General features: G+C 68.7%; 56 protein-coding genes (1 of these 56 cut by a window edge). 48 read left to right on the top strand and 8 right to left on the bottom strand.

Going from position 1 to position 56,389, the window contains the following annotated elements; all coding sequences use genetic code 11:
• From VNO22_08705 to VNO22_08825, 25 genes are all read left to right on the top strand, one after another.
• Window positions 1–202, top strand: a 202-nt coding sequence (locus tag VNO22_08705; GenBank protein ID HXG61440.1) for a ribosomal protein L7/L12, incomplete at its 5' end; no start/stop codon positions are given.
• A gap of 57 nt (window positions 203–259) precedes the next feature.
• Window positions 260–3,934, top strand: a complete 3,675-nt coding sequence (gene rpoB, locus VNO22_08710) for a DNA-directed RNA polymerase subunit beta (protein ID HXG61441.1) — start codon at window positions 260–262, stop codon at window positions 3,932–3,934.
• A 64-nt stretch (window positions 3,935–3,998) separates the two neighbouring features.
• The gene (gene rpoC, locus VNO22_08715) at window positions 3,999–8,096 is read left to right on the top strand and encodes a DNA-directed RNA polymerase subunit beta' (protein ID HXG61442.1); all 4,098 of its coding nucleotides are present in this window, start codon (window positions 3,999–4,001) and stop codon (window positions 8,094–8,096) included.
• Window positions 8,097–8,142: 46 nt separating this feature from the next.
• On the top strand, window positions 8,143–8,514 hold the full coding sequence (gene rpsL / locus VNO22_08720; protein HXG61443.1) for a 30S ribosomal protein S12: 372 nt from the start codon (window positions 8,143–8,145) through the stop codon (window positions 8,512–8,514).
• A gap of 15 nt (window positions 8,515–8,529) precedes the next feature.
• Window positions 8,530–9,003, top strand: a complete 474-nt coding sequence (gene rpsG, locus VNO22_08725) for a 30S ribosomal protein S7 (GenBank protein ID HXG61444.1) — start codon at window positions 8,530–8,532, stop codon at window positions 9,001–9,003.
• Between the two features lie 15 nt (window positions 9,004–9,018).
• Entirely contained in the window at window positions 9,019–11,073 is a 2,055-nt protein-coding gene (gene fusA, locus VNO22_08730) for an elongation factor G (GenBank protein HXG61445.1), read from the top strand.
• A 175-nt stretch (window positions 11,074–11,248) separates the two neighbouring features.
• A complete protein-coding gene (gene rpsJ, locus VNO22_08735) occupies window positions 11,249–11,569 on the top strand; it encodes a 30S ribosomal protein S10 (protein ID HXG61446.1) in 321 nt (106 codons plus the stop codon).
• A gap of 2 nt (window positions 11,570–11,571) precedes the next feature.
• The gene (gene rplD, locus VNO22_08740; GenBank protein ID HXG61447.1) at window positions 11,572–12,225 is read left to right on the top strand and encodes a 50S ribosomal protein L4; all 654 of its coding nucleotides are present in this window, start codon (window positions 11,572–11,574) and stop codon (window positions 12,223–12,225) included.
• Window positions 12,222–12,512, top strand: a complete 291-nt coding sequence (rplW, locus tag VNO22_08745; protein ID HXG61448.1) for a 50S ribosomal protein L23 — start codon at window positions 12,222–12,224, stop codon at window positions 12,510–12,512. The genes rplD and rplW overlap by 4 nt, the downstream gene beginning before the upstream one ends.
• A 1-nt stretch (window position 12,513) precedes the next feature.
• Window positions 12,514–13,368, top strand: a complete 855-nt coding sequence (rplB, locus tag VNO22_08750) for a 50S ribosomal protein L2 (GenBank protein HXG61449.1) — start codon at window positions 12,514–12,516, stop codon at window positions 13,366–13,368.
• Between the two features lie 6 nt (window positions 13,369–13,374).
• Complete coding sequence (gene rpsS / locus VNO22_08755; GenBank protein ID HXG61450.1) at window positions 13,375–13,683, top strand: 30S ribosomal protein S19; 309 nt, start codon at window positions 13,375–13,377, stop codon at window positions 13,681–13,683.
• A complete protein-coding gene (rplV, locus tag VNO22_08760; protein HXG61451.1) occupies window positions 13,684–14,244 on the top strand; it encodes a 50S ribosomal protein L22 in 561 nt (186 codons plus the stop codon). It abuts the gene before it with no gap.
• Window positions 14,245–14,916 carry a 30S ribosomal protein S3 gene (gene rpsC, locus VNO22_08765; GenBank protein HXG61452.1) on the top strand — a complete coding sequence of 224 codons (672 nt, stop codon included), beginning with the start codon at window positions 14,245–14,247 and terminating at the stop codon, window positions 14,914–14,916.
• A gap of 21 nt (window positions 14,917–14,937) precedes the next feature.
• The gene (gene rplP / locus VNO22_08770) at window positions 14,938–15,348 is read left to right on the top strand and encodes a 50S ribosomal protein L16 (protein ID HXG61453.1); all 411 of its coding nucleotides are present in this window, start codon (window positions 14,938–14,940) and stop codon (window positions 15,346–15,348) included.
• On the top strand, window positions 15,341–15,550 hold the full coding sequence (rpmC, locus tag VNO22_08775; GenBank protein HXG61454.1) for a 50S ribosomal protein L29: 210 nt from the start codon (window positions 15,341–15,343) through the stop codon (window positions 15,548–15,550). The genes rplP and rpmC overlap by 8 nt, the downstream gene beginning before the upstream one ends.
• Complete coding sequence (locus VNO22_08780; protein ID HXG61455.1) at window positions 15,525–15,977, top strand: TraR/DksA C4-type zinc finger protein; 453 nt, start codon at window positions 15,525–15,527, stop codon at window positions 15,975–15,977. The genes rpmC and VNO22_08780 overlap by 26 nt, the downstream gene beginning before the upstream one ends.
• Window positions 15,978–15,988: 11 nt before the next feature.
• Window positions 15,989–16,555, top strand: a complete 567-nt coding sequence (gene lspA / locus VNO22_08785; GenBank protein ID HXG61456.1) for a signal peptidase II — start codon at window positions 15,989–15,991, stop codon at window positions 16,553–16,555.
• Window positions 16,552–17,508 (top strand): dihydroorotate dehydrogenase, encoded by a 957-nt coding sequence (locus VNO22_08790; protein HXG61457.1) that lies wholly within the window; start codon window positions 16,552–16,554, stop codon window positions 17,506–17,508. Before lspA ends, VNO22_08790 begins: the two co-directional genes overlap by 4 nt.
• An 11-nt stretch (window positions 17,509–17,519) precedes the next feature.
• Entirely contained in the window at window positions 17,520–17,795 is a 276-nt protein-coding gene (locus VNO22_08795; protein HXG61458.1) for a hypothetical protein, read from the top strand.
• Window positions 17,796–17,861: 66 nt separating this feature from the next.
• On the top strand, window positions 17,862–20,756 hold the full coding sequence (secA, locus tag VNO22_08800) for a preprotein translocase subunit SecA (protein ID HXG61459.1): 2,895 nt from the start codon (window positions 17,862–17,864) through the stop codon (window positions 20,754–20,756).
• Window positions 20,757–20,772: 16 nt separating this feature from the next.
• A complete protein-coding gene (locus VNO22_08805) occupies window positions 20,773–22,062 on the top strand; it encodes a glycosyltransferase N-terminal domain-containing protein (protein HXG61460.1) in 1,290 nt (429 codons plus the stop codon).
• Window positions 22,046–23,248, top strand: a complete 1,203-nt coding sequence (gene metK, locus VNO22_08810; protein HXG61461.1) for a methionine adenosyltransferase — start codon at window positions 22,046–22,048, stop codon at window positions 23,246–23,248. The genes VNO22_08805 and metK overlap by 17 nt, the downstream gene beginning before the upstream one ends.
• Window positions 23,249–23,260: 12 nt before the next feature.
• Entirely contained in the window at window positions 23,261–24,556 is a 1,296-nt protein-coding gene (gene ahcY, locus VNO22_08815; protein HXG61462.1) for an adenosylhomocysteinase, read from the top strand.
• 24 nt (window positions 24,557–24,580) lie between these two features.
• Entirely contained in the window at window positions 24,581–25,666 is a 1,086-nt protein-coding gene (locus VNO22_08820) for a glycosyltransferase (GenBank protein ID HXG61463.1), read from the top strand.
• A gap of 40 nt (window positions 25,667–25,706) precedes the next feature.
• The gene (locus VNO22_08825; protein ID HXG61464.1) at window positions 25,707–27,128 is read left to right on the top strand and encodes a sugar transferase; all 1,422 of its coding nucleotides are present in this window, start codon (window positions 25,707–25,709) and stop codon (window positions 27,126–27,128) included.
• On the opposite strand, the gene VNO22_08830 is transcribed toward VNO22_08825, so the two are convergent.
• On the bottom strand, window positions 27,073–28,689 hold the full coding sequence (locus tag VNO22_08830) for an RDD family protein (protein HXG61465.1): 1,617 nt from the start codon (window positions 28,687–28,689) through the stop codon (window positions 27,073–27,075). The genes VNO22_08825 and VNO22_08830 overlap by 56 nt on opposite strands.
• Window positions 28,690–28,695: 6 nt before the next feature.
• Window positions 28,696–28,899, bottom strand: coding sequence for a dodecin family protein (locus tag VNO22_08835; GenBank protein HXG61466.1), 204 nt, complete (start codon window positions 28,897–28,899; stop codon window positions 28,696–28,698).
• Between the two features lie 105 nt (window positions 28,900–29,004).
• Here VNO22_08835 and hisS point away from each other — a divergent pair, with 105 nt between their 5' ends.
• Both hisS and VNO22_08845 read left to right on the top strand, forming a co-directional pair.
• Complete coding sequence (gene hisS, locus VNO22_08840) at window positions 29,005–30,267, top strand: histidine--tRNA ligase (GenBank protein HXG61467.1); 1,263 nt, start codon at window positions 29,005–29,007, stop codon at window positions 30,265–30,267.
• Window positions 30,264–30,845, top strand: a complete 582-nt coding sequence (locus VNO22_08845) for a hypothetical protein (protein HXG61468.1) — start codon at window positions 30,264–30,266, stop codon at window positions 30,843–30,845. The genes hisS and VNO22_08845 overlap by 4 nt, the downstream gene beginning before the upstream one ends.
• 3 nt (window positions 30,846–30,848) lie before the next feature.
• On the opposite strand, the gene VNO22_08850 is transcribed toward VNO22_08845, so the two are convergent.
• Together VNO22_08850 and VNO22_08855 are read right to left on the bottom strand one after the other, a co-directional pair.
• The gene (locus VNO22_08850; protein HXG61469.1) at window positions 30,849–31,616 is read right to left on the bottom strand and encodes a metallophosphoesterase family protein; all 768 of its coding nucleotides are present in this window, start codon (window positions 31,614–31,616) and stop codon (window positions 30,849–30,851) included.
• A gap of 55 nt (window positions 31,617–31,671) precedes the next feature.
• Entirely contained in the window at window positions 31,672–32,199 is a 528-nt protein-coding gene (locus VNO22_08855) for a hypothetical protein (GenBank protein ID HXG61470.1), read from the bottom strand.
• A 226-nt stretch (window positions 32,200–32,425) separates the two neighbouring features.
• Between VNO22_08855 and VNO22_08860 the strand changes: the two genes are divergently transcribed.
• From VNO22_08860 to VNO22_08885, 6 genes are read left to right on the top strand one after another with little or no spacing between them, the layout of a single operon-like run.
• Window positions 32,426–33,028, top strand: coding sequence for a prepilin-type N-terminal cleavage/methylation domain-containing protein (locus tag VNO22_08860; protein HXG61471.1), 603 nt, complete (start codon window positions 32,426–32,428; stop codon window positions 33,026–33,028).
• A gap of 40 nt (window positions 33,029–33,068) precedes the next feature.
• A complete protein-coding gene (locus VNO22_08865; protein ID HXG61472.1) occupies window positions 33,069–33,602 on the top strand; it encodes a type II secretion system protein GspG in 534 nt (177 codons plus the stop codon).
• A complete protein-coding gene (locus VNO22_08870; protein ID HXG61473.1) occupies window positions 33,602–34,192 on the top strand; it encodes a prepilin-type N-terminal cleavage/methylation domain-containing protein in 591 nt (196 codons plus the stop codon). Before VNO22_08865 ends, VNO22_08870 begins: the two co-directional genes overlap by 1 nt.
• A 3-nt stretch (window positions 34,193–34,195) precedes the next feature.
• Complete coding sequence (locus VNO22_08875) at window positions 34,196–34,915, top strand: hypothetical protein (GenBank protein HXG61474.1); 720 nt, start codon at window positions 34,196–34,198, stop codon at window positions 34,913–34,915.
• Window positions 34,916–34,925: 10 nt separating this feature from the next.
• Window positions 34,926–35,816, top strand: a complete 891-nt coding sequence (locus tag VNO22_08880) for a prepilin-type N-terminal cleavage/methylation domain-containing protein (protein HXG61475.1) — start codon at window positions 34,926–34,928, stop codon at window positions 35,814–35,816.
• A 31-nt stretch (window positions 35,817–35,847) separates the two neighbouring features.
• Window positions 35,848–36,561, top strand: coding sequence for a UDP-2,3-diacylglucosamine diphosphatase (locus VNO22_08885; protein ID HXG61476.1), 714 nt, complete (start codon window positions 35,848–35,850; stop codon window positions 36,559–36,561).
• 191 nt (window positions 36,562–36,752) lie between these two features.
• Here the strand turns inward: VNO22_08885 and VNO22_08890 are convergent, their stop codons facing one another.
• Complete coding sequence (locus tag VNO22_08890; GenBank protein HXG61477.1) at window positions 36,753–37,376, bottom strand: hypothetical protein; 624 nt, start codon at window positions 37,374–37,376, stop codon at window positions 36,753–36,755.
• Window positions 37,377–37,699: 323 nt separating this feature from the next.
• Here VNO22_08890 and mraZ point away from each other — a divergent pair, with 323 nt between their 5' ends.
• The 13 genes from mraZ to VNO22_08955 all read left to right on the top strand — a co-directional run bounded on the left by mraZ (window position 37,700) and on the right by VNO22_08955 (window position 52,778).
• On the top strand, window positions 37,700–38,164 hold the full coding sequence (gene mraZ / locus VNO22_08895; GenBank protein ID HXG61478.1) for a division/cell wall cluster transcriptional repressor MraZ: 465 nt from the start codon (window positions 37,700–37,702) through the stop codon (window positions 38,162–38,164).
• A gap of 40 nt (window positions 38,165–38,204) precedes the next feature.
• Window positions 38,205–38,462: a hypothetical protein gene (locus VNO22_08900; protein ID HXG61479.1), complete on the top strand. Its 258-nt coding sequence runs from the start codon at window positions 38,205–38,207 to the stop codon at window positions 38,460–38,462.
• Between the two features lie 120 nt (window positions 38,463–38,582).
• The gene (rsmH, locus tag VNO22_08905) at window positions 38,583–39,449 is read left to right on the top strand and encodes a 16S rRNA (cytosine(1402)-N(4))-methyltransferase RsmH (GenBank protein ID HXG61480.1); all 867 of its coding nucleotides are present in this window, start codon (window positions 38,583–38,585) and stop codon (window positions 39,447–39,449) included.
• Window positions 39,450–39,559: 110 nt separating this feature from the next.
• On the top strand, window positions 39,560–39,829 hold the full coding sequence (locus tag VNO22_08910) for a hypothetical protein (GenBank protein ID HXG61481.1): 270 nt from the start codon (window positions 39,560–39,562) through the stop codon (window positions 39,827–39,829).
• Entirely contained in the window at window positions 39,826–41,565 is a 1,740-nt protein-coding gene (locus VNO22_08915; GenBank protein ID HXG61482.1) for a penicillin-binding protein 2, read from the top strand. Before VNO22_08910 ends, VNO22_08915 begins: the two co-directional genes overlap by 4 nt.
• A 62-nt stretch (window positions 41,566–41,627) precedes the next feature.
• Complete coding sequence (locus tag VNO22_08920) at window positions 41,628–43,199, top strand: UDP-N-acetylmuramoyl-L-alanyl-D-glutamate--2,6-diaminopimelate ligase (GenBank protein HXG61483.1); 1,572 nt, start codon at window positions 41,628–41,630, stop codon at window positions 43,197–43,199.
• A gap of 35 nt (window positions 43,200–43,234) precedes the next feature.
• On the top strand, window positions 43,235–43,456 hold the full coding sequence (locus VNO22_08925) for a hypothetical protein (protein HXG61484.1): 222 nt from the start codon (window positions 43,235–43,237) through the stop codon (window positions 43,454–43,456).
• Complete coding sequence (gene murF / locus VNO22_08930; protein HXG61485.1) at window positions 43,413–44,774, top strand: UDP-N-acetylmuramoyl-tripeptide--D-alanyl-D-alanine ligase; 1,362 nt, start codon at window positions 43,413–43,415, stop codon at window positions 44,772–44,774. Before VNO22_08925 ends, murF begins: the two co-directional genes overlap by 44 nt.
• Before the next feature lie 22 nt (window positions 44,775–44,796).
• The gene (mraY, locus tag VNO22_08935; GenBank protein ID HXG61486.1) at window positions 44,797–45,870 is read left to right on the top strand and encodes a phospho-N-acetylmuramoyl-pentapeptide-transferase; all 1,074 of its coding nucleotides are present in this window, start codon (window positions 44,797–44,799) and stop codon (window positions 45,868–45,870) included.
• A 190-nt stretch (window positions 45,871–46,060) separates the two neighbouring features.
• Window positions 46,061–46,996: a malate dehydrogenase gene (gene mdh, locus VNO22_08940; GenBank protein ID HXG61487.1), complete on the top strand. Its 936-nt coding sequence runs from the start codon at window positions 46,061–46,063 to the stop codon at window positions 46,994–46,996.
• 54 nt (window positions 46,997–47,050) lie between these two features.
• Window positions 47,051–48,475 (top strand): efflux transporter outer membrane subunit, encoded by a 1,425-nt coding sequence (locus VNO22_08945; GenBank protein ID HXG61488.1) that lies wholly within the window; start codon window positions 47,051–47,053, stop codon window positions 48,473–48,475.
• Complete coding sequence (locus tag VNO22_08950) at window positions 48,460–49,629, top strand: efflux RND transporter periplasmic adaptor subunit (protein HXG61489.1); 1,170 nt, start codon at window positions 48,460–48,462, stop codon at window positions 49,627–49,629. Before VNO22_08945 ends, VNO22_08950 begins: the two co-directional genes overlap by 16 nt.
• Window positions 49,626–52,778, top strand: coding sequence for an efflux RND transporter permease subunit (locus VNO22_08955; protein HXG61490.1), 3,153 nt, complete (start codon window positions 49,626–49,628; stop codon window positions 52,776–52,778). Before VNO22_08950 ends, VNO22_08955 begins: the two co-directional genes overlap by 4 nt.
• Here the strand turns inward: VNO22_08955 and VNO22_08960 are convergent.
• The gene (locus tag VNO22_08960; protein ID HXG61491.1) at window positions 52,762–52,965 is read right to left on the bottom strand and encodes a hypothetical protein; all 204 of its coding nucleotides are present in this window, start codon (window positions 52,963–52,965) and stop codon (window positions 52,762–52,764) included. The genes VNO22_08955 and VNO22_08960 overlap by 17 nt on opposite strands.
• A gap of 42 nt (window positions 52,966–53,007) precedes the next feature.
• The gene (locus tag VNO22_08965; protein ID HXG61492.1) at window positions 53,008–53,715 is read right to left on the bottom strand and encodes a hypothetical protein; all 708 of its coding nucleotides are present in this window, start codon (window positions 53,713–53,715) and stop codon (window positions 53,008–53,010) included.
• A gap of 83 nt (window positions 53,716–53,798) precedes the next feature.
• On the opposite strand from VNO22_08965, the gene VNO22_08970 reads away from it, so the two are divergent.
• Both VNO22_08970 and metG read left to right on the top strand, forming a co-directional pair.
• Complete coding sequence (locus tag VNO22_08970; GenBank protein ID HXG61493.1) at window positions 53,799–54,941, top strand: aminotransferase class I/II-fold pyridoxal phosphate-dependent enzyme; 1,143 nt, start codon at window positions 53,799–53,801, stop codon at window positions 54,939–54,941.
• A gap of 12 nt (window positions 54,942–54,953) precedes the next feature.
• The gene (gene metG / locus VNO22_08975; GenBank protein HXG61494.1) at window positions 54,954–55,322 is read left to right on the top strand and encodes a methionine--tRNA ligase subunit beta; all 369 of its coding nucleotides are present in this window, start codon (window positions 54,954–54,956) and stop codon (window positions 55,320–55,322) included.
• Between the two features lie 13 nt (window positions 55,323–55,335).
• On the opposite strand, the gene VNO22_08980 is transcribed toward metG, so the two are convergent.
• Window positions 55,336–56,389: the 3' portion of a response regulator gene (locus VNO22_08980; GenBank protein HXG61495.1), read on the bottom strand. 188 nt of this gene lie beyond the right edge of the window; 1,054 of the gene's 1,242 nt are visible here — the last part of the coding sequence; its start codon lies beyond the right edge, outside the window; its stop codon occupies window positions 55,336–55,338.

Consider the following 56,389-nt stretch of genomic DNA (forward strand, 5'->3'; position numbering starts at 1 on the left):
CGACGTGATTCTGAAGAGCGGCGGGGCCAACAAGATCAACGTGATCAAGGTGGTGCGGGCGGCGACGAACCTGGGGCTGAAGGAAGCCAAGGACCTGGTGGACAAGGGCGGGCAGCCGGTCAAGACCGGGATTCCCAAGGAAGAAGCCGAGAAGCTCGCCAAGGAGCTCAAGGACGCCGGCGCCGAGGTGGAGATCAAGTAGCTCGTTCGGCGCGGCGGCGAGGCCCGTGCCCCTTCGTGCTTACTTTGAGGTAGTTCGATGACGGAAACGATCCGGTTTGGACGTTTCAAGAACATCCTGGACGTGCCGGCCCTCACGGAGCTGCACGTGAAGGCGTACGACCGCTTCCTTCAGCGGGACGTGGCGCCGGACAAGCGCGTGGATTGGGGTCTGGAATCGATCCTCCGGGAGACCTTCCCCATCAAGAATTACGACGGGACGGTCGCCCTCGAGTACGTGCACTACGAGATCGGCCAGCCCCGCTACACCCCCGAGGAGTGCCGGATGCTTCGGCTCACCTACGGGGCGCCGCTGAAGGTGCGGCTGCGCCTGGTGCGGCCCGAGGGGCCGATCGAGGAGGACGTGTACCTCGGCGAGATTCCGCTCATGATCGGCGGAGGCGCCTTCATCGTCAACGGCGCCGAGCGCGTCCTGGTCAACCAGCTTCACCGGTCTCCGGGCATCGACTTCATGGAGGAGCGGGTCGGGGACCGCAAGATCCACTCCTGCTGGATCGTGCCGGAACGCGGAAGCTGGATCGAGATCTCGGTCACCAAGCGGGACAGCGTCGCGATCCGCATCGACCAGGGCGGAAAGATCCCGGCGACCACGTTCCTGCGGGCCTGCTCGCCGGAGTTCTCCACGAACGCCGACATCATCCGCGTGTTCCACGAGACCCAGGAGGTCAAGCTCTCGGCCGCGGAGGAGGAGGCGCTCGTTGGAAAGGTCGTTGTCCAGGACGTCGTGGATCCCCAGAAGAACGAGAAGATCCTGGCCAGCGGGCAGAGGATCGCCAAGGGGATGGTCAAGCTCATGGAGGAGGCGGGGCTCAAGACGGTCGAGATCGTCGCCCGCCTGGACGACACCCTCATCCTCAACACGCTCGAGGAGGACGACACCCACTCCCACGAGGAGGCCCTTCTCAAGATCTACGGCCGCCTGCGTCCCGGGACGCCGCAGACGCCGGACAAGGCCAAGCAGCTCTTTTACGAACGGTTCTTCGACCCGCAGCGGTACCGTCTGGGGCGCGTGGGCCGGTTCCGGCTGAACCGGAAATTCGGGATGACCGTCCCGGAGACGGAGATGACGGTCCAGAAGGACGACGTCGTCCACTCGATCAAGTACATCATGAAGATGCGGCGGGGGGAGGGCGCTCCCGACGACATCGACCACCTGGGCAACCGCCGGGTGCGGACGATCGACGAGCTGGCCGGCGAGGAGGTGCGCAAGGGCTTCCTGCGCCTGAAGCGGTCGATCCTGGAACGCCTGAACATGGCGGTCCAGGACAACCTGACGCCCAAGAGCCTGATCAATTCGAAGACGGTTTCGAGCGCGATCGAGTACTTCTTCGGCCGCAGCGAGCTTTCGCAGGTGATCGACCAGACGAACCCGCTCTCCCAGCTGACGCACGAGCGGCGCCTGTCGGCCCTGGGGCCGGGCGGCCTGAACCGCAAGCGGGCCGGCTTCGAGGTGCGCGACGTGCACATCTCGCACTACGGGCGGGTGTGCCCGATCGAGACGCCGGAAGGCACCAACATCGGCCTGATCTCGTCCCTGGCGATTTACGCGAGCGTGGACGACTACGGGTTCCTCACGGCGCCGTACCGGGTGGTCAAGAACGGGCGGATCACCGACGAGGTCGTTCACCTGCGGGCCGACGAGGAGGTGGACAAGATCATGGCGCCGGCGGACGTCCAGACCGACAAGGACGGCCGCATTCACGGCTCCCGCGTCATGGGCCGGGTCAACGGCGAGTTCCAGTTCGTGGAGCCCGAGAAGATCCAGTACGTGGACGTGTCCCCGGCGCAGATCGTCGGGGTGTCCGCGTCGCTGATCCCGTTCCTGGAGCATGACGACGCGAACCGCGCGCTCATGGGATCCAACATGCAGCGCCAGGCGGTGCCGCTCGTTCTGACGGAGCCGCCCGTCGTGGCCACGGGGATGGAACGGTACGTGGCCGAGAACTCGGACATGGTCGTGAAGGCCCAGGAGGACGGCGTTGTCCGCAAAGCCACGGCCACCGAGATCGTCGTGCGGACGTCGGCGGGACGGGAGGTCGTCCACCGCCTGCGCAAGTATTACGGCCTGAACGAGCGCACCTGCCTCAACCAGAAGCCGATTGTCCGGGAGGGGGACCGGGTCCGCAAGGGCCAGGTGATCGCCGACGGGCCTTCGACGTGCCAGGGAGAGCTGGCGCTGGGGCGAAACGTGCTGGTCGCGTTCATGCCCTGGGACGGCTACAACTTCGAAGACGCGATCATCGTCTCCGAGCGGCTGGTCAAGGAGGACGCGTACACCTCGATCCACATCGAGGAGTTCGAGGTCGAGATCCGCGAGACCAAGCTCGGCAAGGAGGAGTTCACCCGGGACATCCCGAACGTTTCGGAGAAGATGCTCCGGAACCTCAACGAGGACGGCGTCGTCAAGGTGGGCACGCGGGTGAAGGCCGGGGACATCCTGGTCGGAAAGGTGGCCCCGAAGTCCAAGAGCGAGCTCACCCCGGAGGAGAAGCTGCTGCACGCCATCTTCGGCCGGGCCGGCGAGGACGTCAAGAACGAGTCCCTCGAGGTGCCTTCGGGCGTCGAGGGGATCGTGATCGATACGCGAAAGTTCTTCCGCAAGACGAATCTGTCGCCGGCCGAGAAGAAGAAGGTGAAGGAGGAGACCCGGCAGATCGAGAAGGAGATGTACAAGCGGATGAACGAGCTCATCGAGCACGCTCTGGACGACCTCAAGGACGTCCTGGGGCGCGCGCCCGTGAAGGGGTTCGAATACGGACCCAAGGGCTCGGTCAAGGATCTCCGCCAGCTCAAGGAGAAGCTCTCGATCGCGGGGATGGACATCAAGGGGCGCCGTCAGTACGAGGACGCGGAAGCCATTCTCCGGAACCTCTTCCAGCAGGTGGAGGCGCTCGAGAACGAGCGGGAGAAGCGCATCAACCAGCTGACCCGCGGGGAGGAGCTGCCCACCGGGGTGCTCGAGATGGTCAAGGTGTACGTGGCCACGAAGCGCAACCTCTCCGTGGGCGACAAGGTGGCCGGACGGCACGGCAACAAGGGGGTCATCGCGCGGATCCTGCCGGAGGAGGACATGCCGTTCCTGGAGGACGGCACGCCGGTGGACATCGTCCTGAATCCCCTGGGCGTGCCGAGCCGCATGAACGTGGGGCAGATCCTGGAGACGCACCTCGGGTGGGCGTGCCGGCGGCTGGGCCTCCGGGCGATTACGCCGCCGTTCGACGGCGCCAAGGAGAGCGAGATCGAGGACCTGCTCGAGAAGGCGGGGCTGCCGCGCCACGGCAAGGTCACGCTCCACGACGGCCGCACGGGCGAGCCCTTCGACGAGAAGGTCACGGTGGGCGTCATGTACATCATGAAGCTCCACCACCTGGTCGACGACAAGATCCACGCCCGCGCCACGGGGCCGTACTCGCTCATCACCCAGCAGCCGCTGGGCGGAAAGGCGCGCGCGGGCGGGCAGCGGTTCGGCGAAATGGAGGTCTGGGCGCTGGAGGCCTATGGAGCGGCCAACGTCCTCCAGGAGCTTCTGACCGTGAAGTCCGACGACGTGGACGGACGCACCAAGATCTACGAGTCGATGGTGCGCGGGGAGAACATCCTGGAGCCCGGCACCCCGGTCTCGTTCGAGGTGCTCTGCAACGAGATCAAGGGGCTGGGGCTGAGCCTGAAGCTCGAGAAACAGAAGGAAATGTGAGATCGGACGGCGGGGGCGCCGCCCCGGCGGGCGGGCCCCGATTCGAACCTTCGAGGGACTTTCGATGGAATTGATGTACGACCGCATCAACGAGTACAGCGCGGTGACCATCAAGCTCGCCTCGCCGGAAGAGATCCGCAGCTGGTCTTACGGTGAGGTCAAGAAGCCCGAGACCATCAACTACCGGACCTATCGGCCGGAGAAGGACGGCCTGTTCTGCGAGCGCATTTTCGGTCCCGAGAAGGACTGGGAATGCTTCTGCGGAAAGTACAAGGGGATCAAGTACAAGGGCATCGTCTGCGACCGCTGCGGGGTGGAGATCACGCAGGCGCGCGTGCGCCGGAAGCGGATGGGCCACATCAACCTGGCCGCTCCCTGCGCGCACATCTGGTTCTTCAAGACCATCCCCTCCCGCATCGGGAGCCTGCTGGCGATGAAGACCAGCCAGCTGGAGCGCGTCATCTACTACCAGGACTACATCGTCACCGAGGTCCGGTCCAAGCGCTGCCCCCTCAAGGAGAAACAGCTTCTCACCGAGGAGCAGTATCGCGAGGCCCGCGAGCGCTACCGGGAGGATTTCGAGGCGGACATGGGCGCCGCCGCGGTCCGCACCCTTCTCCAGAAGGTGGACCTCAAGGCGCTGTCGGAGAGCCTTCGGGCCGAGCTCGGCAAGACGGCCTCCGCGCAGAAGATCAAGGATATCGTCAAGCGGCTCAAGACCGTCGAGATGCTCATCGAGAGCGGGAACAAGCCCGAGTGGATGATCATGACGGTCATCCCGGTCATCCCTCCCGATCTGCGGCCGCTGGTGCTTCTGGACAGCGGGAACTTCGCGACCAGCGACCTGAACGACCTTTACCGGCGGCTCATCAACCGGAACAACCGCCTCAAGAAGCTTCTGGAGCTCAACGCGCCCGAGGTCATCATCCGCAACGAGAAGCGCATGCTCCAGCAGTCGCTGGACGCCCTCTTCGACAACACGCGGTGCCGCCGGCCCGTCCTGGGGTCCAACAACCGGCCCCTCAAGTCCCTGTCCGACATCATCAAGGGCAAGCAGGGGCGCTTCCGGGAGAACCTCCTCGGCAAGCGCGTGGATTATTCGGCCCGCTCGGTGATCGTCGTGGGCCCGGAGCTCAAGCTGCACCAGTGCGGCCTGCCCAAGAAGATCGCCCTGGAGCTTTATCAGCCGTTCATCATCCGGCGGCTCAAGGAGCTGGGGAAGGCCGACACGATCAAGAGCGCCAAGAAGATGCTGGAGCGGCGCGACGAGAGCGTGTGGGACATCCTGGAGGAGGTCATCAAAGATCATCCGGTTCTGCTCAACCGCGCGCCGACGCTGCACCGCATGGGCATCCAGGCCTTCCAGCCCGTGCTCGTCGAGGGCAACGCCATCGAGCTGCATCCCCTCGTCTGCACCGGATTCAACGCGGACTTCGACGGCGACCAGATGGCGGTGCACCTGCCCCTCTCGTACGAGGCGCAGATCGAGGCGCACACGCTCATGATGTCCACCCAGAACGTGTTCTCGCCGGCCCACGGCAACCCCGTGATTTCGCCGACGCAGGACATGGTCCTGGGGATCTACTACCTCACCCTGGCGCGACAGGATCTTCCGGGGGGCGGCAAGGTCTACGCCTCCCCCCATGAGGCCATCCTGGCCTACGACATGGGGAAGACGCACATTCATGCGGTCGTTCAGGTGCGCTACCCGGGCACCAAGATCTTCCTTCAGTCGAAGAACTCCCAGGAGCAGCTCACGAACGCCCGCGTCAAGACGACCGTCGGCCGTCTCCTTTTCAACGAGATCCTGCCGCCGGAGATGCCCTTCTTCAACTACGAGCTCGACAAGAAGGGGATCCAGGACGTCATCAACCGCTGCCACCGGCTCTGCGGCAAGGAGGCGACGCTCCGGCTCCTGGACGCGCTCAAGGAGCTGGGCTTCAAGTACGCGACCCGCGCCGGGATCTCCTTCTCCAAGGACGACATGACGATCCCGCCGGACAAGGAGAAGATCATCCGCGAAACCCAGGAGCGGGTGGACCGCATCGAGCGCAACTACCAGCGCGGGGCGCTCACCCCCGGCGAGAGGTACAACCAGATCATCGACGAGTGGACCCATTGCCGCGAGCGCGTCACCGAGGCCATGATGGCCGAGCTGCGCGTGGACCAGCGCGACGGCAAGCCCTTCCTCAACCCCATCCGCCTCATGGTGGACTCGGGCGCCCGCGGCAGCCAGGATCAGGTGCGGCAGCTCGCCGGCATGCGCGGCCTCATGGCCAAGCCGTCCGGCAAGATCATCGAGACGCCGATCCTGTCGAACTTCCGCGAGGGCCTCACGGTCCTCGAGTACTTCTCCTCCACCCACGGCGCCCGCAAGGGCCTGGCCGACACGGCCCTCAAGACCGCCGACGCGGGCTATCTCACCCGGAAGCTCGTGGACGTGGCCCAGAGCGTCGTCGTGACGACGGAAGACTGCGGGACGCTCAACGGCATCACCAAGGGCGTCATCTACAAGGGCGAGAAGGTCGAGGTCTCCCTGGCCCAGTCGATCTACGGGCGCATCGCCCGGGACACGATCACCGATATCGTCACCGACGAGATCCTGGTCCGCGAGAACGACATCATCACCGAAGAGGTCGCCCGGAAGATCGAGAACATCGGCTTCACGAAGATCCGCGTGCGGTCTCCGCTGACCTGCGAGGCGTCCAACGGCATCTGCGCCCGCTGCTACGGGATGGACCTTTCCCTCGGGACCCTGGTTGAGGAGGGTACGGCCGTCGGCATCATCGCGGCCCAGTCCATCGGCGAGCCGGGCACGCAGCTGACGATGCGGACGTTCCACATCGGCGGCGTCGCGGTCAAGACGGCCGAGGAGTCCAAGATCTTCTCCAAGAGCAAGGGCGTCGTGAAGCTCGTCAACGTCAAGGTCGTGCCCACGCGGGACGAGCAGCTCATCGTCGTCAACCGGAACGGCGAGCTGGTCCTTGTCGACGAGAAGGACCGCGAGATCGAGAAGTACATCCTGCCCTCGGGTTCCTACCTGCGGGTCCGCGAGGGGGCCAAGGTCAAGCCGCGGGAGCTCCTGGCCCAGTGGGACCCGCACAACGTGCCCATCATCGCGGGAAAGGACGGCGTCGTCCGCTACGAGGACATCAAGAAGGGCGAGACGATGCAGGAGGAGCGCGACCCGCGCTCGGGCGTGCTCCGGCGCGTCATCATGGAACACAAGGGCGAGCTGCACCCGCAGCTCGTCATCTCGGACGAGAAGGGCGTGGTGCTCGAGGTGCACCCGCTGCCGGAAAAGGCCCACATCGAGGTGGAGGAGGGCCAGAAGGTCAAGGCGGGCGTGATTCTCGCCAAGAACCCCCGCGAGATCGGCGGCACCCAGGACATCACGGGCGGCCTGCCGCGGGTGACGGAGCTCTTCGAGGCCCGCAAGCCCAAGGAGCCCGCCGTGATCGCCGAGATCGACGGGATCGTCGAGCTCGGGGAGAAGAAACGCGGCCGCCGCACGATCCTCGTGAAGAACGAGGAGACGGGGATCGAGAAGCCCCACGTGGTGCCGCTCGGACGCCACATCCGCGTCCACACGGGCGACCGGGTGCGCGCGGGCGACCCCCTCATCGAAGGGCCGCTCGTCCCGCACGACATCCTGCGCATCCGCGGGGAAGAGGAAGCCCAGCAGTACATCCTCCGCGAGGTGCAGTCCGTCTATCGGGCCCAGAACGTCACGATCAACGACAAGCATGTGGAGCTGATCATCGCGCAGATGATGCGCAAGGTCCGCATCCAGAATCCGGGCGACACGCCGTTCCTTCCCAACGCGGTCGTGGACAAGTTCCGCGTGCGGGACGAGAACAACAAGGCGCGGAAGGCGGGCAAGAAGCCGGCCACGTTCAAGCCCCTGCTCCTCGGCGTCACCAAGGCCGCCATCCAGTCGGAGAGCTTCATCGCGGCCGCCTCCTTCCAGGAGACGACCAAGGTCCTCACGGACGCGGCCCTGGCCGGACGGCGCGACGAACTGGTGGGGCTCAAGGAGAACGTCATCGTCGGCCACATGGTCCCGGCCGGCACCGGTTTCAAGAAATACCTCAACATGAAGCTCCACCGCGAGGAGCCCCAGGTGGAACCGCCCGCGCAGGAGGAACTGGTGCCGGCGTAGAGGGCCGGTTGACTTCAAGGAAAGGATCCCTATAATAGGCGGGCCTATGCCGACGATCAACCAGCTGGTCCGGAACGGGCGGCGCAAGCCGAAGTACAAGTCCAAGTCGCCCGTCCTGGAGTCCAACCCGCAGAAGCGCGGCGTGTGTCTTATCGTCAAGACGATGACGCCCAAGAAACCCAACTCCGCCCTGCGGAAGATCGCCCGCGTCCGGCTCTCCAGCGGCCGCGAGACGACCGCCTATATCCCGGGCGAGGGGCACAACCTCCAGGAGCACTCCATCGTGCTCGTGCGCGGCGGCCGCGTGCGCGACCTGCCGGGCGTGCGGTACCATATCATCCGCGGCACGCTCGACTGCGCCGGCGTCGAGGACCGCAAGACCAGCCGCTCCAAGTACGGCGTCAAGAAGCCGAAGTAGCAGCGAGGAAGAGCGATGCCCGCCAAGTTCAAGTCCTTCGAACACCTCCTGAGGCCGGACCCCCGCTTCAAGAACAAGATGGTGGGGAAGTTCATCAACTGCCTCATGCGGGGAGGCAAGAAGTCGCTGGCCCAGCAGATCTTCTACGACGCCCTCGGCGAGGTGAAAAAGAAGGTGCCCGACAAGGAGCCCGTGGACATCTTCCTGACCGCCATCAATAACGTCAAACCCGTCATTGAGGTGCGCTCCCGGCGCGTCGGCGGCGCCACCTACCAGGTCCCCGTCCCCGTGCCCGCCAAGCGCCAGATCTCCCTGGCCTACCGCTGGATCATCGGCGCCGCCCGCGGGAAGAAGGGCCGGCCCATGCACCTCAAGCTCGCCGACGAGCTGCATGCCGCCTACCGCGGCGAGGGCGAGGCCATGAAGAAGCGCGAGGACGTCCACAAGATGGCGGAAGCCAACAAGGCTTTCGCCCACCTCGCGTACTAGGGCCGCCGCCATGGGGTGAGCCTCGAACGGATCCGCAACTTCGGCATCATCGCCCACATCGACGCCGGAAAGACCACGACCACGGAGCGCGTCCTCTTCTACACGCGCAAAATCCACAAGGTCGGCAACGTCGACGAGGGCACCACCGAGACGGACTGGCACCCCGAAGAGCGCCGCCGGGGGATCTCCATCTTTTCGGCCGCCGTCACCTGCGAGTGGCGAGGCCACATGCTCAACCTCATCGACACGCCCGGACACGTGGACTTCACCGCCGAGGTCGAACGGTCCCTCCGGGTGCTCGACGGCGCCGTCGTTGTCTTCGACGCGGTTCACGGCGTGGAGGCCCAGTCCGAAACCGTCTGGCGCCAGGCCGTCCGGTACGGCGTTCCCCGCCTGGTCTACGTCAACAAGATGGATCGCCCCGGCGCCTCCTATGAGGGCGCCCTCGAGTCCATGAGGCGCAAGCTGTCCGCCCGTCCCGTCCCCGTCACGATCCCGTGCGGCGCGGAATCGGCCTTCCGCGGGGTCATCGACCTTCTGTCCATGACCCTTCTGACCTTTCAGGGCGAACGCGGCGAGGAGGTTCAGCGGGCGCCCCTTCCGGACGAGCTCCGGGCCGAGGCGGAGATGTACCGCGAAAGCCTCGTCGAGACCGCCAGCGAGTTCTCCGACGAGGTGCTGGCCGGCGCCCTCGAGGGGCGGCCCGTTCCGGAGGCGGCCCTCCGCGCCGCCCTGCGCGCCGGCGCCGTCGCGGGGAAAATCCAACCCGCCTACGCCGGTTCGTCGCTTCACAACCAGGGCGTCCAGCCGCTGCTCGACGGAGTGGTGGACTTCCTTCCCTCGCCGGCCGACGTGCCCGTGGTCTCCGGGCGCGATCCCGAAACCGACGAGCCCCGCTCCCTGGACCTGCGCAAGGACCGCGTCCTGTGCGCCCTGGCCTTCAAGACGGAGACGGACAAGCACGGGGAACTGACGTACGTGCGCGTCTACACGGGGACGCTGCGCGCGGGGGACGCCTTCTACAACCCCCGTCTGGGCCGCATGGAGCGCACCCAGCAGATGTACCGCATGTTTTCCCACGCCCGCGCGGAGAGCCTCCTTGAAGCCGGACCCGGCGAAATCGTCGCCCTCGTGGGCCTCAAGCAGACGATGACCGGAGACACGCTCTGCGACCGCAAGCGCCCGATCGTTCTGGAGGCCATGCGCTTTCCCGAGCCGGTCCTTTCCGTGTCCATCGAGCCGCGCTCCAGCGCGGACAAGGACAAGCTCGACGAGGTGCTGCGCCGCCTGATGAAGGACGATCCCACATTCAAGGTGGGACAGGATCCGGACACGGGCCAGACGATCCTGCACTGCATGGGGGAGCTTCATGCGGAGATTCTTCTCTACCGGATCCGCAACGAGTTCAACGTGCCCGCCAATATCGGCGAGCCCCGCGTGGCCTACCGCGAGGCGATCCTGGCCCCCGCGCGGGCCGAGGAGCGCTGCGCGGTGAAAGCGGGGGAGAAAACGCTCTTCGGGCATGTGGAGCTGGAGCTTCGGCCCAGCCCGGGGGCCCTGGCTCCGGTCGTGAAGGTGGAGCTTCCGCCCGATCGGGAGAAGGATCTGCGGCGGTTCCTCCCGGCGATCAAGGAAGGGGCGCTTTCCGCGGCGGGGTCGGGGGCGCTGGCCGGGTTCCCGATGATCTATCTCGAAGTGGCGGTCGTCGGCGGATCGGTCACGCCGGAATCGGCCGAGCCGGCCTACAGCGCCGCCGCGGTCAACGCCTTCGCCAGGGCGCTCCGGGAGGCTCCTTCGACGATTCTCGAGCCGCACATGAAGTTCGAGGTGACGGTTCCCGACGAATACGCCGGAGGGGTCCTCCACGACCTGCAGCGCCGGGGGGCGGAAATCACGGACGTGTCGGCCGCGGGAGGCGCCCGGTCGATCCGCGGGCACGTGCCGCTGTCGAAGATGTTCGGGTACACGACGACGCTGCGGTCGCTCACCCAGGGGCGGGGGCAGCATCTGCTGGAACCCTTCGAATACCGGCCGCTGCCGCCCGAGGAACTGGAGCGGTTCAAAGGATAAGGGGGGAAATAAAAAAACGGGCGCCGTCTCGCCCCGATGGCGCCCGCCGGACGGACGTCCGTCCCATAAATAATACGTTCGCGGGACCGTCGGCGGGAGGAAAAAATTCCGCGCGGTCCCGCCGGGCGTTTCGCTTGACTTCGAAAATCGCGTTTGTATACTAACGGCTCGCTTTATGGCCCAGAGAATACGCATTCGGATCGAAGGCTACGACCACGAGATCATCGACCAGTCGGCGATGGAGATCGTCAACACCGCCAAGCGCACGGGCGCCAAGGTGCGCGGTCCCATCCCGCTGCCCACGAAGATCGAGCGGATCACCGTGCTGCGTTCCCCTCACGTGGACAAGAAGTCCCGCGAGCAGTACGAGATCCGGACCCACAAGCGCGTCGTCGATATCACCGAACCCACGGCCAAGACGATCGACGAGCTGCGGAACCTCAACATGCCCGCGGGCGTCGACATCCGCGTCAAGGCCATGCTGGACGAGAAGTAGCCATGGCGGAACTTCCTCTCTACGCGAAGGACGGGTCGAACGCCGGCACGATCACGGTGGACGAGAAGGTCTTCGGCGACAAGGTCCGCAAGCGCCTCCTTCACCAGGTGATCGTGATCTACGAAGCCAACCGGCGCGAAGGAAACGCCCACACGAAGACCCGGGGCGAGGTCGAGGGGTCCACGCGCAAACCCTGGCCTCAGAAGCATACGGGGCGCGCCCGGGCCGGAACGATCCGCTCGCCGCTGTGGGTCAAGGGCGGCGTGGTCTTCGGCCCGCGCAAGCGGGAATACCGCCTGACCCTTACCGATTCCATGCGCCGCGCGGCCCTCGACAGCGCGCTTCTCGGAAAGATTCGTGACAAGGAAGTCTCCGTCATCGAGGGCGTGGAGTTCTCCAAGCCCCGCACCAAGGATATGGCCGGTCTCCTTCGCCGGATCGGATTCACGCGGACGGTGCTCCTGGCCCTTCCCAAGGCGGAGCGGAATGTCTATCTTTCGGCCCGGAACCTTCAGGACGTCACGGTCCGTCCCGTCCAGGAACTCAACGCCTACGAGGTCCTTCGCCATAAGAATTTGCTTCTGACGCGCGAGGCGCTGGAGGCCCTTCTGGCCCGCCGGAAGGCCGCGGCGTCCGACGGGGGGGCCAAGGCATGAAGAACCCCTGGGAAATCATCCGCAAGCCCCTCGTCACCGAGAAGTCGATGGCGAAACAGCAGAAAGGCGTTTACACCTTCATCGTCGCCCGGGAAGCGACCAAGCCCGAGATCAAGAACGCCGTCGAGCAGGCGTTCCGGGACAAGAACATCCGGGTGGGCGAGGTGCGCGTCGTCAACGTGAAGGGCAAGAGCAAGCGGATGAAGAACCAGGTTCTGGAGGGCCGCCGCCGGGACTGGAAGAAGGCGTACGTGACCCTCGTCGAAGGAAGGCTGGACATCATCTGATATGCCGGTACGGGAATACAAGCCGATCACGCCGGGCCGCCGCGGGGCCACGGTTTCGGACTTCTCGGACATCACCAAGACGGAGCCCGAGAAGCGCCTGACCGAGGCGCTGCGCAAGACCGGCGGGCGCAACAACGTGGGGCGCCTCTCCGTCCGCCACATCGGCGGCGGCCACAAGCGGCGTTACCGGGTCATTGACTTCCGGCGGGATAAGGACGACGTCCCCGGGGTCGTGGAAGCCATCGAGTACGATCCCAACCGGTCGCCCCGCATCGCGCTGGTCAAATATCGCGACGGTGAGCGCCGGTACATTCTGGCGCCGCAGGGGCTCAACGTGGGGGACGAGGTCCTCTCCGGCGAGAAAGTGGAGCCCAAGGTGGGCAACGCCATGCCCCTGAGGAACATCCCGACGGGGCTGCTCATCCATAACGTCGAATTGACGCCGGGGCGCGGCGGGCAGCTCGTGCGGAGCGCCGGCACGTTCGCGCAGCTTCTGGCCAAGGAAGGAAATTACGCGGACGTGCTTCTTCCCTCCGGGGAGATCCGCAAGATCCACGTGCGCTGCCGCGCCACGATCGGCCAGCTCGGCAACGCCGACTGGGCCAACGTGGTTCTCGGCAAGGCGGGGCGCAAGCGCTGGCTGGGCATTCGTCCGACCGTGCGCGGAAAGGCCATGAACCCGATTTCGCACCCCTGCGGCGGCGGCGACGGCCGCGGCGGCGTGGGGCGCCATCCGTGCAACTGGAAGGGGACCAAGCTCGCCAAGGGCGGCAAGACCCGCCGGGCCAAGAAGCCGTCGGGGCGCTTCATTGTGAGGTTCCGGCGCCAGGGTCCCCAGCAGAATACGCGAAGGTAACGCGCCATGAGCCGTTCGCTCAAGAAGGGGCCGTACGTCGATCCGAAGCTGGCGGCCAAGGTCGCCAAAGCCCGCTCCGCCGGAGCCCGCGATCCCATCAAGACCTGGTCGCGGCGGTCGACGATCGTTCCCGACTTCGTCAATCAGACGTTCCTGGTGCACAACGGAAAGACCTTCGTCAAGGTGTTCGTGACGGAGGACATGGTGGGGCACAAGCTCGGCGAGTTCGCCCCCACGCGCACGTTCCGGGGTCATCCGGGCACGCGCGAGGCGGCCGCCGCCGAAGGCAAGGCCCCGGCCGGAGGGAAGAGCTAGATGGCCGCCGTCGACGCCCCGACCTCCGCCCCGAAGGGCGATGCGCCCGCGGCTCTTCCGCCGCGGTTCACCGCGCGCCTGCGGTATGCGCGCATCTCGGCCCGGAAAATGCGGGCCGTCGTGGACCTCATCCGGGGGAAGGATTACAACACCGCCATCTCGATCCTGCGGGCGTGCCCCAAGCGGGGCGCCATGTTCTGCAAGAAGCTTCTCGAGAGCGCCTACGGGAACGCCGTCAATGAGGCGCGGGAACGGAACCTCGACCTCGACGGGAACCGCCTCCACCTCGTGGAAGCGCGCGTGGATCCGGGGCCGATGATCAAGCGGTGGCGGCCGTCGTCGGTGCGCCGTCCGTATATGATCCGCAAACGGCTCTGCCACGTGATCTTCACGCTGGAGGAGCGCGAGCTCAAGGAATCCAAGAAGGACCGGGCGCGCCGCCAGAAGGCGGAGCGGCAGCGCGCCAAGGCGGCCGCGGGCGCGGCCGCGCCGGGAGGCGGCAAGGGCGCCGCCCCCGAGAAGCCCCCCGGACCCGCCCCGACGACGGAGGAGAAGAAGTAGATGGGCCAGAAGGTCAACCCGCTCGCCTTCCGTATGGGCGTCACCGACGTGTGGCGCTCGCGCTGGTACGCCGGGAAGAAGAATTTCGGCGACTGGCTCGTCCAGGACTACCGCATCCGGCAGTTCATCCGGAAGGAGTACGGGTTCGCCGGGATCGCCCGCATCGACGTCGAGCGCATCGGCGAGAAGGTGAAGGTGACCCTCTTCGCCGCGCGGCCCGGGCTTATTATCGGGAAGCGCGGCGCCAAGGTGGACAAGCTCAGCGAGGACGTCGGGGGCCTGGTCGGCCGCTCGGTCGAGGTGGACGTCAAGGAACTGGATAACCCCGAGCTCAATGCTCAGATCGTCGCGGAGGCGATCGCCGAGCAGCTCCAGAAGCGCTCCCCCTATCGCCGGACCATGCGGCGGTACGGGGAGATGGTCATGGATCTGGGCGCCAAGGGCGTCAAGCTCATCTGCAAGGGCCGCCTGGGCGGGGCCGAGATCGCCCGTTCGGAGCGGCTGGTTCTGGGCCGCATCCCCCTGAACACGCTGCGCGCGGACATCGACTACGGCACGGCCACCGCCGTTCTGACGAAGGGGACGATCGGCGTGAAGGTCTGGGTCTACAAGGGCGAGAAATTCGAGGAAAAGCGCAAACCCGTCCCCGCCGCCGCGGGGACCCCGGCGTAAGGACGGAAAGGATCAGGCGCCATGTTGATGCCCAAGCGGGTCAAGTACCGCAAGAGCCAGCGCGGCCGGATCAAGGGCGTGGCCACGCGGTGCAACCGCGTCGCCTTCGGCGATTTCGGCCTGATGTCCCTGGAATCCGGGTGGCTCTCCGCCAAGGAGATCGAGGCGGGCCGCGTGGCCGCCAGCCACGCCATGGGCACCGAGGGGCGCCTGTACATCCGCGTCTTCCCCCATAAATCCGTCACGGCCAAACCCGCGGAGGTCCGGATGGGCCAGGGCAAGGGCGAGCCGGAGTACTACGCCGCCGTCATCCGGCCGGGAACGGTCCTGTACGAGGTCGCCGGCGTCACCGAGGATTTCGCGCGCCAGCTTTTCAGCAACATCGCCCATAAGATGTCCCTCCGATGCAAGATGGTGCGCCGCCATGGCTAAGGGGAAGAAGAACTACCACGAGATGCCCGACGAGGAGCTCAAGCGGGAGCTCGACGGCCTCGTCCAGGGCCTGTTCAATCTGAGGTTTCGAAAGGTCACCGACGTCGTCGAGGACCCGGCGGCCTTCAAGAAGCACCGTCGCGAAATCGCCCGGATCAAGACCATCCTTCGCGCCCGTGAAATCAAAGCCGCAAAAAAGTAAAGCGTCCGGAAAATCCGCCGGAAAGGCCAAGGCCGACCCCGCGCCTTCGAAGGCCGGACTGAGCAAGTCCGAGCTCAACGAGTTCCGGGATCTCCTTCTTCATCGCAAGCGCGTCCTCCAGGGGGACGTCCGCGGCCTGGAGGGGGAGGCCATGAAAAAGGGACCCGACGGCGCGGGCGACCTGTCCACCCTTCCCATGCACCTGGCGGATCTGGGCACGGACAGCTTCGAACAGGACATCTCCCTGGGCCTCATGGAAAGCGAAAGCGACGAGCTTCAGCAGATCGAGGAGGCTCTCGAACGCATCCGCGACGGCAGCTTCGGACTCTGCGAGGGCTGCCACAAGAAAATTCCCAAGGAGCGCCTTCGCGCCATTCCCTACGCCCGCCTCTGCGTGCATTGCAAGAAGAAGGAAGAGGGCCTATAATCGAACGCGGTATGCGCCATGCCGCGCTCTTCCTGGCCATCGCCCTCACCGGCGCGGCCCTCGACCTGCTGACCAAGCACCTGGCCTTCCAGCACGTCCCCCGCGGCGGCGAGATCGTCGTCATCGACGGATTCTTCAGCCTGGGCCATACCACCAACCCGGGGATCATCTTCGGGAAGTTCCCCGCGGGCCGCACCCTCTGGCTCATCGTCTCCATCGCCGCCATCCCGGCGATCCTGGCCATCTTTTTCTCGGTCCGCAACCCGCGCTGGATCCTCACCGTCACCCTCGGCATGATCCTGGCCGGCACGCTGGGGAACATGTACGACCGCGTCTTCACCGCCGAGCACGCCGTCCGCGATTTCATCAAGTTCTACTACCGCACCGCGTCGGGCGAGGAACGCGTCTGGCCGCTCTTTAATCTGGCGGACTCCTACATCTGCGTGGGCGTCTTCCTCCTGTCGATCGAGATGCTCTTCTTCGACGAGAAGAAAAAGAAAAAGGCCCCCGCGCCTCCGGCCCCGGAGCCCGCCCCCGCGTCCGCGCCGTCCCCCGGCCCGGATCCCGCCGCCCCATGACGGCCGACCTCTCCGTCCGGCTCGGCCCCCTGGAACTGGCCAACCCGGTGCTCGTCGCCTCCGGAACCTTCGGCGCGCTCATGGATCGCGTCCTCGACGTCGGACGCCTCGGGGGCGTCGTCGAGAAAACCATCACCCTCGAGCCGCGCAAGGGCAACCCGCATCCCCGCGTGTGGGAAACCCCCGGCGGCATGCTCAACTCGATCGGACTGGACGGACCCGGCCTCGAAGGCTGGATCCGCAAGCGTTATCCCCAGGTGAAGGATTACCCCTGCCGCCTGATCCTCAGCGTCTCGGGCCGCACCGTCGAAGAGTTCGCGCTCCTCGTGCGGCGCCTGGACCAGCTTCCCCGCGTGGATGCCTTCGAGCTCAACATCTCCTGCCCGAACGTCTCCCATGGGATGGACTTCGCCACCGACCCGGCCCTCACCGAGCAGGTGGTGCGCCTCTGCAAGCGGGCCACCTCCCGCCCCGTCTTCGCCAAACTCACTCCCAACGTCACCGACATCGTCGCGATCGCCCGCGCCGCCGTCGCGGGCGGAGCCGACGGCCTTTCGGCCATCAACACGCTCCGGGGCATGGCCATCGACTGGAGGACCCGCCGGCCCTGCATCGGCGCCGTCACGGGCGGCCTTTCGGGCCCCGCCGTCCGCCCCGTCGCCGTCCGCATGGTCTGGGAAATCGCCGGCGCCCTCCCGGGCGTCCCCGTCCTCGGAATCGGGGGCATCACGACCGTCGACGACGCGCTCGAATTCATCGTGGCCGGCGCCTCGGCCGTCCAAGTGGGCACCGCCAACTTCCGCGATCCCGCCGCCGCCGCCCGCATCGTGGAGGCCCTCCCGGCCCGCCTGGCCGAGGCGGGCGTCGCGCGCGTGCGGGACCTCATCGGGACCTGCGCCGTCAAGCCGGGCGGCGGCTCGCCGTCCTTGCCCCCGGAGGGCGGACCGGTATAATACGGGGAAGGATGATCCCCCCCGTTCTGACCCTCCTGGTAGCCGGCGCCGCCCCCCTCTGGGGCCAGGGGGCGCGCTTCCCGGACGGGGCGCGGCTGGCCGTCCAGGCGGCGCCCGAGCCGGACCTTTCCGCCGCCGCCGTCCCCGCGCCCGCCGCGGAAGCCGCCGTCCCCGGTCCCGTTCGCCGCCCCTTCGTCCCCGGCGCCGCCGCGCCGTTCGCGTTCCCCGAAACCTCGGCGCCGCCCTCCTACGACTGGCGCTCGCCCGTCATCTTCGACGTCCCGTAGCCCCCCGGCTTCCGGTCCGTTCCCCTCCGTCCGTTCCGCCTTTTTTCGAAGGTCCCTGCCATGGAAATGGAAGCCGTCGTCGAGTGGGTCGGGAAGCTCCTGGGGCGCTTCTTCGGCACGCAGAACGAGCGGGCGCTCCGGCGCTACTGGAAGCTCGTGCGCGAGAAGATCAACCCCCTCGAGCCCCGGATGGCCGAGCTTCCGGACGAAGCCTTTCCCAAAATGACCCGCGCGTTCCGGGAGCGCCTGGGCCGCGGCGAGTCCCTGGACGATCTTTTGCCGGAAGCCTTCGCCGCCGTGCGCGAAGCCGCCCGCCGGGCCGTCCGCATGCGCCACTTCGACGTGCAGCTCATCGGCGGCGCGGTCCTCCACGAAGGCAAAATCGCCGAAATGGCCACGGGCGAAGGCAAGACCCTCGTGGCCACCCTGGCCGCCTACCTCAACGCCCTGGCGGGGAAGGGCGTCCACGTCGTCACCGTCAACGACTACCTGGCCCGGCGCGACACCCAGTGGATGGGCCCGGTGTACGACCTCCTGGGCGTCACCGTCGGCTGCATCCAGCACGACGAGTCCTTTCTCTACGATCGCGCGTACAACCCCGACCCCCAGGATCGCCTCCACAACCTGCGCCCCTGCCCCCGCCGCGAGGCCTACGCGGCCGACATCACCTACGGCACCAACAACGAGTTCGGCTTCGACTACCTGCGCGACAACATGAAGTTCCGCAAGGAGGACCAGGTCCAGCGCGGCCACGCGTACGCCATCGTGGACGAGGTGGACTCGATCCTCATCGACGAGGCCCGCACCCCCCTCATCATCAGCGGTCCCACCGACGAGGCCACCGACAAGTACTACACGGCGGATCGCGTCGCCCGCCGGCTCACCCGCGGCGAGGAGATCGTGCTCGAAGACCGCTCCAAGAAGCACACCGGCGATTTCATCGTGAAGGAAAAGGAGCACATCGTCTTCCTGACCGACCAGGGCGTCGAAAAGGCGGAGAAGCTCGTCGGAGTCCCCAGCTTCTACACCGGCGAAAACATGGAGTGGCCCCACTTCATCGAGACCGCCCTCAAGGCCCACTACCTCTACCAGCGGGACCGCGACTACGTCGTCAAGGACGGCGAGGTCATCATCGTGGACGAGTTCACCGGGCGCATGATGCCCGGGCGGCGCTGGAGCGACGGCCTGCACCAGGCCGTCGAGGCCAAGGAAGGGCTCCCCATCCAGCAGGAATCGCAGACCTACGCCACGATCACCCTTCAGCATTACTTCAAGCTTTACGCGAAACTCGCCGGCATGACCGGCACGGCCGCCACGGAGGCGATGGAGTTCGAGAAGATCTACGGCCTGGAGGTGGTCGTCATTCCCACGAACAAGCCGCTCCGGCGCGTCAATCTCCCGGACGTGGTCTACGGCACCGAGGAGGAGAAGTTCGACGCCATCGAGGAGGAGATCGTCCGCCTGCACGCCACGGGCCGTCCGATCCTCGTGGGGACGACCTCGATCGAGAAGTCCGAGAAGCTCTCGGAGCGGCTCAAGATGCGGGGGATCCCGCACGAGGTCCTCAACGCCAAGCATCACGAGAAGGAGGCGTACATCGTCGCGCGCGCCGGGCAGCGCGGCGCGGTCACCATCGCCACCAACATGGCCGGCCGCGGGACGGACATCCTCCTGGGACCGGGGGTCGCCGAGATCGGGGGCCTGCACATCCTGGGCACCGAGCGCCACGAGGCCCGCCGGGTGGACAACCAGCTCCGCGGCCGCGCGGGCCGCCAGGGGGACCCCGGCTCCTCGCAGTTCTTCCTCTCGCTCGAGGACGATCTCTTCCGGAAATTCGCCCCGCCCTGGATGAAGGGGATGCTTCAGAAGATGGGCCTGCGGGACGGCGAGCGGATCGAGTCGCCGCTGGTCACCCGGGCCATCGGACGCGCGCAGAAGAACGTGGAGAACCACAACTTCGACATCCGCAAGAATCTCGTTGAATACGACCAGGTGCGCAACGAGCAGCGCCGCGTCATCTACTCCCTCCGCCAGCGGATCCTCGAGGGCGAGGACATGCGCTCCACGGTTCTCGAGATGGCCGGCCGGCGGATCGCGGATGCCGTGGGGCGGTTCTTCCCGCGCGGCGGGGAGCCCGACCCCGCGGGGCTGTCCGACTGGTTCCGATCCAAGTTCGGGGCCGATCCGGACCTTGAAGGCGCCGAGCGCCAGGGGCCCGAGGAGCTGGCGGCCCGCCTGACGGAGCAGGCGGACCGGATCTACCGCGAGCGGGAGACCGCCGTGGGCCGGACCGAACTCCGCCGCGCGCTGTCGGCGCTGGCCCGCCGGACGATGCCCGAGCACGGCGACGTGGCGCGCAACTTCGCCGAGTTCGCCCGCCAGGTCCGCCAGGACTTCGGAGTGGAGGTGCCGGAAGGGCTCCTGCGCCTTCCGCCGCCCGCGATGGTGGACGCCGTCGCCGAGACCGTGGAACGCGAGAAGCCCGAGGACGTCGCCCGGGCGGGCGCCCACACGCTGCGCGCCATCGAGAGGTTCGTGCTTCTCTCCAAGATCGACGAGAAGTGGAAGGACCTCCTCTATCACATGGACCAGCTTCGGGACGTCATCGGCATGCGCGGCTTCGCGCAGCAGGACCCGAAGCTCGAGTACAAGCGCGACGCCACGATGTTCTTCCAGTCCATGATGGAAGGCATCGAAGAGGACGTCACCAGCCTCGTCTTCCGCATGACCCAGGTGGGCGCGGACGAGGCGCGCCTGGCGCGCCGGTGGAAGGCGGCGGAGTTCCGCAAGGACGAGATCGGCCAGTTCGCCCTGGCGCCGGGCGGGCCCAACGGGGACGGAGCCGCCCGCGGGGAGGAGGAGAAGCCCCGGCCGGTCCGCGCCCAGAAGAAGCCCGGCCGCAACGAGCCCTGCTGGTGCCAGTCGGGCAAGAAGTACAAGAAGTGTCACTGGCCGAATTAGGCGGATCCGGTCCCCCATGGGGTTTCTGCTGGACGCGGGGTACGTGGCGGCGGGCGTGGCGGCCGCCCCCTGGGTGGCCTTCAAGCTGGCCACGGACGCCCGCTGGCGCCACCGCCCGACCGAGCGCCTGGGGTTCGTCCCCCGCGCCCCGAAAGGAGAGCCGGTTCTCTGGGTCCATGCCGCCTCCGTGGGGGAAGTCAATCTCGTGCGACCTCTGGTGCGCCGCCTGCGGGAGCGGCACCCGCGCCTGCGCCTGCACGTGACGACGCTCACGCGCGCCGGTCGGGAGAACGCCGAAAGCGCTTTCCCCGGGGCCAGCGTCTCGTACTTCCCGCTCGACCTCTCCGGGGCCGCTCGCCGGGCGCTGCGGCGCGTGGCCCCCCGCGCCGTCGTCCTCGTGGAGCTGGAGGTCTGGCCGAACTTCGTCTCCGAGTGCGCCCGCGCGGGCGTGCCCGTGGGCATCGTCAACGGCCGGATCACCGAGCGTTCCTTCCGCCGGTACCGCCGGTTCCGCGCTCTCTTCGGGCCGGCCTTCCGGAAACTCGCCGCCGCGGGCGCCCGGGACGCCGAAGCCGCCGAGCGCCTGCGCGCCCTGGGAGTGGCGTCCGTGCGCGTCACCGGCAACCTCAAGTACGACGCGGCGCTGGACTTCGATCCGGAGCAGGTCGAACCGGAGTGGCGCGCCCTTCTGGGTCTGGGGGATGCTCCGGTGCTCGTGGCCGGCAGCACCCACGACCCCGAAGAGCGGATCCTGGTCGAGACGTACCGGCGTCTCCAGGCCACCTATCCCAGGCTCCGCCTCGTCCTGGCCCCGCGCCACCTCGAGCGCGTTCCGGAGGTCCAGAAAACGGTTGAAGCGGCCGGATTCCGATGTTATAAGAGGTCCCAATTGTCCCCCGGCGTCCCGGCGGACGGCGTTCTCCTTCTCGACACCGTGGGCGAACTGGCCCGCGTCTATTCCGTGGCGACGGCGGTTTTCATCGGCGGGACCTTCTGCGCCCGGGGCGGCCAGAACATGCTGGAGCCCGCGGCGCTCGGGAAACCCGTCGTCAGCGGGCCGAGCCTGTCGAACTTCGAGGAGGTGGCCCGCGCGCTCGTCGAGGCCGGCGGGATGAGGGTCCTCGACAACCCGATCGAGCTGGCGCTGGCGATCGGGGAGCTGGTGCGGGATCCGGAGCGGGCCCGCCAGGCGGGCGCCCGCGCCCGCGCGGCGGTCGCCGCCGGACGCGGGGCTCTCGAGGCCACGGTGGACCTCGTCGAGACGGAACTCTTGAAAGGACGGGCGGACGATGGGCAGGGACGGTAAGTGGTTCTTCACGTCCGAGGCGGTCTGCATGGGCCACCCGGACAAAATGTGCGACCAGATCTCCGACGCGATCCTCGACGCGATCCTCAAGGACGATCCGGAGGCGCGCGTGGCGTGCGAAACGCTCGTCAAGACCGGCTTCGTCCTCGTGGCCGGCGAAATTACCACGAAGACCTACGTGGAAGTGCCGGAGGTCGTCCGCCAGACGATCAAGGAAATCGGCTACGACTCCAGCGAGATCGGCTTCGATTACCACACCTGCGGGATTCTCACGTCCATCTCCCAGCAGTCCGCCGACATCGACGAGGCCGTCAGCGCCGACAGCGAGCGCGGCAAGGAGCTGGGCGCGGGCGACCAGGGGATCATGTTCGGCTACGCCACCAACGAGACCGAAACCTACATGCCGCTGCCGATCGATCTGGCCCGCCGCATCTGCCTGAGGGCCGCGGAGGTGCGCCAGAGCGGCGAGCTTCCCTGGCTGCGGCCGGACGGCAAGGCGCAGGTGACGATCGAATACGAGGGCGCCCGGCCCGTCCGCGTCCACACCGTCGTCTGCTCGCTCCAGCACTCCCCGAACGTCACCCTCAAGCAGATCCGCGCCGAGGTCATCGAACGGATCGTCCGCCCGATCCTGCCGCCGGGACTCGTGGACAAGAACGTGATCTACCATATCAACCCCTCGGGACGGTTCGTCATCGGCGGCCCGCAGGGGGACTGCGGCATGACCGGCCGCAAGATCATCGCCGACACCTACGGGGGCATGGGGCACCATGGAGGCGGCGCCTTCAGCGGAAAGGATCCCACCAAGGTGGACCGCAGCGCCAGCTATGCCGCCCGGCACGCCGCCAAGAACGTCGTGGCCGCGGGCCTGGCCGACCGTTGCGAGATCCAGCTCGCCTATGCCATCGGCGTGGCCCATCCCCTGGCCGTGTTCGTGGACACGTTCGGGACCGGAAAGATTTCCTCCGAGAAACTCGAGAAGATCGTCCAGGAGCTTTTCGACTTCCGCCCGGCGCGGATCATCGACTACTACAATCTGCGACGGCCGATCTACAAGAACACGGCCCGCTACGGGCACGTGGGCGTGGACCGGCCCGAGTGCACCTGGGAGAAGCTCGAAAAGGTGGAGGCCCTCCGGCGCGCCGCCGGGTTCCGGGCCGATTCCAAGAAGACCGCCCGCAAATAGAGGACCCCCTCCATGGGAGCCAAACTCGCCGTGCCGCGCCGCAAGACCGCCGCCGCCGACGTCAAGGATCCGTCCCTGGCCCCCCGCGGCCGCGGCCGGATCGAATGGGCCGACGGGCAGATGCCCGTCCTGCGCGAAATCCGCGCCCGCTTCGAACGCGAAAAGCCCCTTCGCGGCCACCGCATCGCCGCCTGCCTGCACGTCACGACCGAGACGGCCAACCTGATGCGGACGTTCACGGCCGGCGGAGCCGAAGTCGCTCTCTGCGCCTCGAACCCCCTTTCGACGCAGGACGACACCGCGGCCAGCCTCGTGCGCGACTTCGGGGTGCCCACGTTCGCGATCCGCGGCGAGGATTCCCGCACCTACTACCGCCACATCGAGCAGGCGCTCGACCTCAAGCCCACGATCACGCTCGACGACGGGGCCGATCTCGTCAGCACGATCCACCAGAAGCGCACCGAGCTCATTCCCGGCCTGATCGCCTCGATGGAGGAAACCACGACCGGCGTGCTCCGCCTGCGCGCCATGGCCCGGGACGGGGCGCTCCGGATCCCCGTCGTCTCGGTCAACGACGCCCAGACGAAGTTCATGTTCGACAACCGGTACGGGACCGGGCAGTCCACGCTCGACGGGATTCTTCGGGCCACGAACATTCTCCTGGCCGGGCGGACGTTCGTCGTGGCGGGCTACGGCTGGTGCGGCCGGGGCGTCGCCTCGCGCGCCCGGGGCCTGGGCGCGAAGGTCGTGGTCACGGAGGTCGAACCCATCCGCGCGCTCGAAGCCACGATGGACGGTTTCGTCGTCCTGCCCATGGCGGAGGCCGCCCGGGCCGGCGACGTCTTCTGCACGCTCACCGGGAACAAGGGGGTGCTGCGCCGCGAGCACTTCCAGGCCATGAAGGACGGGGCCGTCGTCTGCAACTCCGGACACTTCAACGTGGAAATCGACCTGGACGACCTGCGGGCGCTCGCGCGGCAGGTCCGGCGGGGCGTTCGCGAGAACGTGGACCAGTACGTGCTCAAGGACGGCCGCTCGATCTATGTCCTCGGGGAAGGGCGCCTCGTGAACCTGGCCTGCGCCGAGGGCCATCCGGCCGCCGTCATGGACATGAGCTTCGCGACCCAGGCGCTCATGGCCGAGTGGTGCGTGAAAAACCGCGACCGGCTCAAGGTGGCGGTGCTCGACGTGCCCCGCGAGGTCGAGCAGACGGTGGCGCGGTTGAAGCTCCGCACGATGGGCGTCTCGATCGACGAGATGACCCCCGAGCAGCGGCGGTACGTGGCGGAGTGGCGCGAGGGGACGTAGGGGGGCGCCCGGGCCGCGCCGCCCATGCCGGACTCCTACCGCATCGCCTTCGTCAAGGACTTCCTCCCCGTCATGCGGGGCGCGGAGAAGGTCCTGGAAGCCTGGTGCGAGGTCTGGCCGGAGGCCGAGATCTACGCCCTCTTTCACACCCGCGGCGCCCTCTCGCCCACCATCGAGTCCAGGCCCATCCACACGAGCTTTCTGCAGCACTTTCCGGCGATTCACCGGCGCTATCCGTACTACCTGCCCTTCATGCCGTCGGCGGTGGAGTCCTTCGACCTGCGGGGGTACGACGTCGTGCTCTCCATGAGCCAGTGCGTCGCCAAGGGCGCGATCACCGACGCGCTGCACGTGTGCTACTGCCTTACCCCCATGCGGTACGTCTGGGACAAGGTGGACGACTACTTCGGCACGGGCCTCAAGCGACGCTTCGCCGCTCCGCTCATCCGATGGCTCCGGGAGTGGGATCTTCGCAGCGTGCCGCGCGTTCACCGGTGGCTGGCTATTTCGACCGAGGTGCGCGACCGCATCCGCCGCCGGTACGGTCGCGAATCCGAGATCGTCTTTCCGCCGGCCGACGACCGCTTCTACACCCCGGCCGACGTCCCGCGCGAGGACTGGTATCTCTATGTGGGGGCGCTCGTTCCCTACAAACGGCCGGATCAGGCGATCGAGGCCTGCCGCGCTCTCGGCCGGCGCCTCAAGGTCATCGGAACGGGAACTCACGAGCGCCGGATCCGCGCCCTCGGACACGCCGAATTCCTGGGCTGGCAGCCCGACGAGGTCGTCCGGGATCACTACCGCCGCTGCCGGGCGCTGCTTTTCCCGGGCGAGGAGGATTTCGGGATCGTTCCCGTCGAGGCGCAGCTCTGCGGCGCGCCCGTCATCGCCTACGCGAAGGGCGGGGCGCTCGACACCGTGAGCCCGGAATCGGGCGTCCTGTACCGGGACTCGCTCGTCGAGGCCATTCGCGCCTTCGAGGCCCGCGCGTTCGATCCGGCCGCCTGCCGCGCGCGGGCCCTGGCGTTTTCCCGCGACCGTCATAAGCGCGAGATCCGCGCCGCCGTGGAGCGCGCCCTTGAAACGCACCGCCGCGGGACTCTAGGATAAACCGAAAGCCGCCCGGACCGGACCCGGAGGCCGCACAAGGATGATCGCCCGTCAACGCACGCTCAAGGCCCTCGCCCTGACGGGGGCCGATCTCGCCCTCACGGCGACGGCCTTCCTGGCGGCGATGTGGCTGCGCTCGCGCCTGCACCGGACGTTTCCGGAACCCTTCTCCTGGACGGCCCACCTGGGGCTTCTTCCGATCGTCCTGGCCGTGTGGGCTCCGCTCCTGTGGCGCTGGGGGCTCCACCGCGCGCAGCGCACCGATCGGCCCGGCCTGGAGCTGTGGAAGGTGTTCCAGACCGTGGCCGCGGGCGGCGCGGTCGTCACCCTCGTGGCCCTCGTCATTCTCCGGCGGTTCGAGCTGTCCCGCGCGTTTCTGGGGCTTTTCCTCTCCCTGGACTTCGTGCTTCTGGCGCTGTTCCGCCTGGCCGCCGTCTCCGTGGCCCATCACCAGCGCAAGCGCGGCTACGACCGGATCTACGTGCTGGTGGTGGGCGCCGGAAAGGCCGCGCGGAGACATCTCGAGCGCCTGGGCGCGCATCCCGAGTGGGGCGTCGAAGTCCGCGGGGTCCTCTCCGAAGGACCGCGCCTGGCCGTCGAGGCCGTCGGAGGCGCGCCCGTGCGGGGGACGCTGGCCGACCTCGCGGAGATCCTCCGCCGGGAGGTCGTGGACGAAGTGCATTTCGCCGTCTCGCGCCGCACTCTGGAGCGCCTGGACGAGGCGATCCGCGTCTGCGACGACATGGGCGTCACGGTTCGCATCGTCCTGGGGCTTCTGGATCGGCTCCATTCGCGGCCCGCGCTGGAGTCCCTCGAAGGAACCCCCCTTCTGACGCTTTCGTCGGCGCCCCGGGACGCCGGGGCCCTCCTCGTGAAGCGCGTCTTCGACGTCGTCGTCAGCGCCGTGGCGCTCGTGGCGTCCTCGCCGATCCTGCTGGCGGCCGCGCTGGCGATCAAGATCACCTCCCCGGACGGCCCGATCATCTTCCGGCAGAAGCGTTCCGGCATGAACGGGCGTGTTTTCACCCTCTACAAGTTCCGCACCATGGTTCCCAACGCCGAGGCCCTGAAGGCCTCCCTCGAGGCGAAAAACGAAATGGACGGGCCGGTCTTCAAGATCCGCAACGACCCGCGCGTCACGCGCGTGGGCCGGATCCTGCGGAAGCTCTCGATCGACGAGCTGCCCCAGCTCTGGAATGTGCTGCGGGGGGACATGTCGATCGTGGGGCCGCGGCCGCCCATCCCGTCGGAAGTCGAGCGCTACGAGCGGTGGCAGCGCCGGCGGCTGTCCATGCGCCCGGGAATCACCTGCATCTGGCAGGTCAGCGGCCGCAACAACGTGGACTTCAAGCGCTGGATGGAGATGGACCTGGAGTACATCGACAACTGGTCGCTCGCCCTGGACTTCAAGATCCTGCTGAAGACGATTCCCGCCGTGCTGAGTTCGCGCGGGGCGAGCTGACCGGCTCTTCCCTCAGGTCCTGGACCACGAGCGTGCGGGCCCAGAGATCGCCCGGCCGCTGGCGCCGCCGCGTGGCCATGAGAAACGACGTTCCCAGAAACACCCCGAGGGGGTACTCCGCGTCGAAAGGCCGCGGGAGGTTCCGCACGAGCGCCCGCCCGAAGCCCGCGCGGCCGCCGTCCTCCCGGACCACCTTGAGCCCGATGATCTTCTTGCCGATCGTCCAGCCGAACGCTCCTTCGAGGAGCGCGTGGTAGGCGACCCGGATTCCGAACCATACGCCCGCCAGCGCCAGCGTCTTCGGATCCGAAAGTTCCAGCGCCGCCGTTTCCGGCACGGCGTTGAGCGCCTCGGCCACCACCCACACGATCGGGTAGAGCGCCATCTGATCGAGCACATGAGCCATCGCGCGCTGGAGGATCTCGCCGGGCACGGGACCCTCCCGCGCCGCGGGCCGCAGGCGTTCCAGGATGAAGCGGCTGCGTTCCCGCAGGAGCGTGAACCCGAGGAAGATCAGCGAAAAGGAGAAAAAGAGCATCGTGATCGGCCAGAAGGCCGCCGCCATCCGGAGCCCGAGGGGCTCGGCTCCCAGCGGGCGCAGCCGCGCCCCGGGCGGCGGCCGCAGCGTCGGGCGAGGAACGGAGGCCGCCTGCGCCGTCGTCGGCCGGGCGAGCACGAGAAGCACCTCTTCGGGACCGGTCGCGGCGGCCAGGCCCGTCACGCGCTTGCCGAGAAGAAGAACCGAGTCGGTGAAGGCGATCCGTTCGGGCGGAGCCGGGCGGTCGCACCCCGGACAGCAGGCCACCCGCAGGGCGACCTCCCGGAACGTCCGGTCTTCCCGGTGGTACGAGAACAGGAGCACCCGATCGCCGTCCAGCACCGCGTCCCAGTGTTCCGCGTCGCCCACGACGAACTCCGAGCGGGGAACGAAGGACGCGCCGTCGAAAAGAAGCGTCTTGACGACCGACGATCCCCGTTCCCGGTAAGCCACCAGCGGCCCCCGGTCGCCGTCCACGGAGGCCGTCAGACGCTCCACCGGGCCGGATTCGGCCACGCGGATTTCGTCGGAAAAGCGTCCCAGGTGCCGGCGGCGGGCCACCACCGAGCGTTCCCACGCGCCGAAGATCCAGGCCTGCCCCCGCGCGGGATCCCGCACGGCGTCCAGGACCGGCCAGGTCTGGCCCAGGTCCGCGCCCCGCACGGTGTCTCCTCCGCGCAGGACCGAATAGCGCGTGCCGAAGAAGACGGTGACCTCGTCCCCTTCGGCCAGGACCCCCGTGGCCTCCCCGAGGAGGGCGAGCGTGCGCCGCAGCCGGAGGGACGGATCCAGAAGCATCAGCCGCGCCGCCGGACCGTCTCCCTCGGCGGGCCGCACGCGGTGGATGACCCCCCAGCCCTCCTCGAGGGCCGAGGCGCGCGGGGCGTCGTACGTCTCCAGGACGAAGCTCAGCTGGATCTGCGCCGCCAGAAGCGCCAGGCTCAAGCCGCCGAAGATGTACGCCAGTCGCCGCTTGCGGAGGTAAAACTCGGAAACGGCCGGGACGGGGGGCGCCGCGCCCACGGCGCGTCACGCCTCCGGAAGGAAGGTGACCCGGAGCGAAACGCGGTACTCGCGGATCTTGCCGTCGACCACCTTGGCCTTGATGGCTTCGACCTCGAGCCCGGTGATGCGGCGCAGGGTCCGGGAGGCGCGCCGGAGGCCCTCCTCGATGGCGGCCTCCACGCTGCGGGGCGAGGAGGCCGTGATCTCGGTGACGCGGGAGACGGCCATACGGTAACGGCGACTCTAATGAGCCCGGCGGCCGGGGTCAAGAAACATCGCCGCCGGATCTTTGTGGTGAAAATCCGCGGGGCGTGCGATAAAATCCCCGGCGCCATGACCCCGTTCCGCGCTCCCGAGGGAACCCGCGACATCCTCCCCGACGAGGCCCGCCGCTGGCGGCGCCTCGAGGAGGCCGCGCGCGCCGCCTTCGACCGCTTCGGCTACGAGGAAGTGCGGCCTCCGGTCTTCGAGTACGCCGCGCTCTTCCAGAAGTCCAGCGGCGAAACCACCGACATCGTCGAGAAGGAGATGTTCGTCTTCGGCGACCCGGAGGATCCCGCGGGGGCGTACGCGCTGCGGCCGGAGCTCACCCCCGGCGCGGTGCGGGCCGTGCTTCAGGAGAATCTCTTCGCCCGCCGCGGACTCTGGAAGCTCTGGTACTTCGGCCCCGCCTTCCGGCGCGAGCGCCCCCAGAAAGGCCGCTACCGGCAGTTCACCCAGCTGGGCGTCGAAGTGCTCGGGACCTCCGATCCCCTGGCGGACGTGGAGACGATGATCCTTTTCGCCGAGATCCTCCGGGAGGCGGGCGTCGCCGCCTGGGAGCTGCGGATCAACTCCATCGGCTGCGCCGAGTGCCGTCCCGCGTATCGCGAGGTCCTCCGCCGGGCCATCGCCCCCGACCTTTCGCGGTACTGCGAGAATTGCCGGCGGCGCTTCGAGCGCAACGTCTTCCGGATCCTCGACTGCAAGACGCCCTCCTGCATGGAGCGGTCCTCGCGGCTGCCGGCCGCGATCGATTACACCTGCGAGCGGTGCCGCGCCCATCAGCGCGCCGTCGAGGCCGCCCTCCGCGACGCCGCGGTCCCCTTCCGCGCCGATCCGCGCATCGTTCGCGGGCTCGACTACTACACCCGGACCGTTTACGAGTTCAGCTCCTCGGCGCTCGGGGCGCAGAACGCGCTGGCCGGCGGCGGGCGCTACGACACGCTCGTGCGCGACATGGGGGGACCCGACGTGGGGGCCGTGGGGTTCGCCGCCGGCGCGGAGCGCGTGCTCCTGGCCATGGGTTCGGAGGCGGCGGCGCGGGTTCCCGACTTCTTCGGCGCGGCCGTCCAGGCGGACCAGCGGCCGGCTCTCTTCCGGCTCATGACGGAACTCCGGCGCGCGGGCTTTTCGGGCGATATGGATTACGAGGGGCGCAGCCTCAAGGCCCAGATGCGGGAGGCTCATCGTTCCGGGGCGCGCTTCGCCCTGATTCTCGGGCCCGAGGAGGCCGCCCAGGGCCGCGTGAAGATCAAGGACATGAAGGACGGCTCGGAGCGGACCGTGGGGTTCGAAGAGGCGCGGGCCGTCCTGAAAGGAGGGAAGGGGACATGAGGAGAGCCGCATGGGCCGCCGCCCTCGCCGCCGCGGCGGGGGCGGCCGCCTGCGAGCCGTTCGATCCGGTCGAGGCGTCCCACGAGAGCGTTCGGCAGGAGGCCCTCCAGGCGTTCGACGAGTGGCGCCGCGCCGCCGCCGAAGGCCGCGCGGAGGAAACCTTCATGCGGATTTCCGACGGCCTGAAGTCCCAGTGGGTTTTCGCGCGGCTTCGGGAGGGCGACCCTCTCATTCGCGCCTGGCGCGGCGCGCTCGTCGGAGCGGCCCGCACGGATCTGGATCTCTGGTGGGAGCATTGCCGGAAGTATCCCCAGGAGCGCGTCGAGATTCTTCCGCAGACGGTGTTGCGGGAGCCTTCCCTGGCCAGGCTCTGGAAGGACTACTTCGCGCAGCAGGCCGCCGAGGTGAAGTTCCAGATGTCCCGGCTGGAGGTGGTGGACGCCTACGTCGATCCCACGGGGGTGTCGATCCTGGTCCGCAACGCCTTCGGGCGGCAGGAAATGTACGAGCTGGTGCCCGAGGCCGGGATCTGGCGGATCAACCATCACCGGGTGGGGCCCGGCGTGACGGCGCGATAGGTCCTACCGGCCGACTTCCAGGCGCTCCCCGAACCGCCGCGGGATGTGCTTGATGGCGAAAATCTTGTCCATCGTCTTGCGGTAGTCGTACTCCACGCGCCGGAATTCGACCACCTGAGTCTCGGGATCCCAGACGACGTAGCAGGCCCGCGTGTCGCGGTCCCGGGGCTGGCCCACGGAGCCGATGTTGACGTAGTAGCGGCGGTTGTCGGCGAGTTTCACCTTGTTGGCGAACGAGCGCGGCGGGTAAAACTTCATGTCCTCCGTGAAGACGCCGGGTTCGTGGGTGTGGCCGCAGAAGCAGACATGCCGGATCATCGAGAAGATCTCTTCCATCTTCTCCCGGTCCTGCACGTCGTGCGGGCGCACGTATTCCTTGGTGCGGTTGCGCGGCGAGGCGTGAAGGTAGGTGACCCCGTCCTCTTCCTTGATGTCGGGGAGGTCTCCCAGGTAGTTCCACATCCGGTGGTTCTCTTCCCGCGCCGCGGCGGCGTCGTTGAGCTGATTGCGCGTCCAGTCGATGGCCTGCGCGGCCTCGGGGTTGAAGTCCAGGGCCAGAAAAAGCAGCGCGTCCTCATGGTTTCCGCGCAGGGACCACGCCCAGTTGAAGGCGTGCTTGATCATCTCCCGCGGGTTCGGGCCGTAGCCGATGAGGTCCCCGAGGCAGTAGATCGTCTCGATCTTCTGGGCGTTGATGTCCTTGAGGACGGCTTCGAGCGCCTCGATGTTGGAATGCAGATCAGAGATCAGCGCGACCTTGTTTTTGCTCATGCGCCCATAAAGTCTAACACGGACGGTGCATAAATCAAGCGGACCTCCCCGCGGGTCAGGGAGCGCCGAGGCCCGCGGGGGGCACCTGACGAAGGCCGAGGATCAGTTCCACTTCGCCCTTCTCGAGGCCCGTGGCGCTGCAGATTTCGAGGAGGTCCTTGCCCGCGTCCCGAAGGGTGTATACCTGTTCGTGAAGCGGATTGGGCGCCCGGGCGGCGGAAGGGACCGCTTCGGTCCTGGCCGGCGCGGACGGGGACGTTCGTCCCAGGAGGGACTCGATCTCCTTCTGCTTGCGATCGCACTCGGCCAGGAGCTGCGAGAGAAGCCGGATCTTCGCGTCCAGTCGGGCGATGTGTTCTCGGGAGAGATCCTGAATCTCCACGACCAGACGTTCGAGCTCCGCCCGGGCGAGCTCGCCGGCATCGGCGAAGGATCCGGGCCGGCCGCCCCGGGCGACTCCGCGCGGCCGGAAGCGAAGGAGTGCCACTCCGGCGAAGACCGCCGCGGCCAGGGCCACAAGCCAAATCGTCGGGGAGCCGCCCCCGCTCTCGGCCGCATCCGGAATCGACGTCCAGAAAGGCATGCCAAAGGGATTATAGTAGGGAAGGACGGTCGGCGGCCACGGATTCTCCGGATGTTTCGCGGGCGTAACGGTGTCACCGTGGGGTAACATGGGGAGGGGGAGGTCTCCGAAGGGGAAGGGGGTGGTACGCGTTTTGCTCATTCGGGGAAGGGCGGCGGAAATGGCTTTTGCGGGGAGGGGTTCTTATAATCGGAGTTTATCGGGCGGCGCGATGAAGGGGGATCTTATGGGCTTGAAGCGCTCCGGGTTCACGCTGGTTGAGCTTCTCATCGTCATCGTCATCATCGGGATCATCGCGGGGCTCGTCCTGCCGGCGATCTTCAAGGCCATGTGCGCGGCCCGCGCGGGGAGCGCGGAAACTCTGATCAGCCAGCTCAGCCAGGCGATCAAGGCCTACGAGTTCGATAACGCCGTCTATCCTCCCGGCCGCGGCACGGGGAGCAAGGAGCTGGCCTACCATCTTCAGAAGAAGGGCGCCAAAGGCTCGGGCTATTTCGAGCTCAAGGGGCACCTCAACGAGGCGGGAGACATCATCAACCCCGTCTGGCCGGACGGAGAGCCGCCGAGCAATGTGCTGCACTACCGGAACAACGTGATGACTCCCGCGCAGGCGGCTCCTCCGACGCCCCAAGGGCCGGGAGCCAAGAAGGCCCCCGCCAAGCCCTCGCCTCAGCCGGCCGCGAAGCCCACCGCTCCGGGCGCACCTCCCGCGCCGCCGCCGGGGCAGCCCCCCATCTACCACAAGAATTCGTTCGACCTCTGGTGCGCCGGCTGCGACTTCTCGCCCGACAAGCCGGCCACGGTCTGGAGCATCAATAACTGGGAATAGATCCGTTCGCCGAGGGAAAGGACACGGAGGAGGAAGCCGGATGGCCCGGTCGTCGCGGGGATTCACCCTCGTCGAGATGCTCGTGGTGATTGCGATCATCGTTATCCTGGTCGCCTTTCTCGCCGTGTGGATCGTGGGCACCGCCGAGCGGGGCATGTACGTCAAGGCCCATGCGATCGTCAAGATGCTCGACCAGGGGTGCCGGACCTATAAGAAGGACTTCGGCGTCTATCCGCCCAACGACAAGGGGGATTCGCGGTGCCTGCACTTCTACCTGGGGCGGGAGCGGTGGATCGAAACCCACAAACCCGACCAGGGGCCGGCCATTCGCGTCAAGCGTCCCCCCATCCTGGAATTCCCCGCGGACATGCTGGCCCAGGAGACGGGCGTGCCCGATCCGAACAAGCCGTCCCCCGTTGTCGACCCGTGGAGGAACCCGATCCGGTACCTCAATCCCGGGCGGTACAATAAAACGTTCGTGGACCTCTGGTCCGCGGGAAAAAACGGCACGGACGAGCTTAATCCCGAATCCCCGGATTTCGACGACGTGACCAACTGGTCGAAGGACTTCTGATGAGAAACGCCATGCGGCGGCGCGGGGGCTTCACGCTGTTCGAGATGCTCGTCGTCATCATCATCATCACGATCCTGGCGGGATCGTCGGTGATGCTGATGAACGTCTTTTTCCGCGGCCAGGGCATCCGTCAGGGGGCGGCGATCGTCAGCCAGGTCGTCGCCCAGGCCAAGCAGCAGGCCGCCCGGACCCATGGGGTGGTCTTTCTCGTCTTCTCGCCGCCCGGCGAGGACGCGTGGCTGGAGATCCATACGGACGCCAACGACGACGGCATCTACCAGGGAGATCAGAAACTGGGCACGCAAGATCCGGATCCGGTGGACGGCCCCCGCGTGGACCTGCCGAAAGCCGTCGTCTTCGAATACGCGCCCGTGTGGATCGGATTCGCTCCTTCCGGCTACATGACCTTCAGCGCCGGGTTTGCGGAGATCCAGGCGTCCATGTTCGACGCCGTCATGGCCGGATCCAATCCGCGTGCGGTCGGGGACGTCGTGCTTCGCCAGCAGAATCGGCGGATGTACATGTGCCTGGACCTGGACCGGGCCAGCGGAAGGGTCCGGCGCTCCCACTTCCTCAACCAGGAGGAATAGCCCATGATCGCCCGCCGCTCCCGACGTCGCGACGGCCTGACGCTCATCGAGATCCTGCTGGCCCTCATCGTGATGGTGCTCGGCTTCTGCGGGATCCTGGCGCTTTTCCCTCCGGCGCTCCAATCCTCGCGCGAATCGATGGAGGCCACCAACGCGGCCATCCTCGGGGAATCGATCGCGCACGCCCTGACGACGTCCCTGCAATTCGCGACATTCAACGCGTCCAGCCAGCAGTACGAGGCGATCCTGACGCACGACCTCAAGTCCGGCGCCGTCAGCAACCGGTACCGGTTCGCCCTTCCCAAACTGGCGCCCCCCGGCGACCCCATGGGGGGGTGGCGACACTACCCGAGCAAGGTGAACCCCCCGTCCCCCGACCTCGGCGCGCCGATGACGGCAAGCTGGGCCCCCGAGGAGGACGACCGCCTCTTCACCCTCGACGGCGACCCGTGGCTCAAGGAAACCGTCCGCCGCGTGCACGAGATCAACGACGCGACCGATCCCTACAGCCAGTTCGCCTTTTCGTTCCAGGCGCGCAAGTCGGACCATCTGGCCTATCTGCGCGTCCGCGTCAATCCGGACACGGGCCGCCCGTACACCAACGAGGAAATCGACAAGCAGAGCATGCTGTACGAGTTCCGCATCCACATCTTCCGCGTGACGCCCGCGGGGGACGCCCGCAAGCTGATCGCCACGATCGCCCATAAGATCGCCCTCAAATAGGAGGCCGCCCATGCGCCCGAAGGCCGCCCCAGGCTTCACCCTGATCGAGCTTCTCATCTCCGTGGCGCTCATGGTGCTGGTGCTCGCGTCGGTGACCCTGGTTTTCTCGGGGACGACCGAGACCGTGGCCGTCCAGGGGGCGCGCATGACCGTGTACACGAACGCGCGTTACGCCATGGACGTGCTCGAGAACGATCTTCTCGGGTGCCTTCCCTTCAACCCGCCGTCGGTGGGGCCGGCCCAGGCCGCCGGACCCGGCCAGCCGCTGCAGCTTATGTCCCTCCCGCACGTTCACCAGGCGTTCTGGATGGAAAACGGCGTCCTCCGCGAGCCGGGTCAGCCTCCCGCGTACAACGTGAGCGGCGGCCACACCCACGCGGCCGGCGACCGCCTCTCCTTCCGTTCCACGACCGCCGTGGGGGACACGCTGCAGACCTGCCAGGTGACGTACGAACTCATCCCGGGGAACATGACCCTGAACGAGCAGGGGCTCGCCGTCCCGGGGGACCCCAACCGCCTCAAGACCGCCCGCACGGGCCGGGGCCTCTACACGCTCGTGCGCCGCGTGCGGGTGGCCAAGCCCGAAAGCCCCAACACCTTCAGCGAATTCGCCGTGATCAAGGACCGCGTCTCCGGGCGCGCCGTCAAGGTCCTCGACCAGGACCTCTGCCAGTACGTCGTGAGCTTCAATCTCGAGTACTACGCGAGCAACCAGCTCTTCTCGCAGCTCGATCCCACGCCCTTCCCGAGCAGCGATCCGCTGGGCGACGGCAAGGGGGTCAACGACACGACCACGCCTTTCCGCGTCCCTTCGATCCGGGCCACGCTCGTGATCGTCGAAGACGTGGGCGAGCGCCAGGAGCGCACGATTCAGCGCGTCTTCCGGATTCCACAGGGGTAGACCCTTCCGCGCGGCGCGGTATACTGCCCGCATGGCGCGCACGCTCTTCGTGAGCGATGTTCACCTGCGTCCGGGAGACCCCGGCGCCAACGCTTCCTTTCTCCGGTTCCTGGCGCAGGAATGCGAGGCGCTGTACATCGTCGGGGACCTCTTCGACTATTGGATCGGGCCCAAGCATCTCGAATTTCCGGACTACCGCCCCGAGCTCGAGGCGCTGCGCCGCGCGGCGGGCCGGACGCGGGTGTGCCTCGTGCCGGGCAATCGGGATTTTCTGGTGGACGCGCGTTTCGAGCGGGCGACCGGGATCGAGGTCCTCGGGGAGGAGGTCCGCCTGGACCTGGGAGGCCGGCGCGTGGCTCTGGCGCATGGAGATGCGCTCTACAACACCAATCCCAAGTATTCCGCGTACCGCGCGCTCATGCGCTCGCGCCCGGTGGGGGACCTCTGGCGGGCGGTGCCGGGGATCGTGGCCCGAAGGCTGGCGCGCGGGTACCGGCGCGTTTCGCCCCTGACGACGCCGGCCAAGGCCTGGGGCCCCGAAGGCCTGCTCGAGCGCGCCCGGCCCGTCTTCCGCGGCGGCGCGGATGTGCTCATCTGCGGGCACATCCATCAGCCGCGCCATCTGACCGCGGAGGTGGACGGCCGGCGGCGCGAGCTTTTTGTCCTGGGCGACTGGTGCGGGGGCACGCAGGACTACGTGGAGCACGACGGCGGCGAATTCCGGATGCGCCGCTGGGAGCGCTGACGCTCAGGGCCGCTCGAATTCCAGGCCGCAGCGCCGGCACAGGTGCCGCGGCGGCCGCCCGCGCTCGGCCGGGGGACGCGCCGTGACGAAGCCCTGGAATCGGCACATGGGACAGCGTCCGGAGTCCGGCGCGGCCGGAGGCTCTGAAGGCCAGGGAAGAATGGTCCGGGCGGGGCGCACGCCGCGGCGCCTCACCGCAGGAGCTCCGAAAGGATTTCGCGCACGCCGCCGGGATCCACCTGGACGGCCACGCGGCGCAGGCGTCGCGCGGGATCGGTTTCGACGGTCCGGACGTCTCCGGCCAGGAGGCGGCCGGCGACGCGCGCGCGGACGTGTCGGGGGGCTCCCTCGAAGTGCCGGTGAAACTCGTCGGATTCTCCCGCCAGGACGAGCGTCTCGGGCGAAAGCTCCGCGAGCCGGCAGGCGATCGTGAGGCCCTCGCCCGCCTCGAGCTCCACGGGGAGCTTCCGCACGCGCTCCTGGCGGAGGCGCTCGAGCCGCCGGAACGTGTCGGCGAGCTTGAGCGGAGAAAGCGGCGCGGGCAGGACCGCCGCCACCTGGCCCGCCGCGGGGACGGCCACGGGCACGCCGGCCAGGACCACGGGCACGCCGGGCATCTCCTGTTCGAGAAAGCGCGCCAGGGTCTCGGGCGCTCCGGCGGGTCCGAAGACGACCGCGTCAAAGAGCGCGGTGCGGAGTTTGAGCGCCGCGTCGTCGGCGTCGGCGGCCAGCGACACGCGGTGGCCGAGCGAGCGAAGCAGCGCGCGCACGAGATGCGCCACGGAGGCGGGCGCGTCGTAGACGAGAACGTTCATGCGACCTCCCGGGAAGGGACGCGGCGTCCGCAGACTATATCGGCGCGGAGGGCGGCGGGCTTGAGCGCCGGCCGCATGAGTGTTAAGAATGCACAATCCATGGGGGCGTCCCGCCGGGAGCCCACAATCGGCGGGGGCCCCTGCGGGCCGCCCTGTCGCCGGCGTGCGGGACGCCGGAGGGGGCCTGCGTTTTCGCTTGACTGGCCCTTCGGGCGGGATAAACTAATTCGTGACGGCTGACGCGCTCAGCCGTTTTTCTCTCCGCCCCGGTGGGGAAAAGTGGGGGGAAAGTAGGGAGGAGTGGAAGGTAATCCCTGGGTCCTATGTTCGCCGGCGAATTCCGACACGCGATCGACGAGAAGAATCGCCTCGTCATTCCGGCGAAATTCAGGGCCTTTCTGAACGATCCCGAGGATCGCAAGGGGTTTTTCGTGATGGCCAGCCCGGTGCCGGGGGAGCACTGCCTGCGGCTCTACACGATGAGCGGGTGGAAGAAGGTGGTCGACAATCTCCGCAAGCAGGCCGACCGGGCCAAGGATCCGGCCAAGTTTCTGAGGTTCTTCGCCTCGCGGGGGGAGTTTTCCACGCTGGACGGGCAGAGCCGGCTGGTGATTCCGCAGAAGCTGCTCGACTACGCGGGGCTTCAGAGGGACGTGATCCTGGTGGGCAACTACGACTGGATCGAAGTCTGGAACGTCGAGGAATATCAGGCGGCGACGGAAAGTCTGGACGAGGAGATCGCCGACCGCAGCCGGGCGCTGTGGCCGGGTCCGGGCGGTCCGGCCTGACGCCGGTCCGCGCGCCGCGGGCAGGAGAGAGGGGGAAGGCATGGAGGCAGAGGAAGGGAAGGACTCGTTCGAGATCGTCCGCGACTTCCTTCTGAGCCTGGGCGAGCGCAAGCCCGGGAGGGACGAGGTGCAGGCGATCGCGCCGGCGCTGCGGGACATTTACGAGCGCCTGATGAGGGTGCGGGCCGTGGCGCCGTCGGTGGACCTGAGCGACCGGCTGTGGGAGCTCATGGAGATGGTGGGGCTCAAGGCGCGGCCGGCGCGACGGACGGCGTTCTTTCGGGCCGCGAGCCTGTAGGCCGCGGACGCGGGGCGGCCCGGCGAGGCGAGGGAAAGTGGGTGAGGGCAGGAGGGATGTATCGGAGAGAGGGAGGAGGAGCCCTTCGCGCATGGATCCTTGCCTCGCCGGGTCGCCGCCGTGCACGAACCTGTTCTTTCGGATGAGGTGATCGGGCTCCTGCGGATCCGCCCGGGCGGACTGTACGTGGACGCCACGCTCGGTCTGGGCGGACACGCGGAGCGGATCGTGGCGCTCGGGGGGCGCGTCCTCGGCATCGAGTGGGATGACGAGGCCGCGGCGCGCGCGGCGGAGCGGCTGGGGCCGGCCGCCGAAGTCGTTCGCGACTCGTTCGCGAACCTCCCGTCGATCCTTGAAAGTCGGAACGTGAGCGTCGTCGACGGCATCCTGGCCGATCTGGGCGTGTCGTCGTTGCAGTTGGACACCGCTTCGAGGGGGTTCAGCTTCCTCCGGGAAGGTCCTCTGGACATGCGCATGTCGCCGCGGATCCGGAGGACGGCGGCGGACCTGCTCCGGGAGCTTGGAGAGAGGGACCTGGAGCGGATCCTGCGGGAGTACGGCGAGGAGCCGCGCGCCCGCCGAATCGCGGCCGCCCTGGTGCAGGAGAGGGGGAAACCGGGGAGCGACATCCTGGCATCGACCCGGGCGCTGGGGGAGTTCGTGGCGCGCCTGACCCGCCGGCGCGGACGAATTCATCCGGCGACCCGGGTCTTCCAGGCCCTCCGGATCGCCGTCAACGACGAGCTGGAAAACCTCAAGAAGTTCCTGGCGGTTTTCGATAAGTATCTGGGAGCCGGGGCGCGGTGCTGCGTGATCGCGTTCCACTCCCTGGAGGACCGCCTGGTGAAGCGGGCCTTCCGCGAGAAGGAGAAGGAAGGGCTGCGGATCGTCACCCGCAAGCCCCTCCGGCCCTCGCGCGAGGAGGTCCGGCGCAACCCGCGCGCCCGGAGCGCGCGGCTGCGCGCGATCGAGCGGCCCGGAGCGTGAGGCCGCCGCAACGAGGCGTCTCCTTGCGGCAGCCTCAGGCTTCGGCCCTGGAGAGAAGGGTCTAGGGTCCGCGGACCGCCGGAGGGCGGGTCCGGGGACGAGGGGGAAACGTGAAGGTCGTCCGCGCGGCGCTGGCCGCCGTCATCGTGCTGAACCTGGCGCTCCTGGCCGCGTTCGCGCCCCTGCGCGCGACGCTTCTGCGCTACGAGACGGCCCGGCAACGGCGCGAACTGGCGTCCCTGGCCCTGGAGAACCGCGCCCTCCTGCACCAGGCGGCTCTGGCCCGCCGGCCCGACCGGCTCGCCGCCCGCGCCGCCGCCCTGGGCGTGGAGCTGCGCGCCGCGGACCTCGAGGCCGTCGTCAAAGGGAGGCGGCGATGAGCGCCTCCCCCGGCCCTGGAGAGAGGAGGCCCGCCCCGGTCGACGCCGGCGCCCGCCGCCGCGCCGGCGCCGTCGCCGTCCTGGCCGCGGCGCTTTTCCTTTTCCTCCTCGGACGCCTCTTTTCCATCCAGGTCGTCGGCCACGAAACCTATCGGGGAAAGCGCGAAGCCCAGACCCGCGGCACCGTCGTCGTGGAAACCCCCGCCGGAACCCTCCGCGACGCCCGCGGGCAGATCCTGGCCGTTTCCGTCCCCGTCGAGTCGGTGTGGGCCGATCCCTCCGCCCTGGACGACCGCCCCGCGGCCGCGCGACTCCTGGCGCAGGCGCTCGGAATGCGCCCCGAGACGGTCCTCGAACGCCTCTCGCGCGAAGAACGACGGTTCGTGTGGATCAAGCGCAAGATCGCGCCCCAGGAGGCCGACCGCGTCCGCAAGCTCCTCAAGGAGCCGCCGTTTGCGTCCAGGGACCGCCGCGCGGCGCCGGCCCTGGGGCTGGCCACCGAGTTCGCCCGCCGCTACCCGCAGGGACCCGTCCTCTCCCATATCCTGGGTTTCCGCAGCGAGGACGAGGAGTCCCACGAAGGTCTCGAACGCGCCCTGGCCCGCGTGCTCGAAGGCGGCCGGCGCGCCGCCTCCGTGGAGGTCGACGGCCTGCGGCGGCCTCTGGGCGGACCCTCCCTCGAAGCGCCCCCGGACGCCGTCCTCACGATCGACCTCCTCCTCCAGCGGATCGTCGAGGAGGAATTGGACGCGGCCTGCGCGGAACACCGTCCGGACTGGGCTTCAGTCGTGGCGATGGATCCCCGGACGGGCGCGATCCTCGCGCTGGCCAACCGGCCGGGGTTCGACCCCAACGATCCGGCCGCGGCGCCCGGCGCGGCGCGGCGCAACCGGGCCGTGGTGGATCCCTACGAGCCCGGTTCCACCCTCAAGCCGTTCCTGGCGGCGTACGCGCTCGACCTGGGCCTGGTGACGCCCGAGACGACGTTCGACTGCGAAAACGGCCTGTGGAAGCACGGGCCGCGCCTCCTGCATGATCATCATCCGTACGGAAGGCTCACCCTCGCCGAGGTCATCAAGTACTCCTCCAACATCGGCGCGGCCAAGCTCGGGGCGCTGACGTTGGGGCGCGCCCGCCTTCACGAGTGCATGGCCCGGTGGGGCTTCGGCTCCCGGACGGGCGTGGACCTTCCGGCCGAGGACCAGGGGCGTCTCTTCCCGCTTTCGCGCTGGAGCGTCTATTCGGACACCTCCGTCCCCATGGGACACGAGATCGCGGTGACTCCTCTTCAGCTCGTGACGGCCATGAGCGCCGTGGCCTCGGGAGGGACGCTGCACCGGCCGTTCGTCGTGCGCCGCGTCGTGGGGGCCGACGGCGCGGTCCTCCACGAGGGGCATCCCGTGGCGGCGCGGCGCGTGATCGGTTCCCGCGCGGCCGCTCAGATGGTGGAGATCCTGGCCGACACGGTCCGCGACGGCACCGGGAAAAAGGCCCAGGTGCCCGGCGTGACGGTCGCCGGAAAGACGGGAACCACCCAGAAGGTGGACCCGCAGACGAAGCGCTACACCCGCGAACGGTACATCAGCTCCTTCGTCGGATTCGCGCCGGCGGAGGAGCCGCGCATCTGCATCGCGGTCGTGATCGACGAGCCCAAGGGGGGTGCGTACTACGGCGGGGCGGTCGCCGCCCCCGTGGTGGGACGGATCCTCCAGCGGGGGCTCGTCCACGTGCCGTAACGCGGGGCGCGCGCGGGAGCGTTCCCGGGGCCGGGGCCCCGGGCTTGAGGAGAGGGGAAGGCATGAGCGAAGAACCTCGGCGGTCGATTCCGGCGTGGCTGCGCCACATTTATCTCTATACCGCCCGGATCCAGTATCCGCGGCGCCGAGAGGGGGGAAGGAAAATGGGCGTCCGGTTGAGCGCGCTTCTCGAGGGGCTGGCCGGCGAGTGCCTCCACTTCCGGGAGGCCGAAATCCACGACGTCACCTGCGATTCGCGCCAGGTCCAGCCGGGAACTCTTTTTGTGGCCGTGCCCGGCACGCGGCAGGACGGAGCCGCTTTCGTGGACGAGGCGATCCGCCGCGGGGCGGTCGCCATCGTCGCCGAAAAGTCCGTCCCGAGCTGCCCCGTTCCCGTCCTCGTCGTTCCGGAGGCCCGCGCGGCCCTGGCCGATCTGGCGGCGCGGTTCCACGGACACCCCACGGCGCGCCTGAACGTCGTGGGCGTCACGGGCACCAACGGCAAGACCACGACGACCTTCCTGGTCCGTTCGATCCTCGAGGCCGCCGGCCAGAAGACGGGGCTCCTGGGGACGATCCAGCACGCGATCGGCTCGCGCGTCCTGCCGAGCGACAATACGACGCCGGGGGCGGACACGCTCCAGCGTCACTTCGCCGAGATGGTCCGGGCGGGCTGCGGCGCCGCGGCGATGGAGGTCTCCTCCCACGCGCTCGACCAGGGGCGCGTCCGCGGCGTGCGCTTCGCGGCCGCGATCTTCACGAACCTCACCCGCGATCACCTGGACTACCATCCGACGTTCGAGCACTACCGCGACGCCAAGGGGAAGCTCTTCGAGATGCTCTCCCCGAAATCGATCGCGGCGCTCAACGCGGACGATCCGGTCTCCGAGCTTTACGCCGCGCGCACGCCGGCGCGCGTCCGGACCTACGCGCTCAAGCGTCCGGCGGACGTCACGGCCGCCGTGGAGCTCGTCACGTTCCACGGGACGCGGCTCGTCCTGCGGGCCGGCGGGGAGGAAGTCCGCGTCCACACGCGGCTCATCGGAACCCACAACGTCTACAACATCCTGGGCGCGGCGGCCGCCGCGTGGGGCATGGGCTACGACCTCGAGGTCATCAAGGCCGGGGTGGAGAACCTCGCCGCGGTTCCCGGCCGCCTGGAGCCCGTGGACGCCGGCCAGGACTTCGCCGTGCTCGTGGATTACGCGCACACGGACGACGCCCTCCGCAACGTTCTCGGGTGCCTGCGCCCGCTCGTCCGGGGCCGCCTGATCGTCGTCTTCGGCTGCGGCGGCGACCGGGACCGGGGCAAGCGGCCGAAGATGGGCCGCGTCGCCGCGGAACTGGCCGACCAGGTGATCCTGACGAGCGACAATCCGCGCTCGGAGAGTCCCACGGCGATCCTGTCGGACATCCTGGCGGGAGTGCCCGACCGGGAGCGCCGGAAGGTCCTCCTGGAGCCGGACCGCCGGGACGCCATCAAAATGGCCGTTTCCCTGGCGCGCAAGGACGACGCCGTGCTCATCGCCGGCAAGGGGCACGAAACGGTGCAGATTTTCCGGGACCGGACGGCGGGCTTCGACGACCGCCTCGTGGCGCGCGAGGTGCTCGGCGAAGTCGTCGGAAGCCGGTAAGCGGCGCCCCGGCGTCGCGCGAGAGAGGGGGAAGGATGCTGTCGGATCTCCATATCTACGGCGGGTTTCACCTCTCGCCCTACCTGGCCCTTCGGGTGTTCGAGGTGGTGGGCGAAATCGTCGAGCGCAACGTGGACCGGTCGTTGTCGCACCTGGACGACGACCGGTGCGAAGTGTGCCGCGCGGCGGCCGCGGCGGGAGAGGGGGCGGACGATGAATCTGGCGCGGATCGCGCGGGTCATCCGCGGGCGGCCTGACCGGCCTCTCGAGGAGCGGACGGTTTCCGGCGTTTCGACGGACACGCGGACGCTGCGGCCGGGGGACCTGTTCTTCGCGCTGCGCGGGGCGCGGTTCGACGCGCACGACTTCGTGGCCGAGGCGTTCCGCCGGGGGGCGGCCGCCGCGGTCGTGGAGCGCGATCCGGGGGCCGCGCCCGGTCCCCTGGTCTTCGTCGCCGACGCGTGGAGGGCGCTCGGGGACCTGGCCGCCGCGTGGCGCATGGCGCTTCCGGCGCGGGTGATCGCCGTGGCCGGCTCTAACGGCAAGACCACCACCAAGGACATGATCGCCCATGTCCTGGGGCGCGACCGGCGCGTGGTGAAGGCGCAGGGGAGCTTCAACAATCTCGTCGGAGTGCCGCTGACGATCTTCCAGGCGGACGCGCGGACCGAGGCGGCGGTGCTCGAGATCGGCACCAACCGTCCGGGCGAGGTGGCCCGCCTCGGGGCGATCGCCCGGCCGGACGTGGCGGTGATCGTGAGCGTGGGCGCGGAGCACCTGGAAGGCCTGGGCTCGATCGACGGCGTGGCGGACGAGGAGACGTCGCTTCTGGGATTTCTGCGCGCGGGCGGTTTCGCCGTGGTTCACGACGACCCGCGGATCCGGGCGCGGGTGCGGCTGCCGGCGGCGAAGACGGCGACCTTCGGCTTCGGCCAGGACGCGGACTTCCGGCCGGAGCGCGTGGAGCGCGAGCCGGGGGGCATGAGGTTCCGGCTGCGGGGGGTGGAGTTCCGGCTGGGCCTTCTCGGGGAGTGGAACGTGCAGAACGCGCTGGCCGCGGCGGCGGTGGCGGCCCACGAGGGCGTGTCCCTCGAGGAGTGCGCGCGGCGGCTGGCGGACTTCCGCGGGCCGAAGATGAGGATGGAGCGCCTAGAACTGGCGGGGGTGACGATTCTGAACGACGCGTACAACTCGAATCCCGAATCGGCCTCCCGGGCGGTGCGGGAGTTCGCGCGGCTGGAGACGGGCGGCCGGCGGATCGCGGTGATGGGGGACATGAAGGAGCTGGGCGCGGCTTCGGCGGAGTATCACCGGGCGCTGGGGCGGCTTCTGGCGGAAAGCGGCGTGGATGTCGTGATCGGCGTGGGCCCGGAGTGCCGCGCGCTTCTGGAGGCGGTCGGGGAAGCGGCGCAGACCCGCGGGTTCGCGCGCGTGGAGGAGCTGCGGGCGGCTCTCGGCGAGATCGTCCGCCCCGGGGACGCGGTGCTTCTGAAAGGCTCGCGGTCCGTGGGTCTGGAGCAGGTGGTCAAGTGGATCGGGGAGGGAGCGGCGGCGCCGGTGGGCTCCGGCCGGTGACCGCCGACGCGCGAGGACGGCGATGCTGCTTTGGCTTTTGGGCGAGGACTTCCGGGAAGGGATCACCCTGCGGGCGGCGATGGCGGGGATCACCGCGTTCGCGGCCTGCCTGGCGCTCGGGCCGCGCGTGATCGCCTGGCTGCGGGCCCGCAAGGTCGGGGAGCGGGTCGAAAAGGACGACTCGCGGCGGCTCGACGAGCTCATGCGGCAGAAGAAGGGGACGCCCACGATGGGCGGGGTTTTCATCGTGGCGGCGATCCTCCTGAGCGTGGTTCTCTTCGGCAACTTCGCGAATCCCGCGCTCTGGGTCCTGGCGCTGGTTCTTGTGGGCCTGGGGGCGGTGGGGGCGGCGGACGACTACCTGAAGCTTTCCGGCCGGTCGCGCACGGGAATGCGGATGCGGACGAAGCTTCTGCTGCAGGTGGCCGTGAGCCTGGCGGCGGGACTCGGTCTGGCGGGCGCGCTGCGGGCGACGGATCCCCAGACGGCGACGAAGCTTTTCACGCCCTTCGGGATCTCGTGGGACCTCGGGGTCTTCTATCCGGCGTTCGTGGCGCTGGTGCTCGTGGCCACGACGAACGCCGTCAACATCACCGACGGGCTGGACGGCCTGGCGGGAGGGTGTCTGGGGATCTCCACCTTCGCGTACGCGGTGATCGCGTACATCGTGGGGCGCGTGGACTTCAGCGCGTACCTGGAGCTTCCGTACGTCAAGGCGAGCGCGGAGCTGCCGGTGTTCTGCACTGCGATGCTCGGCGCGGTCCTGGGATTCCTCTGGTTCAACAGCCACCCCGCGCAGGTGTTCATGGGAGATTCGGGGTCCCTGCCTCTGGGGGGCGCGCTCGGGCTGGTGGCGTGCGCGACCAAGCAGGAGCTGCTGCTCTTCCTCGTGGGCGGGGTCTTCGTGATCGAAGCCTTCTCCTCGCTGCTTCAGATCCTGAGCTACAAGGCGACCGGACGGCGGATTTTCCTCATCGCGCCGCTCCACCACCATTTCCAGTTCCGGGGCCTTCCGGAGACGAAGATCACGCTGCGCTTCTGGATCGTGGCGGCGGTGATGGCGGTCTCCAGCCTGGCCCTTCTCAAGATCCGATGAAACGCTGGGAGCTCGTCCTGGCCGTGGTCCTCCTGGGCCTGGCGGAGGCGCTGGGCCGGGCGCGCCGCCGGCTGATTCGGTTTCTGACCCCGCGCCGGCCGTAGGCGCGCCCCGGGCCCCCTCGCCAATTTCTTGACGCTTCGCCGGAGGAGCCTAGAATCGGGCGCACCCTGCTCAAGGAGAACGCGCCATGCCCCGTCCGATCGTCGGCGTCGTCGGCGCCGGAAACGTCGGCGCTTCCGCGGCCCTCATGATGCTCAAGAAGGATCTCTGCGACGTGATCCTGTGCGATATCCCCCAGGTGGAGGGCATGCCCCAGGGCAAAGCCCTCGACATGTCCGAATCGCGCCAGGTGGATTACCACGACGCCAAGGCGTGGGGCACCACGCGGGTCGAGGATCTCAAGGACTGCTCGATCGTCTGCATCACCGCGGGCGTTCCCCGCAAACCCGGGATGACCCGCGAGCAGCTCCTCGAGGTCAACGCGAACATCATCCGGGACGTGACCGGAAAGCTCAAGGCGGCCGGCGCCCGCCCGATTCTCATCGTCGTGACGAACCCCCTCGACGTCATGACCTACGCCGCGATCCGCCTGACGGGGTTTCCGCGCGAGCGGGTCCTGGGCATGGCCGGCGTTCTGGATTCCAACCGGTTCGCGCATTTCGTGGCCGAGGAGCTCAAGGTCTCCCCGAAGGACATCTCCGCGATGGTCCTGGGCTCCCACGGCGACACGATGGTGGCGATGCCGCGCTTCACGACGGTCGCCGGCATTCCCATCACGGAACTCCTTCCGAAGGAGCGGATCGACGCGCTGGCGCAGAGGACCCGCGACGGCGGGATCGAGATCGTGAACCTCCTCAAGACCGGGAGCGCCTACTACGCCCCGGGCAGCTCCATCGTCGCGATGGTCGAAGCGATCCTCCACGACTCCCATCGGGTGCTCCCGTGCTCGGTGCTCCTCAAGGGCGAGTACGGGCTGGACGACGTCGTGGTCGGGGTTCCATGCAAGATCGGGGAAGGCGGGCTGAAGCAGATCCTCGAGGTTCGCCTGACGCCCGAGGAGGACGCCGCCCTCAAGCGCTCCGCGGCCGTCGTCAAGGAAAACATCCGGGCGCTCAAGTTCTGAGGGCGCTCCATAGTTCTTGACCGGCCGCCGGGCCCGGCTAGGATCGAAGGAACCTTGGCACCGGTCGCACGTATCACGACCGCCCGGGCGGTCCTCCTCGCTGGCGCGCTCCTGGCCGGATGTGCGCAGGCTCCCCCGTTCGACCCTCCCGCGCCGCCGGTCGAGGCGCCCCCGACGTGGGCTTCCGGCCCGACTCCGCCGGGCGCTCCCCGACCGGACTGGTGGAAGACCTTCGGCGATCCTCGTCTGGAGGCGCTGATCGAAGAGGGCGTCCGCCGGAGCTTCAGCCTGCGGGCCGCGGCGGCGCGCGTCGAGGCCGCGCTCGCTTTGGCCCGTATCGCCGGCGCGGACCGGCTCCCCCAGGCCTCCCTCGGCGCCCAGGCCGCGCGCCAGAAGCAGGTCTTCGTGGGCCTCGAGATTCCGGGCTTCGACGACGTCCTGGCCAGCCGCAGCTCGGTGTACGCGTTCTCGCTGGACCTCAGCTGGGAGATCGACCTCTGGGGCCGGGTCCGCAGCGCGCAGGCCGCCGCCCTGGCCGACGTCCAGGCCCAGGAGGCCGACTTCGAGGGGGCTCGGCTCTCCCTGGAAGGCCAGGTCGCGCGCGCCTACTTCGCGGCCGTCGAATCGCGCCTCCAGGCGGCGCTCGCCCGGCGCACGCTGGAGAGCTACCGGGCCACGACCGCGCGGATCGAGGAGCGCTTCCGCCTCGGCCTGCGGCCGGCGCTCGACGTGGCGCTCGCGCGGACCGCCGAAACGGGAGCCGAGTCGGCCCTCCGCCTGCGCGAAGAGGAACACGCCCTGGCGGCCCGGAGGCTCGAAGCCCTGGTCGCGCGTTATCCGCGCGGCGCCGTCGAAACCGCCGAGTCGCTTCCGCCCCTGCCGGATCCGCCCCCGGCGGGACTGCCCTCGGAACTTGTGACGCGCCGGCCGGACCTGGCCGCCGCGGAGCGGCGTCTGGCGGCGGCGGGCCTGCGCGTCGAGGAAGCCCGCGCCGCGCTCTACCCGCGGCTCAGCCTCACGGGATCCGCCGGACAGACGAGCAGCGAGCTGCGGGATCTCCTCGACGGCGACTTCAGCGTCTGGAGGATCGGCGCCAATCTGCTCCAGCCCCTGTTCCAAGGAGGGCGTCTCCGTGCCGGCGTGGAGCTGGCCCGCTCCCGGACGGAGGAGGCGCTGGCCCTCTACGCCGCCCAGGCCCTGCGGGCCTTCGAGGAGGTGGAGTCCGCGCTCGCCGCCGAGCAGGCCCTGGCCCGGCGGGAAGAGGCGCTCCGAAAGGGTTTGGCGGACGCTCGAGCCGCCCTGGACCAGGCCGAACGCCGTTATCTGGCGGGTTTGACGGATCTTCTCACGCTTCAGGAGTCCCAGCGGCGCCTTTACGACATCGAAAGCCAAATCCTCGCGGTCGTGCGCCGGCGCCTCGACACCCGGGTCCAGCTTCACCTCGCGCTCGGGGGAGGGTTCTCATGGCCGAGGGGATAAGCCTCCGCCGCCGCGCGGCGGGAGTTCTGATCGGACTGGCCCTTCTGGCCGCCGGCGCCGCGGCGTTCTTCGTCCTCGTCCGTACCGCGCCGCGTCCCGAGGCGCGCCCTTCGGAGCCGGCCCTGCCGCTCGTGCGCGTGGCGCCCCTGGAGCCCTCGGATCTCCGGGTCACGGTGACGTCCTACGGCACGGTGACCCCGCGCACGGAGACGCTTCTGGCCGCCGAGGTGGCCGGGCGGATCGTGGAGATCGCTCCCGCCCTGGCCGGCGGCGGCTCCTTCCGGGCGGGCGACGTCCTCGTGCGCCTGGAACGGCGGGACTATGAGCTGGCCCGCACGCGCGCCCGCGCGGCCCTCGCGCAGGCGCGCATGAAGCTGGCGCTGGAGCGCGCGGCGGCACGGGTCGCGGAGGAGGAATGGAAGCTCTACGGCAAGGGGGAGCCCGATCCCCTGGTGCTGCGCCGCCCGCAGGTGGCGGAGGCCGAGGCGGCCGTGGCCGGGGCCGAAGCGGCCCTGGAACAGGCCGAACGCGACCTGGCCCGAACCGAGGTAACGGCCCCCTACGACGGGCGGGTGCGGGAAAAGCTCGCCGACGTGGGCCGGTACGTCCTGCCCGGAACGGCGCTGGCCCGCGTTTACGCCGACGACGCCGCCGAGGTCCGGTTGTCGGTCTCGCTCGAGGAGGCCGGGCTCCTGGACCTGCCGGCCTCGTTCGGCGCGCCGGGGCCGGCGGTCGCGCTGCGTCACCGGCTGCGCGGCGAGCGGCGCGAGTGGGCGGGCCGGGTCGTCCGCGTCGAGGCGGAGGTGGACCCGCGGACGCGGACGATGCATCTGGTGGCGCGCGTGGACCGGCCCCGCGGAGCCGATGGAAACGGGCCGCCGCTGCTTCCGGGCCTCTTCGTGGAGGCGGAGATCGAGGGCAAGGTCGTGTCCCGCGCGTACGAAGTTCCCCGCTTCGCGCTGCGCGAGGGGAACCGTCTGATCGTCGTGGACCGCGATTCGCGCCTGCGGTTGCGGGCGGTCGAGGTCGTCCGGGCGGGCGTGCGCACGGCGATTCTGCGGGGGGGCCTGGAACGGGGCGACCGCGTGTGTCTCTCCCCCCTGGAAGCGCCCGTGGACGGAATGGCCGTGCGGACGGTCGAGGAGGAGCGGTGAACCGGTTCATCGCCTGGTGCGCCTCGAACCGGGTGGTGGCGACGCTCTTCTGGGTGGTCGTCTTCGCCGGCGGCTTCCTTTCGCTGTCCACGATGCGCGTGGAGCTTTTTCCGGAGATCACCCCGCGCCTGATCACCGTGAGCGTGGCCTATCCGGGAGCTTCGCCCGAGGAGGTCGAGCAGGCGGTGTGCGTGCGCGTCGAGGAGGCGATTCACGAGGTTCAGGGCCTCCGGACGATCACGTCCTACGCCTCGGAGGGGCAGGGCGTGGTGATGGCGGAACTGGAGTCGGGCGCCTCCGTGCCCGACGTTCTGGACCGGATCAAGTCGCAGGTGGACGCCATCACGACTTTTCCGGAAGAGGCGGAGGAGCCCGTCGTCCGGGATGTGCCGCTGGAGCTTCACGTGGCCAGCGTCGCCGTCTCCGGACGGGTTCCCGAGGACGTCCTCAAACGGTTCGCGGAGCGGGTGCGGGACGAGCTTCAGGAGCTGCCCGGCGTGACCCGGGTGCGTCTGGCCGGGGCGCGTCCGTACGAGGTGGCGATCGAGGTTTCCGAAGAGGCGTTGCGGCGCCACGGTCTGACGTTCGACGAGGTGGCGCAGGCGATCCGTCGCTCGTCGCTGGATCTTCCCGGGGGCGTTCTCAAGACGCCCGGCGGGGAGATCTTCGTGAGAGGCAAGGGCCAGGCGTACCGCGCCGCCGAGTTCGAGGCGATTCCCGTGGTCGCGCGGCCCGATGGGACGCGCCTGACGGTGGGCGACGTGGCCCGCGTCCGGGACGCCTTCGAGGACGTGGATCTGTACGCGCGATTCGACGGGGAGCCGGCGCTTCTGCTTCAGGTCTTTCGGGTGGGGGAGCAAAGCGCCCTTCGGGTGGCCGATACGGTCAAGGCGTACGTGGAACGGGCCGCCCGCGAGGCGCCCGAGGGGCTGAAGGTCGCGCTGTGGGAAGACTGGGCCAAGGTCCTTCGCGACCGCATGGATCTTCTCCGGAGAAACGGTCTTCAGGGCCTGGCGCTGGTCTTCGTGACCCTGGCGCTTTTTCTCCGGCCGCGGTTCGCGTTCTGGGTGAGCTGGGGCATCTTCGTCTCGGTCCTGGGGACGTTCTGGGTGATGCCTCTCTTCGGCGTGTCGATCAACCTGCTTTCGCTTTTCGGATTCATCCTGGTCACGGGGATTCTGGTGGACGACGGAATCGTCGTGGGGGAGAACGTCTATCGTCTCCGGCGGGAAGGGGTTCCGGCTCTGGAAGCGTCGGTTCGCGGCGCGCAGGAGATCTTTGTTCCGGTGCTTCTGGCCGTGGCGACGAACATTTTCGCGTTCATTCCCATGCTCAACCTCCCGGGTCCGAACGGCGATTTCGCGTATCCCATCCCGGTGGTCGTGATCCTGTGCCTGGTGTTTTCGCTCCTGGAGTGCTTCATTTCCCTGCCGGCGCACCTTTCGGGCCTCCGGGATCCGGCTCCCGCGGCGGGCTGGAGGGGATGGATCCCGCGGGCGCAGGATGCGGTGGCGCGGGGCCTGGAGCGGTTCGTCGCGCGGGTCTATCGGCCGTCCCTGGAGGCGGCGGTGCGTCACCGCTACGTGACGCTGGCGGCGGGGGCGGCGGGGCTTCTCGTGACGGCCGGGCTCGTGGCGGGAGGGCGGGTGAAATTCGACTTCTTTCCGCCGATCGACGCCGACAACGTGGTGGCGGGGCTGACGCTGCCCGAGGGCGCCCCGGCGGAAGCGACGGCCCGCGCCGTGGAGCGGATGGAACGCGCCGCGGAGCGGCTGCGGCAGGAGCTGGAGCGCGAGCTCGGCCGGCCGGTGTTCCGCCACGTGCTCAGCGTTGTGGGCATTCAGCCCATGAGGATGGCGCAGGATCCCTCCTGGGGGGCGAACCCCGCGGCCTTTTCGGGCAGCCACGTGGGGGAAGTGAACCTGCAGCTCGTGCCCGCCGAGGAGCGCGGGGAGATCGGGGCGACCGAACTGGCGGCGCGGTGGCGGAAACTGGCGGGGGAGATCCCCGAGGTCGAACTGACGTTCATCACGTCCGCCACGCAGTCGGGAAAGCCGATTTACGTGGAGCTTCGCGGGACGGACCTGGGCCTGCTGGCGTCCGCGTCCGAGCGCCTCAAGGAGCGGGTGGCCCGGTTCCCGGGGGTCTATCAGGTCGCCGACAGCCATCAGGCGGGCAAGCGGGAGGTTCAGGTCGCGATCCGTCCCGCGGGCGAGGCTTTGGGGCTCACCCAGGCGGACCTGGCGCGGCAGGTGCGGCAGGCCTTCACCGGAGAGGAGGCGCAGCGGATCCAGCGGGGCCGCGACGACGTGCGGGTCATGGTTCGATATCCCCCCGAGGAACGGCGGTCGCTCGGCAGCCTCATGGACCTGCGGATCCGGCTTCCCGGCGGCGTGGAGGCTCCGCTTCCCGAAGTGGCCGAGGTCGTCTCCGCGGCGGGGCCCGCGTCCATTCAGCGGCGGGATCGCCGGCGCGTGGTGACCGTGACGGCCGACGTCGACCGGGCGGCGGGCAATCCGAACGAGATCGTCCGGGAACTCGAACGGTCGGTGCTGCCGGAGCTGGTGTCCGAGTTCCCCGGCCTGGGATATTCGATGGAAGGAGAGCAGCGGGACCAGCGGGAGATGATCCAGGCGCTTCTGCGCGGGATGGTCGTGGTGCTCTTTCTGATCTATGCGGCGCTGGCGGTGAATTTCCGGTCGTACCTGCAGCCGTCGCTCATCATGCTGGCGATCCCTTTCGGGGTGGCGGGGGCGGTCCTGGCGCATTTCGTCCTGGGGATGCCGCTGACGCTTCTTTCCATGATCGGGATCATGGCCCTGGTCGGAGTCGTCGTCAACGACGCGATCGTCATGGTCGACTTCATCAACGAGGCCCGGCGGAAGGGAGCCGCGCTCCGCGAGGCGATTCTGGAGGCGGGACCGCTCCGCTTTCGGCCGATTCTTCTGACGTCGGCCACGACGTTCGTCGGGCTCGTTCCGATCATGAGCGAAAGGAGCATTCAGGCGCAGTTTCTCATTCCGATGGCGGTATCTCTCGCGTACGGGGTGATCCTGGCGACGGCGGTGACGCTCTTCCTCGTGCCGGCGGCGTACTTGGTGGTGGAGGACGTGCGCCGTCTGGGCGGTGGGGTCAGAAAATCGCCTTGACCAGAAGAAGAAGCCCCACGAGAAAAACCGGCAGGCCCAGCCACAGGAGGTGGAAGGGCTCCATGAGGAGGAGCCCCGCGCCCATCAGGACGAACCCGGCCGCGCCGATCGTCACGCGGCCGAGGATCCGCACGAGCGCTCCGGCCCAGCGGAAGGGGGACGCCAGGATCTCCTTCAAGTCGGCCAAGGCGCGCCTCCCGAAAAAGCCGTTTCTGCGGTTTCGGCCGTCTTACTCCGGGGTTCCCGCGCCCGGAGCCGAAGCCTCCTGGGCCTTCTTTTCGAGGGTGTCGTAGACTTTCATGAGCTCCAGCGCCTCCGGGGCGTCGGGGAAGTTCTTCAGAATCGCCAGCGCCTTCTGCCGCGCCAGCTCCCACATTTCCAGGTCCATGTAGGTCCGCACGTGCTGATACATCTGGGCGAGTCCTTTTTCGCGGAGCTCCCGCTGCTGATCTTCGCTCAGGGGCTCCGTCCGGGCCAGGAACTTGGGCTCCGCCTTCCAGCGGATCTCGTTGATGTTCCGGGCCACGAGTTCCGCCTCCCGCGTTCCGGGAAATTCCTTGAGGATGGCGTTGGCCTTCTCGAGCGCCAGCTCCCACATCTCGAGATCGACGTAGACCTTCATCTCGTGATAGAGGGACTCCAGGCGCCGCGGAGCGGGGGCACGGGATGGCTGGGGGGCCGGGGCCGCCGGAGGGGGGACGGCCTCGGGCGGACGGGCGGGCGCGGCCGGCCGGAGGGCGTCGAGGAAACCGGAAACGAGCGCGAAAAGCGCCGCGAAGAAGAATCCGAAGAGCGCGTGCCGGAGCGCCCCTTCGAGGCGGGGAAGGATTTCCGCGCGCGGGGCCGCCAGATGAAGCGCGGCCAGCGCTCCGGCTCCGACGACCGCGACCGTGCAGCCCAGCACGAGAGCGCCCTGAAAGAACGCGCGAAGGCTCATGCCGCTAAGCTATCCGGAGGGAGCGGGGAAAGTCAAACAGCCCTTGGCTTTTCCCCGGCGGCGGGCGTAAGATGGGCCCCCTCATGAAGCGCGGACGCCACACGCTCGCCGTCCATTCCGCCCGCGAATTTCCGGGGCCCTCGACGCCGATCGCTCCTCCCCTGACGCTGGCTTCGGTCCACCGCTTCGGGGACCTCGAGAGCCTGACCGCGGCGTCGCGGGGCGAGGCGGCGCCGTGGGGATTCTATCGCCGCTACGGTCACGCGAACGGCCGCCAGCTCGAGGAGACGGTGGCGGCGCTCGAAGGGGCCGAGGACGCCCTGGCGTGCGCCTCGGGAATGTCGGCGGCGCTCGCGATCGTTTCGACCCTCGCGGGGAAGGGCGACCGGGTGGTGGCCGCGCGCGATCTCTACGGAGGGACACGGTCGTTCCTGGCGCGCGAGACGGCTCGACGGGGCGTTGGGGTGGAATTCCTCCCGCTGGAGGAGATCGAGCGGGGTGTCCCCGCGGGGACGCGGCTCGTCCTCGTGGAAACGATTTCCAACCCGCTGGTGCGGGTGGCGGATCTGGCGCGCGTCTCCAGGAACGCCCGCCGGGCGGGGGCGCTTCTCGTGGTGGACAACACCTTCGCCACCCCGTTTCTGTGCCGTCCGCTGGAATGGGGAGCCGACGTCGTCTACCACAGCGGGACGAAACTCCTCAACGGCCACGGGGACGCCGTGAGCGGAATCGTGTGCGGGGCGGCGGGTCCGATCCGGCTCATGCGCAAGTTCGCGATTTCGGTGGGGGCGACGATTTCACCGATGGACGCCTGGCTGACGCTGCGCGGGCTGAAGACGCTGGGCGTGCGGGTGGCGCGCGCGTGCGAAAACGCCGCCCGGATGGCGTCTTTTCTGGCTCGGCATCCGAAGGTGATCCGGGTGCATTATCCCCGGCGCGGGCGCGTCCTGGGACGGCATCGGGGAACGATCCTTTCGTTCGAGCTTCGGGGAGGACTCCGGGCCGCTTCCCGCTTCTTTCGGGCCTGCCGCCTGATCGCGCTGGCACCGAGCCTGGGGGACGTGACGACGACGTCGTCCCATCCCGCGCGCAGTTCGCACGCTTACCTTTCGGAGGAGGAGCGGGCGGCGATGGGGGTGACGGACGGGCTGGTGCGCCTGTCGGCGGGCCTGGAGGACGCGGAGGATCTTCTCGAGGACCTGTCGCGCGCCCTTGCGAAAGCTTAAGGAGGACCGATCATGGTGGAACCCGTTTCGCCCGCGCCCCCGCCGGCGGCCGCCGGGCCGATCGGCATCGAGGAATTCAAAAAGGTGGCCCTCCGCGTGGGCCGCGTGCTGGAGGCGGCGGAGCATCCCAACGCGCAGAAGCTCCTGGTCCTCAAGGTGGACCTGGGGGGCGGCGACGTCCGGCAGATCGTCTCGGGGATCAAGCCCTGGTACGCGCCGGCGGACCTCGTGGGCAAGAACGTGATCGTGGTGGCCAACCTCCGGCCGGCCACGTTGCGGGGCGTGGAAAGCCAGGGGATGATTCTGGCGGCCACGTCGGGTTCCGAGGTCGTCGTCTGCACGACCGTCAAGGACGCGGCGCCCGGGAGCCCCGTGAGCTGACGCCGGCCGCGGCTCAGGAGGGGCGCAGGCGGATCGTCGTCGTCCCGGTTCCGGTCGCGGTTCCCGGCTGGAAGAGTCCGGCGAGCGTCCGGAGGATCGAGTCCCGGGTGAAGGGCTTCACGACGTAGGCGCGGGCGCCCTTGCGGACGGCGGCGAGGGCGGCTTCCTTGGAGGCGTCCCCGGAGAGGACGACCACCGGGGAGGTCGTGTTCTCGCACAGCCAGGAGAGGAACTGGTGCTCGTCCGACGACGCCAGCCCCATGTCCAGGATCAGGGCGTCGACCTTCCGGTTTTCGCTGAGGAGCGCCATGGCCTGGGCGGCCTGTTCCTCGAGGACCTGGTAGCCGGCCTCGCGCAGAAGGGACGCGAGCGCCTGGCGGTACTTCAGCATGTCGCCCAGCAGGAGGATGGACCGCCGCTGTCCGGGAGGCACGGCGTAGGGAGAGCGGGGCGGGGCGCCCGGGCGCTGGGCGGGGAGTTTCGCGCTCGAATCGGCCTTGAGGTGAACGACGGTCGCGCCCTCGCGGTCCATGATCTTCACGTATCCCCGCGTGGCCAGGACGTACATGGCCCGGAGGGCCTCGAAGCGCGGGTAGAGCGACAGCCGCAGAACTTCCGAGACGCCGACGCGGCCGTTGATCTGGCTGTAGACGGCGCTCAGGAGGTCCGGATTCAGCCCGAGCTGATCGGGCGCGAACGGCTTGGTGGTTCGGATGGGGATCATCGTCTCGTCGCGGATGACCTTGTGGATGACGGCGAGCTCGTCGGCCCTGCGGGCGGCCTCGAGCGCGACCGAGGTGGGGGAAGCGTCCACGGTGACGTCCGCGAGCGGAAAATCCTTGGGCTTGGGGGGCGGGGGGCCTTCCTTGAACTCGAAGCGGGCGGACGTCCAGGAGAAAAGATCGTAGATCTCCTCCTGCGCCTGCTCGCGGAGGGCGGCTTCGATGTCGGCCTTGGTGACGAGTCCCTGGCGGCTGACGAGCTCTCCGAGCCGGCGGCCCGTCTTCTGCTGTTCGAGGAGGAGCTGATCGAGCTGGGCGCGGGTGATCTTGCGGGTGCGGATGAGG

The organism is Planctomycetota bacterium, assembly GCA_035574235.1.
Classification (GTDB): domain Bacteria; phylum Planctomycetota; class MHYJ01; order MHYJ01; family JACPRB01; genus DATLZA01.

Excerpts from the sequence above, each read along its gene's own strand:
- rpoB (HXG61441.1), top strand. The coding sequence starts at position 260 with ATGACGGAAACGATCCGGTTTGGACGTTTCAAGAACATCCTGGACGTG.
- rpoC (HXG61442.1), top strand. The coding sequence starts at position 3,999 with ATGGAATTGATGTACGACCGCATCAACGAGTACAGCGCGGTGACCATC.
- rpsL (HXG61443.1), top strand. The coding sequence starts at position 8,143 with ATGCCGACGATCAACCAGCTGGTCCGGAACGGGCGGCGCAAGCCGAAG.
- rpsG (HXG61444.1), top strand. The coding sequence starts at position 8,530 with ATGCCCGCCAAGTTCAAGTCCTTCGAACACCTCCTGAGGCCGGACCCC.
- rpsJ (HXG61446.1), top strand. The coding sequence starts at position 11,249 with ATGGCCCAGAGAATACGCATTCGGATCGAAGGCTACGACCACGAGATC.
- rplD (HXG61447.1), top strand. The coding sequence starts at position 11,572 with ATGGCGGAACTTCCTCTCTACGCGAAGGACGGGTCGAACGCCGGCACG.
- rplW (HXG61448.1), top strand. The coding sequence starts at position 12,222 with ATGAAGAACCCCTGGGAAATCATCCGCAAGCCCCTCGTCACCGAGAAG.
- rplB (HXG61449.1), top strand. The coding sequence starts at position 12,514 with ATGCCGGTACGGGAATACAAGCCGATCACGCCGGGCCGCCGCGGGGCC.
- rpsS (HXG61450.1), top strand. The coding sequence starts at position 13,375 with ATGAGCCGTTCGCTCAAGAAGGGGCCGTACGTCGATCCGAAGCTGGCG.
- rplV (HXG61451.1), top strand. The coding sequence starts at position 13,684 with ATGGCCGCCGTCGACGCCCCGACCTCCGCCCCGAAGGGCGATGCGCCC.
- rpsC (HXG61452.1), top strand. The coding sequence starts at position 14,245 with ATGGGCCAGAAGGTCAACCCGCTCGCCTTCCGTATGGGCGTCACCGAC.
- rplP (HXG61453.1), top strand. The coding sequence starts at position 14,938 with ATGTTGATGCCCAAGCGGGTCAAGTACCGCAAGAGCCAGCGCGGCCGG.
- rpmC (HXG61454.1), top strand. The coding sequence starts at position 15,341 with ATGGCTAAGGGGAAGAAGAACTACCACGAGATGCCCGACGAGGAGCTC.
- lspA (HXG61456.1), top strand. The coding sequence starts at position 15,989 with ATGCGCCATGCCGCGCTCTTCCTGGCCATCGCCCTCACCGGCGCGGCC.
- VNO22_08790 (HXG61457.1), top strand. The coding sequence starts at position 16,552 with ATGACGGCCGACCTCTCCGTCCGGCTCGGCCCCCTGGAACTGGCCAAC.
- VNO22_08795 (HXG61458.1), top strand. The coding sequence starts at position 17,520 with ATGATCCCCCCCGTTCTGACCCTCCTGGTAGCCGGCGCCGCCCCCCTC.
- secA (HXG61459.1), top strand. The coding sequence starts at position 17,862 with ATGGAAGCCGTCGTCGAGTGGGTCGGGAAGCTCCTGGGGCGCTTCTTC.
- VNO22_08805 (HXG61460.1), top strand. The coding sequence starts at position 20,773 with ATGGGGTTTCTGCTGGACGCGGGGTACGTGGCGGCGGGCGTGGCGGCC.
- metK (HXG61461.1), top strand. The coding sequence starts at position 22,046 with ATGGGCAGGGACGGTAAGTGGTTCTTCACGTCCGAGGCGGTCTGCATG.
- ahcY (HXG61462.1), top strand. The coding sequence starts at position 23,261 with ATGGGAGCCAAACTCGCCGTGCCGCGCCGCAAGACCGCCGCCGCCGAC.
- VNO22_08820 (HXG61463.1), top strand. The coding sequence starts at position 24,581 with ATGCCGGACTCCTACCGCATCGCCTTCGTCAAGGACTTCCTCCCCGTC.
- VNO22_08825 (HXG61464.1), top strand. The coding sequence starts at position 25,707 with ATGATCGCCCGTCAACGCACGCTCAAGGCCCTCGCCCTGACGGGGGCC.
- VNO22_08835 (HXG61466.1), bottom strand. The coding sequence starts at position 28,899 with ATGGCCGTCTCCCGCGTCACCGAGATCACGGCCTCCTCGCCCCGCAGC.
- hisS (HXG61467.1), top strand. The coding sequence starts at position 29,005 with ATGACCCCGTTCCGCGCTCCCGAGGGAACCCGCGACATCCTCCCCGAC.
- VNO22_08845 (HXG61468.1), top strand. The coding sequence starts at position 30,264 with ATGAGGAGAGCCGCATGGGCCGCCGCCCTCGCCGCCGCGGCGGGGGCG.
- VNO22_08850 (HXG61469.1), bottom strand. The coding sequence starts at position 31,616 with ATGAGCAAAAACAAGGTCGCGCTGATCTCTGATCTGCATTCCAACATC.
- VNO22_08855 (HXG61470.1), bottom strand. The coding sequence starts at position 32,199 with ATGCCTTTCTGGACGTCGATTCCGGATGCGGCCGAGAGCGGGGGCGGC.
- VNO22_08860 (HXG61471.1), top strand. The coding sequence starts at position 32,426 with ATGGGCTTGAAGCGCTCCGGGTTCACGCTGGTTGAGCTTCTCATCGTC.
- VNO22_08865 (HXG61472.1), top strand. The coding sequence starts at position 33,069 with ATGGCCCGGTCGTCGCGGGGATTCACCCTCGTCGAGATGCTCGTGGTG.
- VNO22_08870 (HXG61473.1), top strand. The coding sequence starts at position 33,602 with ATGAGAAACGCCATGCGGCGGCGCGGGGGCTTCACGCTGTTCGAGATG.
- VNO22_08875 (HXG61474.1), top strand. The coding sequence starts at position 34,196 with ATGATCGCCCGCCGCTCCCGACGTCGCGACGGCCTGACGCTCATCGAG.
- VNO22_08880 (HXG61475.1), top strand. The coding sequence starts at position 34,926 with ATGCGCCCGAAGGCCGCCCCAGGCTTCACCCTGATCGAGCTTCTCATC.
- VNO22_08885 (HXG61476.1), top strand. The coding sequence starts at position 35,848 with ATGGCGCGCACGCTCTTCGTGAGCGATGTTCACCTGCGTCCGGGAGAC.
- VNO22_08890 (HXG61477.1), bottom strand. The coding sequence starts at position 37,376 with ATGAACGTTCTCGTCTACGACGCGCCCGCCTCCGTGGCGCATCTCGTG.
- mraZ (HXG61478.1), top strand. The coding sequence starts at position 37,700 with ATGTTCGCCGGCGAATTCCGACACGCGATCGACGAGAAGAATCGCCTC.
- VNO22_08900 (HXG61479.1), top strand. The coding sequence starts at position 38,205 with ATGGAGGCAGAGGAAGGGAAGGACTCGTTCGAGATCGTCCGCGACTTC.
- VNO22_08915 (HXG61482.1), top strand. The coding sequence starts at position 39,826 with ATGAGCGCCTCCCCCGGCCCTGGAGAGAGGAGGCCCGCCCCGGTCGAC.
- VNO22_08920 (HXG61483.1), top strand. The coding sequence starts at position 41,628 with ATGAGCGAAGAACCTCGGCGGTCGATTCCGGCGTGGCTGCGCCACATT.
- VNO22_08925 (HXG61484.1), top strand. The coding sequence starts at position 43,235 with ATGCTGTCGGATCTCCATATCTACGGCGGGTTTCACCTCTCGCCCTAC.
- murF (HXG61485.1), top strand. The coding sequence starts at position 43,413 with ATGAATCTGGCGCGGATCGCGCGGGTCATCCGCGGGCGGCCTGACCGG.
- mraY (HXG61486.1), top strand. The coding sequence starts at position 44,797 with ATGCTGCTTTGGCTTTTGGGCGAGGACTTCCGGGAAGGGATCACCCTG.
- mdh (HXG61487.1), top strand. The coding sequence starts at position 46,061 with ATGCCCCGTCCGATCGTCGGCGTCGTCGGCGCCGGAAACGTCGGCGCT.
- VNO22_08950 (HXG61489.1), top strand. The coding sequence starts at position 48,460 with ATGGCCGAGGGGATAAGCCTCCGCCGCCGCGCGGCGGGAGTTCTGATC.
- VNO22_08965 (HXG61492.1), bottom strand. The coding sequence starts at position 53,715 with ATGAGCCTTCGCGCGTTCTTTCAGGGCGCTCTCGTGCTGGGCTGCACG.
- VNO22_08970 (HXG61493.1), top strand. The coding sequence starts at position 53,799 with ATGAAGCGCGGACGCCACACGCTCGCCGTCCATTCCGCCCGCGAATTT.
- metG (HXG61494.1), top strand. The coding sequence starts at position 54,954 with ATGGTGGAACCCGTTTCGCCCGCGCCCCCGCCGGCGGCCGCCGGGCCG.